The sequence below is a fragment of the Enterobacter cloacae complex sp. IR5384 genome (assembly GCF_049237265.1).
Lineage (GTDB): Bacteria > Pseudomonadota > Gammaproteobacteria > Enterobacterales > Enterobacteriaceae > Enterobacter > Enterobacter cloacae.
Window position 1 is genome coordinate 1 of the sequence record NZ_JBMKHJ010000024.1, and the last position, 57,012, is coordinate 57,012.

The following is a 57,012-nucleotide window of genomic DNA, read 5'->3' on the forward strand; positions in this document are numbered from 1 at the left end:
CTCGCATCCCAGGGCATAAGCGACTCCATAAACGGGTTCTTATGCCTTAGTTGTAAGTGTCTACCATGTCCCCGAACAAGTGTTCACTATGTCCCCGGACCGTACAGAGGGAGAGGGCTGGGGTGAGGGGGAACATTTGGCTGTAGAGGTCATTCCGTTCACTTTATGTTCCTTGCTACTCTGTAACGGCATGACTTGTGAACGTGCCAGGGCGGCTCAGTCGCCACCGCCCTGGCGACCCGGGCTCCCGGCGGTAAATCGCCGCTTCGCGGTGCCTTCGGCTTATTCCTTCCGGCTTATCGGGGACGGGCGGATGTAACGTCCCTGTAAAGCCGCCCTCTCGGCGCATCCATGCGCCTCGCCCCGGCCTGCAGGAAACGCCTCAGCGATTTACAGCCGGACCAGGGCATCGCTGAATGCTCTCAGTTATTCTGAGAGCAGCGTTATCGCTTATGGTTAAAAAATTACTGGGGATCCCTCAGCCCTGTGGGAGAGGGTTAGGGTGAGGGCACCAGACCGCACCATCCCCTAAACCGCACAATCCATCACCCAACAATCCCCCATCCTTCACAATCATTGGTTATTATTGTTTCCGGAAAAATAATCACTTAACTAATGATTTCTGAAACCCATGACAAAAACATCTCAGGGGCTTAGCCCCGCGCTTATTCTTTTAATGTCCGTGGCAACGGGTCTGGCGGTCGCCAGTAACTACTACGCTCAACCTCTGCTCGATACCATCGCCCGGGCGTTTAACCTTTCTGCCAGCTCGGCAGGCTTTATTGTCACCGCCGCGCAGCTCGGCTATGCCGCCGGGCTGCTGTTCCTGGTGCCGCTCGGCGACATGTTTGAGCGCCGGATGCTGATTGTCTCCATGACCCTGCTGGCCGCAGGCGGCATGCTGATCACCGCCAGCAGCCACTCTTTAACAATGATGATTATCGGCACCGCGCTGACGGGTCTGTTCTCCGTGGTGGCGCAAATTCTGGTTCCACTGGCCGCCACCCTCGCCGCACCGGAAAAGCGCGGCAAAGTGGTGGGCACTATCATGAGCGGCCTGCTGCTGGGGATACTGCTGGCACGTACCGTAGCAGGTCTGCTGGCCAGCCTTGGCGGCTGGCGTACCGTCTACTGGGTGGCAAGCGTGCTGATGGTGGTGATGGCGCTCGCGCTCTGGCGCGGCTTGCCGAAGGTGAAGCAGGAAAATCACCTGAACTATCCTCAGCTTCTGGCCTCCGTGTTCAGCCTCTTTACCCGGGATAAACTCCTGCGCACCCGCGCGCTGCTGGGATGTTTCACCTTCGCCAACTTCAGCATCCTATGGACGTCGATGGCCTTTCTGCTGGCCGCACCGCCATTTAACTATTCCGAAGGGGTGATTGGTCTGTTTGGTCTGGCCGGTGCGGCGGGGGCGCTCGGCGCGCGTCCGGCAGGCGGGCTGGCCGATAAGGGCAAATCTCACATGACCACCAGCGCGGGACTGGTGCTGCTTCTGCTCTCCTGGGCGGCCATCTGGTACGGTCATACCTCCGTGCTGGCGCTGATCGTCGGCATTCTGGTGCTCGACCTCACCGTACAGGGCGTGCATATCACTAACCAGACCGTGATTTACCGCGTGAAGCCAGACGCGCGAAACCGTCTTACTGCCGGGTACATGACCAGCTACTTCATCGGCGGTGCTGCGGGCTCGTTAATTTCCGCCTCGGCGTGGCAGCATGGCGGGTGGACAGGCGTGTGCGCGACAGGAGCCGTTGTCGCCGCGCTAAACCTGGTAGTATGGTGGCGCGGATACCATCGTCAGGAAGCCATTCACTAAGTTTTACATAGCTTTGGGCCTCTTAGGGTGTAAAGGGGCCCCTCACTCTGTTAATGTAAACGTAATCATTTATCCCAGAAATTTTAATGTGGGTGACATATTTTCAAACGGCATGAATAGTTCAGACCCCTGTCCTCACATCCTCTCTTCCGCGGGTTCATCCCTCTCTCTTTCTGTGCTCACCGGGTCACGGACTCACCCGGCGCTTTCTGATAGTGACATTAGTTTGGCGGATTTAACCGCACAAATAATTCATTTACATTATTTGTCACTGTCGTTACTATATCGGCTGTAATTAATGAGGTTATGCCCAAATGGATAGTTCGTTTACGCCCATTGAACAAATGCTTAAATTCCGCGCCAGTCGTCATGAGGACTTTCCGTATCAGGAAATCCTGCTGACCCGCCTGTGCATGCACATGCAGGGGAAACTGCTGGATAATCGTAATAAGATGCTGAAAGCTCAGGGGATTAACGAGACGTTATTTATGGCGTTGATTACGCTGGAGTCTCAGGAAAACCACAGTATTCAGCCGTCTGAGCTGAGCTGCGCGCTGGGTTCGTCCCGTACGAACGCCACCCGTATCGCTGATGAGCTGGAAAAGCGCGGCTGGATTGAACGCCGTGAAAGCGATAACGACCGCCGTTGCCTGCATCTGCAACTGACCGACAAAGGTCACCAATTCCTGCGTGAGGTGCTGCCACCTCAGCACAACTGCCTGCACAAACTCTGGTCTGTCCTCAGCACAAGCGAGCGCGACCAGCTTGAGCACATCACTCGCAAGCTGCTCACCCGTCTGGATCAGATGGATGAAGATGGCGCCATCCTTGAGGCGCTGCGCTAACGCGACGACACGCTCGAACATCCAGATTTAATAAAAGAAAACTGACAGGCCAGCACGTGACACTGCTGGCCTTTCTGACAACAGGTCGGCTCAGCCGATGTGAAAATAAGAAGATCGTGGAGAACAACAATGAGCGCAAATGCGGAGAACACAACCCCGCAGCAACCGGCCAACAAGAAAGGCAAACGTAAGAGCGCCCTTCTTCTGTTGACCTTGCTCTTTATCATTATTGCCGTGGCATATGGGATCTATTGGTTTTTAGTATTGCGTCATGCAGAAGAGACAGACGACGCATACGTGGCAGGGAATCAGGTACAAATTATGGCGCAGGTGTCGGGCAGCGTGACGAAAGTCTGGGCTGACAATACCGACTTTGTGCAAAAAGGGGATGTGCTGGTCACGCTGGATCCGACCGACGCTCAACAGGCGTTTGAAAAAGCACAGACCGCGCTGGCCTCCAGCGTGCGTCAGACCCGTCAGTTGATGATCAACAGTAAGCAACTGCAGGCCAACATCGACGTGCAGAAAACCGCACTTGCCCAGGCGCAGAGCGATTTGAACCGTCGCGTGCCGCTCGGCACCGCCAATCTGATTGGCCGTGAAGAGCTGCAGCACGCCCGCGATGCCGTTGCCAGCGCCCAGGCGCAGCTGGATGTGGCTATTCAGCAGTACAACGCTAACCAGGCGATGATTCTCGGTACCAGCCTTGAAAACCAGCCTGCGGTACAACAGGCGGCGACCGAAGTGCGTAACGCATGGCTTGCCCTGCAGCGTACCAAAATCGTCAGCCCGATGACCGGCTACGTCTCCCGTCGTTCCGTACAGCCAGGCGCGCAGATCAGCCCAACCACGCCGCTGATGGCGGTCGTGCCGGCGGACAATCTGTGGGTTGATGCGAACTTTAAAGAGACGCAGCTTGCCCATATGCGTATCGGCCAGACCGCAACTGTTATCAGCGACATTTACGGCGACGACGTGAAGTACACCGGTAAAGTAGTGGGTCTGGATATGGGTACCGGCAGCGCCTTCTCGCTGCTGCCTGCGCAAAACGCCACCGGTAACTGGATCAAAGTGGTGCAGCGTCTGCCTGTGCGTATCGAGCTTGATCCTAAACAGCTGGCAGACCATCCGCTGCGTATTGGCCTCTCCACGCTGGTGACGGTGGATACCGCTAACCGCGACGGCCAGATTCTGGCAAGCCAGGTACGTAGCACCCCGGCTTATGAAAGTAACGCCCGTGAAATTAGCCTCGATCCGGTCAACAAGCTGATCGATGACATCGTGAAGGCAAACGCCGGTTAATCCGAAGGTGAGCGTTATGCAACAGCAAAAGCCGCAAAAACCGCTGGAAGGCGCGCAGCTGGTCATTATGACCATTGCGCTGTCGCTGGCGACATTCATGCAGGTGCTGGACTCCACCATCGCAAACGTGGCGATCCCGACGATCGCCGGGAACCTTGGCTCATCATTGAGCCAGGGAACCTGGGTCATTACCTCGTTCGGGGTGGCAAACGCCATCTCCATTCCGATTACCGGCTGGCTGGCGAAGCGCGTCGGTGAGGTGAAGTTGTTCCTGTGGTCAACAGTGGCGTTTGTGCTGGCCTCCTGGGCGTGCGGGATGTCCAGCAGCCTGACGATGCTGATTTTCTTCCGCGTCATCCAGGGGATTGTCGCCGGCCCGCTGATCCCCCTTTCGCAAAGTTTGCTGCTGAGTAACTACCCGCCTGCAAAACGCTCCGTCGCGCTGGCGCTGTGGTCAATGACCGTGATCGTCGCGCCTATCTGCGGACCGATTCTCGGCGGGTACATCAGCGATAACTACCACTGGGGCTGGATCTTCTTCATCAACGTTCCGATTGGAGCGGTTGTGGTTCTGATGACGCTGCAATCCCTGCGCGGTCGTGAGACCCGTACCGAACAGCGGCGAATCGACAGCATTGGTCTGGCGCTGCTGATCCTCGGTATCGGCAGTCTGCAGATCATGCTCGACCGGGGTAAGGAGCTGGACTGGTTCAACTCGCAGGAGATCATCATCCTGACCATTGTCGCGGTGGTGTCGCTGAGCTTCCTGATTGTCTGGGAGCTGACGGACGACAACCCGATAGTCGATCTCTCGCTGTTTAAGTCGCGAAATTTCACCATCGGCTGTCTGTGTATCAGCCTCGCCTATATGCTCTACTTCGGCGCGATTGTTCTGCTGCCGCAGCTGCTGCAGGAGGTGTATGGCTATACCGCGACCTGGGCGGGTCTGGCCTCTGCGCCTGTTGGGGTGATCCCGGTGCTGCTGTCGCCGGTCATTGGCCGCTTTGCCCATAAGCTCGACATGCGCAGGCTGGTGACCTTCAGCTTCATTATGTATGCGGTGTGCTTCTACTGGCGCGCGTATACCTTTGAACCGGGGATGGACTTTGGCGCCTCTGCGTGGCCGCAGTTTATTCAGGGCTTCGCGGTAGCGTGCTTCTTTATGCCGCTGACCACCATCACGCTGTCTGGCTTACCGCCTGAGCGTCTGGCGGCCGCGTCGAGCCTGTCGAACTTTACCCGTACATTAGCGGGCTCCATCGGGACATCGATCACCACCACGCTGTGGACAAACCGGGAATCGATGCACCATGCGCAGCTGACCGAAGCGGTAAATCCGTACAACCCGAATGCGCAGCAGATGTATAGCCAGCTTCAGGGGATGGGCATGACGGAACAGCAGGCGTCCGGCTGGATTGCCCAGCAGATCACCAACCAGGGGCTGATTATCTCGGCTAACGAGATTTTCTGGATATCCGCGGGGATCTTCATCGTCCTGCTGGGGCTGGTGTGGTTTGCCAGACCGCCGTTTGGTGCCGGCGGTGGAGGGGGTGGCGCGCACTAGTCCTCTGCGTGAAATGCCCGGTGGCGCTTCGCTTACCGGGCCTACGATATGTGCACATCCGGCAGAACCCGCGCTGTTGTCCAAAACGCGACAGCAATTGTCACATCCGATAAAGCAGCGCTCCTGAAATCCATTCACGATAGTGAAAAGACTACAGGAGCGCATCATGCTGAACACACCCGCCGACAAGTACCAGCCTTATCCCGTTATTTCTCTTCCCGACCGTCGCTGGCCTGAGCAACGCATCACCCATGCCCCGCGCTGGCTCTCAACCGATTTACGTGATGGCAACCAGGCCCTGGCCGACCCCATGGACAGCACGCGCAAGCTTCAGTTCTGGGATCTGCTGTTAAGCTGCGGGTTTAAAGAGATTGAAGTTGCCTTTCCTTCTGCCTCGCAGACGGATTTCAACTTTGTTCGCCAGTTGATTGAAGAGAATCGCATCCCGGATGACGTCACAATTCAGGTATTAACCCAGGCACGGGAAGACCTGATCGTCCGCACCTTTGAATCGTTACGTGGCGCGAAACAGGCCACCGTCCATCTGTATAACGCCACCGCCCCGCTGTTTCGCCGCCTGGTATTCGGCCTGGAGAAAGCGCAAATCGTTGAGCTGGCAACACGCTCCACGCGGCTTATCCGCACGCTGTGCGAAGAGAACCCGGAGACGCGCTGGCAGTACGAATACTCCCCGGAGACCTTCTGCTTTACCGAGCCGGAGTTTGCGCTGGAGATTTGTGAAGCGGTGGCGGAGATCTGGCAGCCCTGCGCCGAACGGCCCATGGTGATCAACTTACCGGCCACCGTGGAGGTCAGCACGCCAAACGTGTATGCCGATCAGATTGAGTATTTCTGCCGCCACTTTAGCCGTCGCGCCGATGTTTGCATCAGCGTTCATCCGCATAATGACCGCGGTACCGGCGTGGCCAGCGCGGAGCTGGCGGTGATGGCGGGTGCGGACCGTGTGGAAGGCTGTCTGTTTGGCAACGGCGAACGCACGGGCAACGTCTGCCTGGTAACGCTGGCGATGAATCTCTACAGCCAGGGGATCAGCCCGAATCTCAACTTTAGCGATATGAACCGGGTGGTAGAAGTGGTGGAAGCCTGCAACCAGCTTCCGGTACACCCGCGCCATCCGTGGGCGGGACGGCTGGCCTATACCGCCTTCTCGGGCTCGCATCAGGACGCCATCAAAAAAGGCTTTGATGCCCGCAAACCGGGCGAGCGCTGGGAGATGCCGTACCTGCCCGTCGATCCGCAGGATATCGGCTGCACGTATGAAGCGGTGATCAGGGTTAACAGCCAGTCCGGGAAAAGCGGCAGCGCCTGGCTCATCGAGCAGAATCATGGTCTGAAGTTGCCCCGCGCGTTGCAGCAGGATTTTAGCCAGCATGTGCAGCAGGAGACCGATCGCCATGGTAAAGAGATGACGCAGCACGCCCTGTGGCAACTGTTTCGCAGCCGCTACGGGCTGGTCGCAGACCCACACTTTGCCCTGCAATCTTATCGCAGCGACAGTCAGCAGGACGGTCAGTTACGTTTGACGGCAAGCGTCGTGACGCAGGGCGCAACGCGCCAGCTTGAAGGCCAGGGCAACGGGCTGTTATCCGCGGCCGCCAGTGGGTTAAGCCGCTGGCTCAACACCCCGTTTGTGATTAAAGACTACCACGAACATACGCTGGGGGAGCGCAGCGACAGCCGCTCGGTGGCTTACATCCGCTGCCTGTTCCAGGACGGCAGCAGCCGTTGGGGAGTGGGCATTGACAGTGACGTGGCGCGCGCCTCGCTCCAGGCGCTGTTTAATGCGGTGAGCTGTCTTTGAAGTAATCGCTGGGGGATGTCCCCATCACCCGGCGAAACATCGCGGTAAAGGCGCTGTGGCTACCGTAGCCCAGATCCAGCGCCACGCGTAACACGGGCTGCCCCTGAGCCAGCCGTTGCAACGCCTCCAGCAGGCGCGCCCTTCTCAACCACTCCGCGTAGCGTAAACCGGTCTGCTGTTGAAAATGACGGTTCAGTGTGCGCTCGCTCATGCCTGCGCAGCTCGCCGCCTCAGTACTGCTCCAGCTTTCACCGGGTGCCTGGCGGATCCGCTGGCAAAGCTGGCGTAACGGCTCGCTTTCCGGCTCCGGCAGATGAAACGGCAGCACTGGCATCAAACGGATCTCATCCAGAATCAGCTCATACACCCGCTCGTCGCGGCTCCCCGGCGAGTAAGACTCATCAAGCAGCAGGGAAGCGAGGATCAGTTCGCGTAACAGCGACGAGATCTGCACGATCTGGCAGGTTGCAGGGAGATCGGCCCGCGCCAGCGGATCGATAAACAGCGTACGCGCCGCCACGTTGCCGGTGATGCGAAGCGAGTGTTGCGTTCCTGCTGGCAGCCAGACGCCACGGCCCGGCGGAACAACCCAACAGCCCGATGCGGTATCCACTCTTACCACCCCGCTCAGGGTGTGCAGCAGCTGGGCACAGTCGTGCTGGTGCCACGGCTCGCTGTCACCATGAACGTAATCATGGGCAAACGGAACGAGGGGACGATGGGTAAAGGAGAAGGTAGACGTTGTGGTCATGGGTTAAACAACCCTCACCCTACCCTCTCCCGGTGGGAGAGGGAAAAGGTGCACTAGATGTGCAGTTCCTGCAGTTTTTCTTTTGGCAGGGCCAGCTCTTCGTTGCTGTTGACGCGAACATCACGCTCGATGATGTGACGCGCGATCTCCTGGGCTTCTTCCAGAGAGTGCATCTGGTATGTGCCGCACTGGTAGACGTTCAGCTCGGGGATCTGGTTCTGCTCTTTTACCTTCAGCACGTCCTGCATGGCCGCTTTCCACGCATCAGCAACACGCTTCTCTTCCGGCTGGCCGATCAGGCTCATGTAAAAACCGGTACGGCAGCCCATCGGAGAAATATCGATAATCTCCACGCCGTTACCGTTCAGGTGGTCACGCATAAAACCAGCAAACAGGTGTTCCAGCGTATGAATGCCTTTCTCCGGCATCACTTCTTTATTCGGCACGCAGAAGCGCAGATCGAAAACGGTGATCGTGTCGCCGTGCGGGGTGTTCATGGTCTTCGCCACGCGGACTGCAGGTGCTTCCATACGGGTATGGTCGACAGTAAAGCTATCTAATAACGGCATACGTCACCTCCGATAGTGATTTTTTTTAAAATAAACTGAACTCTTCTACAGAATGCACGTCTGAGTATATGAAAGACGCGCATTTGTTATCATCATCCCTGAATTCAGAGATGTATATTTTGGCCACAGCGATGTGGCCTTTTTCTTTTCTGCTTAAGCCTGCTTCGCCAGAAACGCCTCAAACGACTCCGTATCCGCCGCTTCGACCTCTTTCTGACGTACGACAGACGCATCGCGCTCCGCCGCAAAATCCGCTTCGCTCAGGATCTCTAATGGCTCCTGCATCAGCATTTCACGGTACTCCGCGGAGAGTGCACGCCCTGTTCCGCCGATGCCCTGATCAATCATAGAACGCAGAATACGCGCCGAGAATGTCAGTTCCGGGTTATCAAAGCATTCCACTAACTGGTCGCAGACCTGTTGATACGCTTCGCCACCGTAAAGGCTGTCCATTGTCTGGGCAACGCGCTTCAGGTCGCGGAACAGATCTTTACCCACTTTCGGCAGTGGGAACTGCGCCGTTTCACAGCCGATACCCAACGTCAGGCCCGGTTTGCGCCCTTCCAGGATCACGCGGTTCCAGTTAGTGCGGGTACAGAGCAGTTCGTCTGAACTCATTTCCGGCGCATCGGCCAGCACACACCAGACCATAAACAGATCCAGGAAGCGAACCTGCTGCTCATCAACACCGACCGGTGAGAACGGGTTGATATCCAGTGAGCGCACTTCAATGTATTCGATCCCGCCGCGCTGCAGCGCATCCGACGGGGTTTCACCGCTGCGCGTCACGCGCTTCGGACGAATCGGTGCGTACAGTTCGTTTTCAATCTGCAGCACATTGCTGTTGATTTGCAGACGTTTGCCGTCTTTTTCGAGGCCGATTTTCTCGTACTCTTCCGACGGGGTTTTGATCGCCCGCTTCAATCCTGCCACATATTCGTGCAATTCGTTAAACGTAATACCGAGATTGCTTTGCGATTTATTGGTATAGCCAAGGTCGCTCAGACGCAGCGAGGTGGCATACGGCAGGTAGTACATTCCGCACGCGGTCTTCTCGAACGGTAGCGTCGTCGGTTTCCCCTGCAGGAACGAGGAGCATATAGCCGGAGACGCACCAAACAGGTAAGGAATAACCCAGCCAAAACGGTAATAGTTGCGGATCAGGCGGAAATAACCCGCGGAGATCGCGTCCTTATCCGTTTCACCGCATTTCGCCTGCCAGAAAGCCATCGGCAAAGAGAAGTTGTAATGTACGCCTGAGATCGTCTGCATCAACGCGCCGTAGCGGTTTTTCAGCCCCTCGCGATACAGCGTTTTCAGTCGACCGATATTCGACGTGCCGTATTGCGCCAGCTCAATCTCCTGCCCCTGCTCGATATAGCAGGGCATGCTGAGCGGCCACATACGCTCATCGCCCATATTTCGGGCGGTGTAGCGATGGATGTCGCGCAATATCGTCAGCATATGATCAATATCACCGTCCACCGGAGTGATAAATTCCAGCAGTGCTTCAGCGAAATCGGTAGTGATCCATTTATGTGTCAGCGCCGAGCCTAACGTCTTCGGGTGACCCGTCGTCGCTAAGCTGCCATCCGCGTTTACGCGCAGCGTTTCACGCTCAAGGCCACGCTGAATACCCTTCAGTGCCTGAGGGTGGTTTTCCAGCCAGGCCAGCGCCTGTGATACGTCCGGGATCAAATTGACCTCCCGCCTGTCAAAGTAATGTTACTCAGCATAATTGTAATGGTTGACGATTGAAGGTCGCGTATTCATTCCACCAATTAGTGCCACCACGTCATACCCTGTAGTGTTGCCCACGCCACAAGAACATAGCGCAACGCCTTGCCAAGGCACAAAAAAAAGAGCACCGGCCCCCAGGAGATGCGCATCCATCCCGCCAGCAGACACAGTAAATCGCCTATTACAGGCATCCAGCTTAATAACAGCGTGGCAGCGCCATAGCGTTTTAGCCAGCCGACTGCCTTTTCCTGCCAGCGCGATTTTTCACGCAGCGGAAAGAAACGCCCAAGAATAACGTTAGTCAGCCCTCCAAGGCTATTACCCATTGTTGCTATTAACACAAGCAACCAGGGCTGACTCACGCCAGACAACAGCATCGCCACCAGCACCACTTCCGAATTACCCGGTAAGAGCGTAGCACTTAAAAAACTGCTGGCGAATAATGATAAAAGTGACAGCGCGTCACTCACAGTAAGCGAACATCCACCGCATCCATTCCGGCAGCACGCGCGGCCTGAATGCCAAAGTCGGCATCTTCAAAGACAACGCATTTTGCCGCCGGCACACCCATTCGTTCTGCGCAAAGCAGGAAGGTGTCCGGTGCGGGTTTGTGATTTTTAACATGGTCGGCGGCAACCACCGCAGAAAAATAGTGGCGCAGGCCAAGATGGTTGAGCAGCGCTTCGGCGATGGTGCTTTCGCTGCCCGTGCCGACCGACATCGGGCGACGTCCGTGCCACTCTTTTACCACGTCAATAAGCGGCAGAGGACGCACGGTATCCAGCAGGATAGCTTTGACTGCATCGGTTTTTTCACGCGCGAGCTGGTGCGGATCGAGATCGGCCTGATTAAGTTCAATCACGGCCTGTGCGATACGCCAGGTAGGAGATCCGTTGAGGGCTATCATCGCCTGAAGGTCGAAGCGCATACCGTAACGTCCAAGAACGTCCGTCCAGGCCTGGCGATGCGTGGGTTCGGTATCCAGAAGCGTGCCATCCATATCGAAGATCAAACCGTCATACTGTGCGTACATCGTGCTCTCGCTAACCGATTAACAAAGGGTTACTTTATCGTAAACGGGCGTTTTTGTCGCTGACAGAGAGTGTGATTGCTGACGGAACGTCGAAGGAATAAACAAACCAGGAGAAGATGGTGCATCCGGGAGGATTCGAACCTCCGACCGCTCGGTTCGTAGCCGAGTACTCTATCCAGCTGAGCTACGGATGCATCGGGATTTACTGCTATTGCTGCTGATACTTGGTGTCACTTCAAAAGCAACACAAAGTAATAGATGGTGCATCCGGGAGGATTCGAACCTCCGACCGCTCGGTTCGTAGCCGAGTACTCTATCCAGCTGAGCTACGGATGCATCAGGGTACTGCTTTCAGAAATAGTAAATGGTGCATCCGGGAGGATTCGAACCTCCGACCGCTCGGTTCGTAGCCGAGTACTCTATCCAGCTGAGCTACGGATGCATCGGGATTTACTACTGTACTGCTCGATGTTCATATCACTTCTAAAGCAATATGAAGTAATAGATGGTGCATCCGGGAGGATTCGAACCTCCGACCGCTCGGTTCGTAGCCGAGTACTCTATCCAGCTGAGCTACGGATGCAAAATGGCGGTGAGGCGGGGATTCGAACCCCGGATGCAGCTTTTGACCGCATACTCCCTTAGCAGGGGAGCGCCTTCAGCCTCTCGGCCACCTCACCACACAACGCCTCTTTCGAGTGCTTCGAGCCACTCGTTAAGAGCTTCTCGTCGCTGCGTGGCGCATATATTACTTTCTGGGACTTATAAGTCAAACAATTTTCCAAAAGCTTTTATCGTTTGCACAAATCACAGGCAATTCGCATGTAAAAGCCGCAAAGAGAGTGTTTTATAAGCGGATTTTGCAGGCATCCTCACAGAAATCTATGAAGAGAAGCGTGTGGTTTGGACGAGATAAGCTGGCGAGAGTGGTTAAAAACAGAGCGATTGAAATCGAACGGTAACTTTAAGCAGGAAAAATAACAGGAGGGGTTGCGTCTCGCCCGACAGCGAGACGCGACAATATCAGTAACTGGACTGCTGGGATTTTTCAGCCTGGATACGCTGGTAGATCTCTTCACGGTGGACAGATACTTCTTTAGGAGCGTTAACACCAATACGTACCTGGTTACCCTTTACCCCTAAAACTGTCACGGTGACCTCATCCCCAATCATGAGGGTCTCACCAACTCGACGAGTCAGAATCAGCATTCTTTGCTCCTTGAAAGATTAAAAGAGTCGGGTCTCTTGTATCCCGGCATTATCCATCATATAACGCCAAAAAGTAAGCGATGACAAACACGTAAAGTGTAAGCAGTCACGGCATCACATTCTGTTAAACGTAAGTTTAGCCGATATACACAAACTCAACCTGACTTTATCGTTATCGATAGTGCAGTGAACAAGACGCCATAACGTTACCGCTATGGCGTCTGTTTGTGCTTTGTAGTTATTACAGTTTCGCGCTTACCCAGCTTTCAACGCTGGCCAATGCCGCAGGAAGTGCCGCCGCATCCATACCACCGGCTTGCGCCATGTCCGGACGACCGCCACCTTTGCCACCCACCTGCTGGGCAACCATGCCAATCAGTTCCCCTGCTTTAACGCGGTCGGTCACATCCTTAGAGACGCCCGCAATCAGAGAAACCTTACCTTCTGCTACCGTCGCCAGTACGATAACCGTCGAACCAAGCTGGTTCTTGAGATCGTCGACCATGGCACGCAGCATCTTAGGCTCTACACCTGCCAGATCGCTGACAAGCAGTTTGACGCCCTTAATGTCTACAGCCTTGCTGGAGAGGTTTGCACTCTCCTGCGCCGCAGCCTGCTCTTTCAGCTGCTGCAGCTCTTTTTCCAGCTGGCGAGTACGATCCAGCGCAACACGCACTTTCTCGCCCAGATTCTGGGTATCGCCTTTCAACAGCTGCGCGATATCGTGCAGCTGGTCACTCTGCGCATGCAGGCTGGCAATCGCACCTTCACCGGTCACCGCTTCAATACGACGCACACCTGCCGCCGTACCGGATTCAGAAACGATGCGGAACAGACCGATATCACCGGTACGCGATGCGTGTGTACCACCGCACAGCTCGGTAGAGAAGTCGCCCATGCTCAATACGCGAACACGGTCGTCATATTTCTCACCAAACAGGGCCATCGCACCTTTTTTCTTCGCCGCGTCGAGATCCATAATGTGGGTTTCGATTGGCAGGTTACGACGGATTTGCGCGTTCACCAGATCTTCCACCGCACGGATTTCAGACGGTTTCATCGCTTCAAAATGCGAGAAGTCGAAACGCAGCACTTTGTCGTTAACCAGAGAACCTTTCTGTGCAACATGCGTTCCCAGAACCTCACGCAGTGCAGCGTGCATCAGGTGCGTTGCCGAGTGGTTCAGACGGATGCGTGCGCGGCGCGCTTCGTCAACATTAGCCTGAACGCCCTCGCCCACTTTCAGGGAGCCTGAAACCAGTTTACCCAGATGACCAATCGCCTGGCCGTATTTCTGAGTGTCGTTCACACTGAAGCTGAAACCGTTGCCTTTCAGTTCGCCTTTATCGCCAACCTGACCACCGGATTCCGCATAGAACGGGGTTTTATCCAGAATGACAACTGCATCCTGACCTGCACTGATACTGTCTACGGCTTTGCCGTCAACAAACAGGGCGGTCACTTTGCCAGTCAGTTCCAGCGCTTCATAACCTTTAAATTCAGACGCGCTGTCCACGCGGATCATCGCGTTGTAGTCTGCGCCAAAACCGCTGGACTCACGCGCACGACGACGCTGCTCTTCCATCGCCGCTTCGAAGCCCGCTTCGTCCACTTTGATGTTGCGCTCACGGCAAACGTCCGCCGTCAGGTCAACCGGGAAGCCGTAAGTGTCGTACAGGCGGAAGGCGGTTTCGCCATCCAGCGTGTCGCCCTTAAGCTTAGCGAGTTCTTCATCCAGCAGCGCCAGACCACGCTCCAGCGTACGGGCAAACTGCTCTTCTTCAGTCTTCAGTACTTGCTCAACCTGCGCCTGCTGGCGTTTCAGCTCATCACCCGCAGAACCCATTACGCCAATCAGTGGCCCAACGAGCTTATAGAAGAAGGTGTCCTTCGCGCCCAGCATGTTGCCGTGACGGATAGCACGACGAATGATACGACGCAGCACATAGCCACGGTTTTCATTCGACGGAATAACACCGTCAGCAATCAGGAACGCACAGGAACGGATATGGTCTGCGATTACGCGCAGTGATTTGTTGTTCAGATCGGTCGCGCCAGTCACTTCTGCAACGGCTTTGATCAGGGTGCTGAACAGATCAATTTCGTAGTTGGAGTTAACGTGCTGCAGAACAGCCGCAATACGCTCCAGGCCCATACCGGTATCAACGGACGGTTTTGGCAGCGGCTCCATGGTGCCGTCGGCCTGACGGTTGAACTGCATGAAGACGATGTTCCAGATCTCAATGTAGCGATCGCCGTCTTCTTCAGGGCTGCCTGGAGGGCCACCCCAGATGTGGTCGCCGTGATCGTAGAAGATCTCGGTGCACGGACCGCAAGGGCCGGTGTCACCCATCTGCCAGAAGTTGTCAGACGCGTAAGGTGCGCCTTTGTTGTCACCGATGCGAATAATACGTTCGCGCGGGATACCGACTTCTTTTTCCCAGATTTCGTAGGCTTCGTCATCGGTTTCATAGACGGTAACCCACAGACGCTCTTTCGGCAGGTTGAACCAGTTTTCACCAGTCAGCAGTTCCCACGCGTATTGAATAGCATCATGTTTGAAATAGTCGCCGAAGCTGAAGTTACCCAGCATTTCGAAGAAGGTATGGTGGCGCGCAGTGTAACCGACGTTTTCCAGGTCGTTGTGTTTACCGCCCGCACGCACGCAACGCTGTGAGGTTGTGGCGCGGGAATAATTACGCTTGTCGAGACCAAGGAACACATCCTTGAACTGGTTCATCCCGGCGTTGGTAAACAGCAGAGTTGGGTCGTTGTTCGGCACCAGGGAGCTGCTGGCAACAACCTGGTGTCCCTTACTATGGAAAAAATCGAGAAACGCCTGACGGATCTCAGCGGTGCTCTTGCTCATAATTATCCTGAAATCAAGCTAACGAAATGTCGTAGCAAGCCGGTATCGGTAAACCCCTGGACAGACCTGCTACTGGAAAAAGTGGGAATAAGATAAGTTTTCTTTGGTGGGAAGTAAAATCCCGCATGCGTTCAATCGGCAAAATTACGCCAGATATCCTGAATATCTTCCATCAGAAAGCCGCGGTAGAGCAAAAAGCGCTGGATTTTGACTTTTTCTGAAAATTCACGCGGCAGCGGTTCACCGTATTTACGAATCGCCTGCTCTTTTGCCAGCGCACACCAGTCGGTGTCACAGTCGCGCATTGCTTTTTCGATGGACTCACGGGCAACGCCCTTCTGGTTCAGCTCCTGACGGATACGCGCCGGACCGTATCCCTTGCGGCCACGGCTGGCCAGGAACCGGGAAGCAAAACGGTCGTCATCCAGATAGTGATGCTCGTAGCACCAGGCAATCACCCGGTCATAATCTTCCGCGGTGGCATCAATCTCTTCCGGCCCATTTTTACTCATCACCGGGGCCGACAGTTTACGCCGCAGCTCTTGTTCACTGTGGTCACGCACGGCAAGGATCCGCACCGCGCGGTCCAGTAATCGCGCATAAGCGGGTCGACGCGTTGTGAATTCGCTCATAAAAAACCTGCTGGTTCAGAAATGCAAAAAGGGCCGCATCAGCAGCCCTTCATTTTTAAACGAAAGCCTTAAAAGTCTTCGTTAGTTTCTTCAGCATCCGCACCATCAACCACGAAATCAGGTTTAGAGTCCTGGTTGTTCAGCAGAAGCTCACGCACTTTCTTCTCGATCTCTTTCGCTGCAGCCGGGTTCTCTTTCAGCCAGGAGATCGCATTCGCTTTACCCTGACCAATTTTATCGCCGTTGTAGCTGTACCATGCGCCCGCTTTTTCGATCAGCTTCTCTTTCACGCCCAGGTCAACCAGTTCGCCGAAGAAGTTGATACCTTCACCGTAGAGGATCTGGAATTCAGCCTGTTTGAACGGCGCGGCAATCTTGTTCTTCACGACCTTCACGCGGGTTTCACTCCCCACCACGTTCTCACCTTCTTTCACCGCGCCGATACGGCGGATATCCAGACGGACAGAAGCATAGAATTTCAGCGCGTTACCACCAGTAGTGGTTTCCGGGTTACCGAACATCACGCCAATTTTCATACGGATCTGGTTGATGAAGATCAGCAGCGTATTGGACTGCTTCAGGTTACCGGCCAGCTTACGCATTGCCTGGCTCATCATACGTGCCGCGAGGCCCATGTGAGAGTCGCCGATTTCGCCTTCGATTTCCGCTTTTGGCGTCAGCGCAGCAACGGAGTCGACCACGATAACGTCAACCGCACCGGAACGCGCCAGCGCGTCACAAATCTCCAGCGCCTGTTCACCTGTATCTGGCTGAGAACACAGCAGGTTATCGATATCCACGCCCAGCTTACGAGCATAAACAGGGTCCAGCGCGTGCTCGGCATCGATAAAGGCACAGGTTTTACCTTCGCGCTGCGCCGCGGCAATCACCTGCAGCGTCAGGGTGGTTTTACCGGAGGATTCTGGCCCGTAGATCTCTACGATACGGCCCATTGGCAGACCGCCCGCGCCCAGCGCGATATCCAGAGAAAGCGAACCGGTGGAGATCGTTTCCACATCCATGGTACGGTCTTCACCCAGGCGCATGATGGAGCCTTTACCGAATTGCTTTTCGATCTGGCCCAGTGCTGCCGCCAACGCTTTCTGTTTGTTTTCGTCGATAGCCATTATTACTCCTGTCATGCCGGGAGAAGCGACTGTGCTTCACCGTGGATTTCTGTTCTGTTGGTGCAATTATACTGTATGGTCATACAGTATCAAGTGTTTTGTAGAAATTGTTGCCAGAGCGTTTTTAACGCATAAACGGTGGCCTGACGACGCACACTTTCACGATCGCCGCTAAAGCACTCGCGACGCGTGATCCCTTCACCTTTAGAGGTGGCAAAACCAAACCAGACGGTGCCGACAGGCTTCACGTCACTGCCGCCGTCCGGGCCGGCGATACCGCTAATAGAGATGGCATAATCTGCACGCGCCGCTTTCAGCGCACCAATCGCCATCTCAATCACCACCGGTTCGCTGACCGCGCCATGCTGTTCAAGCGTGGATTCATGCACGCCAATCATTTGCGCTTTAGCTTCGTTACTGTAGGTCACAAAGCCGCGTTCAAACCAGGCGGAACTGCCTGCAATATCGGTAATGGCTTTAGCAACCCAGCCGCCGGTACAGGATTCGGCAGTCGTGATAGTCGCGCCACGTTGCTTAAGCGCCAGTCCTACGACTTCGCTAAGCTGCATCAATTCATGGTCAGTCATTCTCGCTCCGGGCATCAGAAAAACGTGCAGCACAAGATAGCACTTTCTCGTCAGATATGGAGATGAGGATCATGTTTTACGAGGGGGGTTCAGAAAAAAGCCGATGCGAAGGCACCGGCTGAGAAAAAGGTTACTTCATGCTCCTGGCGAGGGTATTTACGTTATGGCGAAACGCCTTAACGTAGGTATCCGCCACGCCGCCTTTGGCTGACAGCGCCTCCGGGTAAAGTTCGCCCCCCGGCTGCGCACCGGTGGCCGTGGCAATTTGTTTAACCAGGCGCGGGTCGAGCTGGTTTTCCATAAACCAGGTTTTCACCCCGTCCGCTTTAATCTGATTGATAATCTCAGCCACCTGCGCTGCGCTGGCTTCGCTCTCTGACGACAAGCCCTGCGGCGCAATAAAGGTTACGCCATAGGCGCGGCTGAAGTAGCCGAAGGCGTCATGGCTGGTGAGGACTTTACGTTTTACCTGCGGGATCTGGCTGAACTGCGTTTTGGCCCAGTTGTCCAGTTGCATAAGCTGCGCGATATAGGGTTGACCGGTGGCCTCCAGCGCCGCCTTATCTTCAGGATCGGCTTTTACCAGACCGGCAAGGATATTTTGCGCATACAGTGCCCCGTTCGCAGCGCTGTTCCAGGCATGCGGATCGGTCACGGTTTTCCCGTCCTCTTCAAGCGTGTGGCTTTTCACCCCGGTCGAAGCCACCACCAGCTGGCCCTTAAATCCGGAGGCCTTCACCAGACGGTCGAGCCAGCCCTCCAGCCCCAGCCCGTTCACCACCACTACATCGGCCTTGCTGAGCGCCGCACTGTCTTTCGGCGACGGTTCAAAGGTATGCGGATCGCCGTCCGGCCCCACCAGCGTGGTCACATTGACCCGGTCGCCCCCTACCTCACGCGTAATGTCTCCCAGAATGGAAAAACTGGTGACCACATTGAGCGTTTTCGCCATCACGCCCTGTGACAACATCCCGAGCGCGAGCGCCATTATTAACCCTGTACGTTTCATCATTTCCCCTTGCGTTAAAAAAGCGCACGCAGGCTGCCAGCCAGGTGGCTTCGTGTGCCAAATAAAACAGAAATAAAGAACAGCGCGCTGGCGGTCAGCACGATGGACGGCCCTGCGGGTAAACTCACCGCCCAGGAGAGGCTTAACCCCAGCCATGCGCAAAAAACGCCGCTGATGCCCGCCAGGCAGAGCAACCCCGGCAGGGTGCGCACCCAGCAGCGTGCCGCCACCGCCGGCAACATCATCAGCCCGACGGCCATTAGCGTGCCGAGAACCTGAAATCCGGCCACCAGGTTAAGCACCAGTAACGCCAGAAACAGCCCGTGCAACAGGCCGGGCAGCCAGCGGGCGTTAACCTGTAGCCAGGCGGTATCGAACGCCTCGGTCACCAGTCCACGATAGAAAACTGCCAGCGTCACCAGCGTGAAGATGCACACGCCAGCCACAAACAGCGCGGCGTCGTTATCCACCGCCAGAATGGAGCCAAACAGCAGGTGCAGCAGATCGACGTTCGAACCGCGCAGCGACACCAGCGTCACGCCCAGCGCCAGCGAGCCGAGATAGAACCCGGCAAAACTGGCATCCTCTTTGAGCGGCGTACGTCGACTGACCAGCCCGGCCACCAGCGCCACGGCGATCCCGGCGATAAACCCGCCGATGCTCATCGCCAGCAGTGACATACCGCTCAGCAAATAACCCACCGCAACGCCGGGTAAAATGGCGTGTGAAAGGGCATCGCCCATCAGGCTCATCCGGCGCAGTTGAAGGAAAACGCCCAGTGCCGTGGTGCTGACGGACAGCGCCAGGCACACCACCAGCGCGCGACGCATAAAGCCGTATTCGATAAACGGCTGAAAGAAGAGATGCCAGATCATGCCACCCTCACCCGCTCGGTTTTCCAGTGCGGAATAGCCGTATCCAGCCGTAGCGTTTGCGGAAAATGACGCGATACGCGCTCGCTGTCATGCAACACCGCAAGCAGGGTCTGGCCCTGCATGTACATCTCGAGCATCAGGTCCATTAGCACGTTACAGGTAGCTTCATCGACGCCGGTAAAAGGTTCATCCAGCATCACCAGCGGCGCCTGTTGCACCAGGATCCGCGCAAACAGCATGCGCTGAAACTGGCCGCCGGAGAGTGCATCGATGGTAGATAACGCCATGGCGTCAAGCCCGACACGCTCCAGCGCGCTGGCAATGCGCGAGCGTGTTTCCCGACCAAAGCCGGAAAAGAGCGACACACGCGGCCAGCAGCCCATACTCACCACATCCTGCACCGTCAGCGGAAACTGCGCCTCCAGCGCGTGACGCTGTGCCAGCCAGCCAATCACCGGGCGTTTCTCCTGCCAGCGAAAACGGCCGCTCACCGGCGGAATAAACCCGGCGAGCGTTTTGAGCAGCGTGGATTTTCCACATCCGTTGGCCCCGATAATGGCGGTCATACTTCCGCGTTCAATTACGCCCGACAAGGCACGCGTAACGGGCATGCGGTCGTAACCCGCAACCAGTTCATCCATGACAATCATGGCAATGCCACCGCCCAGCGCACGGCCAGCCCGATAAACACGACAATCACCAGCGCCAGCAGAAACCTAACTGCCGCAGACAAAGAGAAAAGGGACGTTGACATGTTGACACCACATTAAATGTTATAACGTAACAATAATAAAAGGCGATTGAGATGTAAATGGCGCGTTTGCAAAGGGAGTGTGGCGAAATGTTTCTGTAAAACTCCCCTCTCCCGTGGGAGAGGGAGGAATAAAGCGACTTACTGACTGAACGGTGACGCCGCAGGGACACGCGCCTGCGATACCGCCAGGCCCAGTTGCCACACGGCCATCGCATAGTGCGTGCTGTGGTTATAGCGGGTGATGGTGTAGAAGTTTGGCATACCGTACCAGTACTGATACCCGGTTCCTACATCCAGACGCAGCAGGCTCACCTGATCGACATTACCCAGCGGCTGCGTTGGCGTTAAACCTGCCGCCGTCAGCTGCGCAACGCTGTATTTGGTTTTGAAGCCGTTTTCCAGACCAAACGCTTCGCCGTTAGCCTGCACGGCAACCTGCCCACCCGGCGTCCAGCCGTGTGCCTTGAAGTAGTTCGCCACGCTGCCGATGGCATCCACCGGATCCCACAGGTTGATGTGACCATCTCCGTTAAAGTCGACGGCATACTGCTTGTAGGAAGAGGGCATAAACTGGCCGTAGCCCATCGCTCCGGCAAACGACCCTTTCAGATCGAGCGGGTCATCCTGTTCGTTACGCGCCATCAGCAGGAAGGTTTCCAGCTCGGAAGAGAAGTACTCGGCACGACGCGGATAGTTAAACGAGAGCGTGGCCAGCGCATCAAGAATGCGCGTTTTGCCCATCACGCGGCCCCAGCGCGTTTCCACACCAATAATGCCGACGATGATTTCAGGCGGCACGCCGTAGACCTGCCACGCGCGATTGAGGGCATCTTCATACTGATTCCAGAACACCACGCCATTTTGCACGTTGTCCGGGGTAATAAACTGTTTGCGATAGCGCAACCACGCACCGTTTGGCCCGGTTGGCACCTGCGCTGACGGTGCCTGCCTGTCCATCAGGCGCAGCACGTAGTCCAGACGTTTCGCCTGCGACAAGATTTCATGCAGTTGCTGTCTGTCAAAGCCGTGTTTGCTCACCATTTTATCGATGAACTGTTCGGCCGCCGGGTTATTCGCGAAGTCGCCCCCCATCTGCATCATATTGTGCTGCGGCTCCAGCAGGAATCCTCCTGAAGGCGCGCCAGCCGTCTGCACAGCGGCTTCAGTCTTGGGTTTACTACTACATGCGGATAGCAGAATAAGCGCAGGTAACAACGCTGCATAACGACGCTTGAACATGGGACATCCATTTAACGGGTTCGATAAGAACCCAGTATGGTAAAGCATCCGCAACACCTCAAGGAAGCGGTACGCGCCTTACCCACCAAATCTTTACGCTCCTCAACGCAAATCTGCGCTTTTTTCAACCAAAATGCGTCTCCCCCGCCCATTAACTTTCAAAATAATCCATTTTTCTTTCATTGTGAGATCTGATTAACACTTTAAAACCTTTCAAAGTGATTATTATTAGTCCCGGTAATACAAAACAAGAAAAGCCTCACAGGAGAGAAGAATGATAGAAACCATCACCCACAGCGCCGAGTGGTTCATCGGGCTGTTTCAGAAAGGCGGAGAAGTCTTCACCGGCATGGTGACCGGGATCCTGCCCCTGCTGATCAGCCTGCTGGTGATCATGAACGCGCTGATTAATTTTATCGGCCAGCAACGCATTGAACGCTTCGCCCAACGCTGTGCCGGGAACCCGTTATCCCGTTACCTGCTGTTGCCCTGCATTGGAACCTTCGTTTTCTGCAACCCCATGACCTTAAGCCTCGGCCGCTTTATGCCAGAAAAATACAAGCCGAGTTATTACGCCGCCGCCTCATATAGCTGTCACTCCATGAACGGCCTGTTCCCGCATATCAACCCGGGGGAACTGTTTGTTTATCTCGGCATTGCCAGCGGCCTGACAACGCTTGGCCTGCCGCTCGGCCCACTGGCGGTGAGCTATCTGCTGGTCGGCCTGGTCACCAACTTCTTCCGTGGCTGGGTGACCGATCTCACCACCACCATTTTTGAGAAAAAAATGGGCATCCAGCTTGAGCAACGCGTTCATTTGTCAGGAGCCACAGCATGAGCCGGATCCGCATTGAGAAAGGCACGGGTGGCTGGGGCGGCCCGCTGGAGTTCGACGCCACCGAAGGCAAAAAAATCGTCTATATCACCGCAGGCACACGCCCGGCGATTGTCGACAAACTACGCGAGCTGACCGGCTGGGAAGCGGTCGACGGTTTCAAAGAAGGCGAACCACCGGAGGCGGAAATCGGCGTGGCGGTTATCGACTGCGGTGGCACCCTGCGCTGCGGCCTCTATCCGAAGCGTCGCATTCCGACGGTGAATATTCACTCCACCGGAAAATCAGGCCCGCTGGCGCAGTACATCCTCGAAGACATTTATGTCTCAGGCGTGAAGGAGGACAACATCACGCTGGTGAATGGCACTTCCGCGCCGCAAAAAGCCGCACCGCGTGATTACGACACCAGTAAGAAGATCACCGAGCAGAGCGACGGCCTGCTGGCGAAGGTCGGCATGGGAATGGGATCCGCCGTGGCGGTACTGTTCCAGTCCGGGCGCGACACCATCGACACGGTGCTAAAAACCATTCTGCCGTTTATGGCCTTCGTCTCCGCGTTAATCGGCATCATCATGGCCTCCGGTCTGGGAGACTGGATCGCCCACGGCCTCGCCCCGCTTGCCAGCCACCCGCTCGGTCTGGTGACGCTGGCGCTGATCTGCTCCTTCCCGCTGCTGTCGCCGTTCCTCGGCCCGGGGGCGGTGATTGCTCAGGTCATCGGCGTCCTGATTGGCGTGCAGATTGGTCTGGGCAACATTCCTCCGCACCTGGCTCTGCCTGCGCTGTTTGCCATTAACGCTCAGGCGGCCTGCGACTTCATTCCCGTTGGCCTGTCGCTGGCCGAAGCGCGCCAGGACACCGTACGCGTGGGCGTGCCGTCTGTGCTGGTCAGTCGTTTCCTGACGGGCGCACCGACGGTGCTGATTGCCTGGTTCGTTTCCGGCTTTATTTATCAATAAGAGGTTCCTGCGATGACCGTGATTTATCAGACCACCATCACCCGCATCGGCCAGAGCGCGGCCGATGCGCTCAGCGACCAGATGCTGATCACTTTCCGCGAAGGTGCACCGGCAGATATCGAAGAGTTTTGTTTTATCCACTGCCACGGCGAGCTGCACGGAGCGTTAAAGGCAGGAAGCCAGCTGGAGCTGGGTGACACCCGCTATGCCGTCACCGCCGTGGGCGACGTGGCCGAGCAAAACCTGCGCGAGCTGGGCCACATCACCCTGCGGTTCGATGGCCAGCCGCAGGCAGAGTATCCCGGCACGGTTCACGTGGAGGGGCCGGTTCCGCAGGCTGTTACCCCAGGCTGCACATTAAAATTTGTTGCGTAATTAAGGAGAGCGTTATGAGTCAGGTTGCCGTTGTCATTGGTGGAGGACAAACCTTAGGAGAGTTTCTCTGCCGTGGGCTTGCCGCAGAAGGTTACCGCGTGGCGGTAGTGGATATTCAGAGTGAGAAAGCCGCCCGCGTGGCGGATACCATCAATACCGAGTTTGGTGAGGGGATGGCGTACGGGTTTGGTGCCGATGCCACCAGCGAGCAGAGCGTCATGGCGCTGGCTCGCGGGGTAGACGAGATTTTTGGCCGTACCGACCTGCTGGTCTACAGCGCAGGGATCGCGAAAGCGGCGTTTATCAGCGATTTCGAACTGGGGGACTTTGACCGCTCGCTGCAGGTGAATCTGGTGGGTTACTTCCTCTGCGCCCGCGAATTTTCCCGTCTGATGATCCGCGACGGCATTCAGGGGCGCATCATTCAGATCAACTCCAAATCGGGCAAAGTGGGCAGCAAGCATAACTCCGGCTACAGCGCGGCGAAATTTGGCGGCGTAGGGCTGACCCAGTCTCTGGCGCTGGATCTGGCCGAATACGGGATTACCGTTCACTCGCTGATGCTGGGCAACCTGCTGAAGTCGCCAATGTTCCAGTCGCTGCTACCTCAATACGCCACCAAGCTTGGCATCAAAGAAGACGAAGTGGAGCAGTATTACATCGACAAAGTGCCGCTGAAGCGCGGGTGCGACTATCAGGACGTGCTGAACATGCTGCTGTTTTACGCAAGCCCAAAAGCCTCGTACTGCACCGGCCAGTCGATTAACGTCACCGGTGGGCAGGTGATGTTCTGATCGAGCAGGCTGATGCCCTCACCCTCCCCCTCTCCCACCGGGAGAGGGAATATAACAAGGAGCCGATATGGTAACCGCACTCATCACCGTCGCCGCCCTCGCCTGGATCTGCCAGATGGCATTCGGCGGCTGGCAGATCCATCAGTTTAACCGCGCGTTTGACGCCCTCTGCCAGAAGGGCCGCGTGGGCGTCGGGCGCTCCGGGGGGCGCTTTAAACCGCGCGTCGTGGTTGCAATTGCGCTGGATGAACAGAATCGGGTATGCGACTCCCTCATCATGCGCGGGATAACGGTGTTTGCCCGCCCGGTGAAAATTCAGGCAATTAACGGCATATCGTTGCAGGAATTACAGCCTGATGTGATCTTCCCCCACGATCCACTCTGTCAGAATGCACTATCATTAGCGCTTAAATTGAAACATGGATAATTTCGTTGTGAACGCGATAAGCTTGCGAAATTATCATTTCGCAACGTAAGGAACGAAGCGCCTATGAAACCTCGTCAGCGGCAGGCGGCCATTCTTGAGCATCTGCAAAAGCAGGGAAAATGCTCGGTAGAAGAGCTGGCCCACTACTTTGACACCACCGGCACAACGATACGCAAGGACCTGGTATTGCTCGAAAACGCAGGCGCGGTCATTCGAACCTACGGTGGGGTGATGCTCAACAAAGATGAAGCCGACCCGCCTATCGATCACAAAACGCTGATCAACACCCACCAGAAAGCGCTGATTGCCGAAGCCGCCGTGAAATTTATCCATGATGGTGACTCCATTATTCTTGATGCAGGCAGCACCGTCCTGCAGATGATCCCGTTGCTCAACCGCTTTAACAACATCACGGTGATGACCAACAGCCTGCACATCGTCAACGCCCTGGCAGAGTTCGACAGCGAACAAACCATTCTGATGCCCGGCGGTACCTTCCGTAAAAAATCGGCGTCCTTTCACGGCCAGCTGGCGGAAAACGCCTTCGAGCACTTCAGCTTTGACAAACTGTTTATGGGCACCGACGGCATCGACCTGAACGCCGGTGTCACCACGTTCAACGAGGTGTTCAGCGTCAGTAAAGCCATGTGCAACGCCGCCCGGGAAGTCATTTTGATGGCGGACTCCTCGAAGTTTGGCCGTAAAAGCCCCAACATTGTCTGTAGCCTTGAAAGCGTCGATACGCTGATTACCGACGCAGGGATCGATCCGGCGTTCAAAAAAGCGCTGGAAGAGAAAGGCATCGATGTGATCGTAACGGGAGAAAAAGATGAGTGATTTTCTGTTAAACGCAGGCCGTCAGACCCTGATGCTGGAGCTACAGGAGGCCAGCCGCCTGCCGGAACGGCTGGGCGACGATTTTGTCCGCGCCGCCAATACCATCATCCAGTGTGAAGGCAAAGTGATTGTCTCCGGGATCGGCAAGTCCGGCCACATCGGCAAAAAAATTGCCGCAACGCTGGCGAGCACCGGGACACCGGCGTTCTTCGTGCACCCGGCTGAAGCCCTGCACGGCGATCTGGGGATGATTGAAAGCCGTGACGTGATGCTGTTTATCTCCTACTCCGGCTCGGCCAAAGAGCTGGACCTCATCATCCCGCGCCTGCAGGAAAAATCGATCGCCCTGCTGGCCATGACCGGTAAATCCCGTTCGCCGCTGGCGCTGGCGGCCAAAGCGGTGCTGGATATTGCCGTGGAGCGCGAAGCCTGCCCGATGCACCTCGCCCCCACCTCCAGCACCGTCAACACCCTGATGATGGGCGACGCGCTGGCAATGGCGGTGATGCAGGCGCGCGGTTTCAATGAAGAAGATTTCGCCCGTTCACACCCTGCCGGGGCGCTCGGCGCACGGCTGCTGAATAATGTTCACCACCTGATGCGCTCTGGCGATGCCATCCCGCAGGTCAAACTAGATACCAGCGTGATGGACGCGATGCTGGAGCTGAGCCGCACCGGGCTGGGTCTGGTCGCCGTCTGCGACGATACGCGCCAGGTTAAAGGCGTCTTTACCGACGGCGACCTGCGCCGCTGGCTGGTGGGCGGCGGCAAGCTGGAGGCTCGCGTCTCAGAAGCGATGACCTCTGGCGGGTTAACGCTGAATGCCAACAGCCGCGCCATTGAAGCCAAAGAGGTGCTGATGAAACGTAAAATCACCGCCGCGCCGGTGGTGGATGACGCTGGCCGCCTGTGCGGCGCCATCAACCTGCAGGATTTCTACCAGGCAGGCATTATTTAACCCTTGAGTCCCAGACGCTTCGCCAGCCGGTGCAGGTTGGCGACGTCCATTTCCAGCGCCCGCGCGCACGCCGCCCAGCTGCGGTTGTTCTGTTCCAGCGCGCGGGTAATCATCTGACGCTGAAATTCTTCCGTCGCTTCACGCAGGTTCTCGTTCACGCTTTCAGGCGCAGCGGGCTTCACGGACGGTATATTTTCATCATGCAGGGCAAAATGGCGCGCATGAATCACGATTTCATCCCCCGAGCGCGTCGCCCGCGCCAGCACCACCGCGCGATGGATGGCGTGCTCCAGCTCGCGTACATTACCCGGCCAGCCGTAGGTCAGCAGATGGCTTCGCGCCCCCGGGCTTAATACCACGCGCGACAAGCCCATTTTGAGCCGACACTGTTCGCAGAAAAAACCCGCCAGCAGCACCACATCGTCCCCACGCTCGCGCAGCGGCGGCACGGTAAGCGGAAAAACACTCAGACGATGGAACAGATCGGCGCGGAAATTGCCGTTCAGCACCGCTTCGCGCAGGTCGCGGTTGGTTGCCGCCAGCACGCGCACGTTGACCCGTAAGCTGCGGTCGTCTCCCACGCGCTGAATATCACCGTACTGTAATACGCGCAGCAGCTTGGCCTGCAGCGACAGCGAAAGCTCGCCTATTTCATCGAGGAATAGCGTGCCGTTATCGGCCATTTCAAACTTGCCGCTGCGGTTGCTGATGGCCCCGGTAAATGCCCCTTTGACGTGACCAAACAGCTCGCTTTCCGCCACGCTTTCCGGCAGTGCGGCGCAGTTAAGGTAGACCAGCGGGTTGGCCGCACGCGGTGAAGCTTCGTGAATGGATTTCGCCACCAGCTCTTTACCGGTGCCGGTCTCACCGAAGATCAGCACGTTCAAATCGGATGCCGCGACGATCTCAATCTCTTTTTTGAGTTGTACCATGCCTGGCGAGAGGCCAATCATCTCCGTATGCGCGACCTGTTCAAACGCCGCCGGGCTGCCGGGAAGAATATTCTGGCTCTCCAGCTGTTCAATCAGCAGAGCATTGTTCAGCGCCCCGGCCGCCAGGGCCGCAATCAGGCGCAGCTCTTCGTCGCTGAAGGTATCGAACTGGTCCGGCGACATGCCGTCGAGGGTCAGCGCCCCAATCAGGTTTTGTCCGGCAAACAGCGGCAGGCCGATACAGGCGTGCACCTTCAGGCTCTCCTGTCCGGGTATAAGGCCGTCGTACGGGTCGGGCAGATCGCTGTCTGCCGGAAAACGCACCACGTCACCCGCCCGGGCGATGGTCTCCAGCCGCGGGTGGCCTTCCAGCGTAAAGCGTCGCCCGAGCACGTCCTGCGCCAGCCCGTCGATGGCCAGCGGAATAAACTGCCGTCCCTCGTAGCGCAGCAGCGCCGAAGCATCGCAGTCCAGCACGTGGCGCAGCGTGGAGATCAGCCGCTGAAAACGATCCTGATGCCCGATGCCGGTTTGCAGTTCAATGGCGATTTTCGCCAGCACGTCTACGGAAAAGCTCATGTCTGCCTCGCTGTCATTTTGACAATACATAGTGTCATATTGACATCTTTAACGATAGTCATAATGACTACCCATTCGGGGGCATAAAAAATTTAACCCATAAAAATCAACAAAATAAAAGTTGGCACGCAAGTTGATATAGACAAAACAACTTATTCAACACGCCGTATTATTTGAGGTTGCTATGTCTATTCTGGTTAAAAATAACATTCATTGGGTTGGTCAACGTGACTGGGAAGTGCGTGATTTTCACGGAACGGAATATAAAACGCTGCGCGGCAGCAGCTATAACAGCTATCTCATTCGTGAAGGTAAAAACGTACTGATCGATACCGTCGATCATAAATTCAGCCGCGAGTTCGTGCAGAACCTGCGCAGTGAAATCGATCTGAACGACATCGACTACATCATCATCAACCACGCGGAAGAGGATCACGCCGGGGCGTTGACCGAGTTGATGTCCCACATTCCGGATACCCCGATCTACTGCACCACCAACGCCATCGACTCCATCAACGGTCACCATCACCATCCGGAGTGGAACTTCCACACCGTGAAAACCGGCGACACGCTGGATATCGGTAACGGTAAACAGCTGATCTTCGTAGAAACCCCGATGCTGCACTGGCCGGACAGCATGATGACCTACCTGACCGGCGATGCGGTGCTGTTCAGCAATGACGCCTTTGGTCAGCACTACTGCGACGAACGCCTGTTTAACGATGAAGTGGATCAGACCGAACTGTTCGAACAGTGCCAGCGCTACTACGCCAACATCCTGACTCCGTTCAGCCGTCTGGTGACGCCCAAAATCACCGAGATCCTCGGCTTCAACCTGCCGGTGGATATGATTGCCACCTCCCACGGCGTGGTGTGGCGTGAAAACCCAACCCAGATCGTTGAGCTGTACCTGAAATGGGCGGCGGATTATCAGGAAGACCGCATCACGATTTTCTACGACACCATGTCCAACAACACCCGCATGATGGCAGACGCCATCGCCCAAGGCATCAACGAGGTGGACCCAAACGTGGCGGTGAAAATCTTCAACGTGGCGCGCAGCGATAAAAACGAGATCCTCACCAACGTCTTCCGCTCTAAGGGCGTGCTGGTGGGCACCTCCACCATGAACAACGTGATGATGCCGAAAATTGCTGGCCTGGTGGAAGAGATGACCGGTCTGCGCTTCCGTAACAAACGTGCCAGCGCCTTTGGCTCCCACGGCTGGAGCGGCGGCGCGGTAGATCGTCTCTCCACCCGCCTGCAGGATGCCGGTTTTGAGATGTCCATGAGCCTGAAGGCCAAATGGCGCCCGGATCTTGACGCGCTGGAAGTCTGTCGTCAGCACGGCCGCGATATTGCTCGTCAGTGGGCGCTTGCACCGCTTCCTGGGGCCGCAGCACTCCCCGCCGAACAGCCGCAAACCTGTGCCGGGGCAGCCAGCGCCGATCTCGGTCCACGCATGCAGTGCAGCGTCTGCCAGTGGATCTACGACCCGGAACTGGGCGAGCCGTTGCAGGACGTGGCTCCAGGTACGCCGTGGAGTGAGGTGCCGGACAACTTCCTCTGCCCGGAATGTTCCCTCGGAAAAGACGTCTTTGACGAACTGGCAACGGAGGCAAAATGAGCAACGGTATCGTCATCATCGGCTCGGGCTTTGCCGCCCGCCAGCTGGTGAAAAATATCCGCAAACAGGACGCTAACGTGCCGCTGACGATGATCGCGGCCGACAGCATGGACGAGTACAACAAGCCCGATTTAAGCCATGTGATTAGCCTGAACCAGCGCGCCGACGATCTCACCCGCCAGACGGCGGGGGAGTTCGCGGAGCAGTTCAACCTGCGTCTGTTTCCGTACACCTGGGTCACCGATATTGACGCCGATGCCCACGTGGTAAAAGCGAAAGATAAAACCTGGCAGTACGACAAGCTGGTGCTGGCGACGGGGGCCTCTGCGTTCGTGCCGCCGGTTACCGGCCGCGAGCTGATGATGACGCTCAACAGCCAGCAGGAGTATCGGGCCAGCGAAACGAAGCTTCGTGATGCAAAACGGGTAATGATTGTTGGCGGCGGTTTGATTGGCACCGAGCTGGCAATGGATTTTTGTCGGGCGGGTAAAGCCGTCACCCTGGTCGACCACGCGGCAAGCATTCTGTCGGCCTTGATGCCTGCAGAAGTAAGCAGTCGCTTACAGCACCGTCTGACCGACATGGGCGTGCATCTGCTGTTGAAATCGCAACTGCAACATCTGACCGAAACCGAAGGCGGCATTCGCGCGACGCTTGACCGCCATCGCAGCCTGGAAGTCGATGTGGTGGTTGCCGCGACGGGGTTGCGCCCGGAAACGGCGCTGGCGCACCGCGCAGGCGCTGAAACAGGCCGTGGCGTGAAGGTGAATAGCTACCTGCAAACCACGCAGCCCGACATTTACGCCCTGGGGGACTGCGCGGAAATCAACGGCCAGGTACTGCCTTTCCTGCAGCCGATCCAGCTTAGCGCCATGTATCTGGCAAAAAACCTGCTCGGCAACAGCGCGCCGCTGAAATTACCGGCCATGCTGGTGAAGGTGAAAACGCCAGCGTTGCCGCTGCATCTGGCAGGTGAAACCCAGCGCCAGGATCTGAACTGGCAGATCGCTGTGGAAGCTCAGGGAATGGTCGCGCGCGGCTCTGACGCCGATGGCCAGCTCCGCGCTTTTGTGGTTAGCGAAGATCGGATGAAGGAGGCTTTCGCGCTACTGAAATCGCTGCCCGCTTAACCCTTAACCTTTTACCACGCTTACTTAACCCTGGGATTTTATTATCCGCAGCCCCGATGTCCCGGGGCTTTTTTTTACGTAATTTATTAGCAAGATAAATACAAAAGAGGTAAATCATCGCCATCTGTCCTTAACTTATTATTTGACTGAATATAAAAGTGTAAAAACCTTCATAAACAGCAAGATATTCATTCCATTTTTCCAGTAAAACGGCACCCTGCTTCGCTTTACCGGAACGACATCATGGCGATTTTACCCCTCAAACACAATGGTTTTAGCGCAGCACTCAGGAATGTATGACCAGCGCGTCGTAGCCGCGCCAGCGGTAGTTGATCATGGAGATCAGCCAGCAGGCGACAAACAGCCCAACCACCACAAAACCGGCGTTGCCGAGGTTATCGTTGACGGCACCAATGCGATCCCAGATGCCGCCGCTGAGGGCAAATTTATCCATCAGCAGCCCCAGCGCTTCCAGCCCGCCGATAAACACCGCCACCACCACAGAGGTACCGGTAATGGTCATGTTGTAGTAGAGCTTGCGCTGCGGTTTGTTGAATGCCCAGCCGTAAGCCCCCACCATCAGCAAGTTGTCGAGGGTATCCACCAGCGCCATGCCGCTGGCGAAAAGCGCCGGGAAGATCATGATTGACCACACCGACATACCGTTTGAGGCGCTGGCGGCAGAGATCCCGAGCACGCCGATTTCAGTGGCGGTATCAAAACCAAGCCCGAACAGAAAACCGACCAGATACATCTGCCAGCTTTTGTTGACCAGGCGGAAAGTCGCGCCAAACAGCCAGTTCATTATTCCGCCCTGCGCCGGGAGCGAGATGTCTCCCTGCACCGCCTGCCCGTTTTTCAGCGCCTGAAAATTGCGCCAGACACCGCGCAAAATCACCATATTGACTAACGCCATCGCCAGCAGGAACGTCGCGGAGACGGCCGTGCCAATCAGGCTGCCGGTTTCATGAAACCAGGCCATATTTTTCTGAAACGCGGTCGCCGTCGCGGCAATGGCGATGGAGGCCAGCACCACAATGGTGGAGTGCCCCAGTGAGAACCACGCCCCGACACCAGAGGGGCGCTTGCCCTGCTGCATCATCTTGCGTGTCACGGTATCAATGGCCGCGATGTGGTCAGCATCCACCGCGTGACGCAACCCATAGCACCAGGCAAGCAGGCTTGCGGCCATTAACGCAGAACTGCTGCTAAAGGCGTTCCACGCCCAGCCCCACGCCAGAAGATTAGCCATTACCAGCGCCAGCAGCAGGAGCGCGGCGCGAGGTTCATTGCGTAAGCGTCGTAACATTTTACATCCTTTTTGAACATGACCGGGCTGCGGCAACCACCGCCTGCCCGAAGGAGATAGCCCCGTCACCCGCAGGCAGATGATGGGGAAAAAGAAGCGTGAAATCAGAGAGGTGTACCCGCAGACGCGCCCGCAGCAGGCGGTTATGCAACACGCCGCCGCTGAAACAGACGGTAGAGAGCGACAGGCGTCGGGCATGGTGTCGGGCTAACGCCGCCAGCCCTTTTGCCAGCGCGTCGTGAAAGGCCCACGCGCGCTCACAGGGTTGCGCCTGCCAGGACAGCCACTGCCGCCAGAAGAACGCAAGGTTTTCAACCTGAAGCGTCACCGGGTGCTCAACACCCGGGCACTGCGCGGCCAGCGCCTCCAGCCTGCAGGCGGCTTCGCCTTCATAGCGTTGTGTTTCAATACCCAGAGCACAGGCCACCGCATCAAACAACCGCCCGCAGGACGACGCCAGCGGCGCGTTAAGGCCGCGCTGAACGGCGGTCGCTAAAAGCGGCCAGTTTTGCGAACGTACGGCACGGGTTTCCGGGTAGCGTTGCCAGTCAGGAACAAACGCCAGGCAGTGTGCCAGCAGATTTCGCCAGGGCTGCATGGCCGCGAGATCGCCGCCCGGCATCGCCACGGCGGGCAGGCCGCCCAGATGCTCGCACTCAAGGTAGTTCACCCGCAGACACTCCCCGCCCCACAGCGCGCCGTGCTCGCCCATGCCGATCCCGTCCAGCGTCAGGGCGATGGCGTCGCCACCGTCGAGCGGCCAGCCGTTTTCGGCAAGGCAGGCCGCGGCATGCGCGTGATGATGCAGTACGGTATCGACCGGCAGCGCCTGCTCCTGTGCCCAGTGCCGGGCGTGATAGCCAGGATGGGCATCGCACACCAGCCGCTCTGGCTGAAAGGCGTAGATCTGCTGCATCAACGACAGTGCTGAACGCCACTGGGCCTCGACACCGTCGTCACTGAGATCGCCAAAATGCTGGCTCAGCACCGCCTGGTTACCGCGCACCAGACAGAAGGTATTCTTCATGTCGGCACCGGTCGCCAGAATAGAGGGAACAGGGCTAAAACCGGCGGGTAACGTGATGGCATCCGGCACGAAACCGCGCGCCCGACGCAGCATGGCCCCGTCCTGATCCAGTACGGAATCGTCCATCCGCTGCAGGATGTCGCGGTTATGGAGCAGAAAACCGTCAGCGATCTCTGCGAGCTGTTCCAGTGCCTGTGGATTACTGATGGCAGGCGGTCTGCCGCTGAGGTTGCCGGAGGTCATCACCAGCGGGCGTTGCGTCTCCTGCATCAGCAAATGGTGCAGCGGATTGGCCGGGAGCATCACACCGAGGCTATCCAGGCCCGGCGCGATGTCATCCGGAAAGGTCGGCAGCCAGGCTTTAGGGATCAGCACGATGGGCGCGGCAGGCGAGCGCAGCCGTGTTTGCACCGGCTGCGGAAGGCCGTCGGCGTTCGGGATCATCACCGCCAGCGGTTTCCCCGGACGCTGCTTACGTGCCCGCAGCATTGCCACCGCCTGCGGGTTAAGCGCGTCGCAGGCCAGATGAAATCCGCCCAGCCCTTTGATAGCAACGATGCCACCGTTTTTCAGCGTTTGCACCGCCGCGTTCAGCGCCAGCTCGCGGGTGACAACCCGATCGGCCGCACGCCACTCAAGCTCAGGGCCGCAGTCCGGGCAAGCCACGGGCTGGGCGTGAAAACGTCGGTCCGCAGGGTTGCGGTATTCCGTTTCGCACGGCGAGCAGAGCGGGAATGGCGCCATGGCCGTGGCCGGGCGGTCATACGGCATGGCGCGGATAATAGTAAAACGCGGGCCGCAGTGGGTGCAGTTAATAAACGGGTAACGATAGCGGCGCTCGTGGGGGTCGTTCATCTCCGCAAGGCACGCGGGACAGGTGGCGGCATCCGGTACAATCTGGGTGTCCATTGCCCCGCCCGCGCTGTGGCGAATGGTGAATGTCTCCGGCACCGTTGACCAATGAAACGGCTGCGTGTCGATACTCTCGATGCGCGCCAGCGGCGGGCAGTCCTGGCGCAGCCTCGCGGTGAAATGCCCCCCATTACCCGCGAGGCGCACCAGCACGCCCTCTCCGTCGTTGCAGACATCGCCGGTCAACTGCAGCGCCTGAGCCAGTTGCCAGACGAAGGGCCGAAAGCCCACGCCCTGCACCTTGCCACGCACCCGCAACTGTACGCCGTTACCGCCCATGACGGATCAGAACAGCAGAGATGAGGTGGTATCGAACGCTGCGCGACGGCGCTTTTCGGCGCTCATCTGCTCGAGCTTATCGCGATCCACGCAAACCAGCGCGTGTGTCGGGCAGGCCTCCATACAGGCCGGACCGGCGTCACGGTGATAGCAAAGATCGCATTTGTTGGCTTCGGCTTTTTCCGCCCGCACATTCAGCCCCATGCCGCTGTTGCGGACCACCGGACGAACCACCACCTCCATCGCGCCATACGGGCAGGCGACCACGCAGGTTTTACAGCCGATACAGCGCGCCTGCATCACATGCACAAAGCCTTTTTCACGTTTGATTGCACCGTTAGGGCAGACGTTGGCGCACGGCGCGTCTTCGCACTGACGGCAGATAGCGGCGGTGGAAATATTCACGCCTTTGATGACGTGGATCCGCGGCAAAAAGGTCTCTGGCGTAAGCGAAGCGCAATCCTGCTCCGCCTGATGAGACACCACGCACGCCACTTCACAGGTACGGCAGCCAATGCATTTACTGGCATCGGCCATAATAAAACGGTTCATCTGCTTCTCCAGCATTACAGTCATGCGCGGAGATATTCATAAACTGTGCCAGTTTTTAACTCGTTGATTTATAGTCATTTAAAAAATGACGCCAGGGCTGTCATCGTCACTTCTGACGATGACAGCTGTCGACATCAGCGGTGCGGGCCGTCGATGACAGAGTCGCGCAGGATAAGCTCACCCGAGAAGGTTTGCTGATATTTAAACTCGCCGCCGTCGAGCATAAAAATCAGGCGGCTGATGGTCTCTTTAATCATCTCCGTAACCGGAATACGCACGCTGGAGAGCGAGGGCACGATGTAGGGCGCAATCGCCACATCGTCGAAGCCTACCACCGACACCGCATCAGGCGTGGCGACGCCGCTGTCGTGAAGCTGTTTCATGGCGCCAATCGCCATATCGTCGTTACTCGCCACCAGCGCGGTAAAGGTTTCGCCGCGCGAGAGCAGCTCAGACACGGCCGCCGCGCCGCTGGCCGGGTTCCATTTGCCGTGGGCGATCAGCGTCGGACGCAGCGGGATCTGGTGCTGCGCCAGGGCATCTTTGTAGCCGGAGAGACGCTCCACGCCCGTGGGCGAATCCAGCGAGCCGGTGATAAACGCAATGTCACGGTGCCCTTTCTCAATCAGCTGTGACACCGCTTCCTGACAGGAGGCTTTATGATCTGACCAGACGCTGTGGCTGCTGTTTTTACGCAGGCGACGGTTCAGTACCATGATCGGCTGCTCGTATTTCTCGACGATCTCGTCCATCTCTTCCACGCTCAGAAAACGCGGATAGATAATGACCGCGTCACAGCGCATATCAAGCAGGTACTGGATGGCTTCGCGCTCTTCATCGGCGCTGTGCTTGCCGTCCGCCAGGATCAGCTGCCGCCCCTTCTCTTCCGTCATGCGGGCGGCGTGAAACAGCAACTCACTAAAATAGACGCCGTGATACAGGGTGTTGGTCACCACCAGTCCCAGCGTCTGGGTGCGTTTGGTCGCCAGGTTGCGCGCCAGCAAATTGGGGCGATAGCCGCTCTCTTCGATGGCCTGAAACACCCGGTCTTTGGTCTCCTGGCTGACATAGCCATTCCCCGACAGCACCCGGGAAACCGTCGCTTTCGAAACGCCTGCCCGCTTCGCCACTTCAAGCATCGTGGTCATGTTGTTATTCCCTTTCATACTGATGGCACGCAGTGTACTGCACTGCAAAACAATTGTCGCAACGACGCGCTCACGCTTTTTGAACCGTCTGGTGATCGCCATCACGAAATGAAAAAATGGTCAAAATGCGATCTTGTTTCATTCAAAGAAACTCATGATGATTATGTGGAACCGGTTTCCTACATACTCTCACAACGACAACAGGATCACATCCGATGGCCAAAAATTATGCCGCGCTGGCGCAAGACGTTGTCAGCGCGCTTGGCGGCAAAGACAACATCGTCGCCGTCACTCATTGCATGACGCGACTGCGTTTCGTCCTGAAAGACGAAACCGCTACCGATACCGCACGTCTGAAAAATATCAGCGGCGTACTGGGCGTGGTACGTAACGACAACCAGTGCCAGGTGATTATCGGCAATACCGTTTCTCAGGCGTACCGTGAGGTGGTGAGCCTGCTGCCAACCGACCTCCAGCCTGCCGTGCCGGAAGGCCCACAGAAATTGACCCTGCGCCGCATCGGTGCCGGGATCCTCGACGCGCTGATTGGCACCATGTCGCCGCTGATCCCGGCGATCATCGGCGGCTCGATGGTCAAGCTGCTGGCGATGATCCTTGAGATGACCGGCGTGCTGGAGAAAGGCGCGCCGACGCTCACCATTTTGACCGTCATCGGCGACGGGGCGTTCTTCTTCCTGCCGCTGATGGTGGCAGCATCTGCCGCGGTGAAATTCAAAACCAACATGTCGCTGGCGATCGCCATTGCAGGCGTGCTGGTGCACCCGAGCTTTATCGAGCTGATGGCGAAAGCCGCGCAGGGTGAGCACGTCGAATTCGCGTTTATCCCGGTGACGGCGGTGAAATACACCTACACCGTGATCCCGGCGCTGGTGATGACCTGGTGCCTGTCGTATATCGAACGCTGGGTGGATCGCATTACGCCTGCGGTGACGAAAAACTTCCTCAAGCCGATGCTGATCGTGCTGATTGCCGCCCCGCTCGCCATCGTGCTGATTGGGCCGCTGGGGATCTGGATCGGCAGCGCCATCTCCGCGCTGGTCTACACCATCCACGGCTATCTGGGCTGGCTCTCCGTGGCGATCATGGGCGCGCTCTGGCCGCTGCTGGTCATGACCGGGATGCACCGCGTCTTTACCCCGACTATCATTCAGACCATTGCCGAAACGGGTAAAGAGGGGATGGTGATGCCGTCGGAAATCGGTGCCAACCTGTCGCTCGGCGGTTCATCCCTGGCGGTGGCATGGAAAACGAAAAACCCGGAGCTGCGTCAGACGGCGCTGGCCGCGGCGGCTTCCGCCATCATGGCGGGCATCTCTGAACCGGCGCTGTACGGCGTGGCGGTTCGCCTGAAACGCCCGCTGATTGCCAGCCTGATTAGCGGCTTTATCTGTGGCGCGGTGGCCGGTATTGCGGGGCTTGCCAGCCACTCAATGGCGGCGCCGGGGCTGTTTACCAGCGTGCAGTTCTTCGATCCGGCCAACCCGATGACCATTGTCTGGGTATTCGGCGTCATGGCGCTGGCGGTCGTGCTCTCCTTCGTGCTGACCCTGATATTAGGCTTTGAAGATATCCCGGTCGAAGACGAGGCTGAAAAAGCCCGCGCCCTGCAGAGCGCGCCGGTGCAGGCCAAAACCGCACAAGTTTAACCGTATAACGAGGTAGAAATGTCTGTTTTTCCACAAAGATTTTTATGGGGCGGCGCGCTTGCCGCCAACCAGAGCGAAGGCGCTTACCGTGAAGGCGGCAAAGGGCTGACCACGGTCGACATGATCCCTCACGGCGCAAACCGCCTGGCGGTGAAGCTTGGTAAGGAAAAGCGTTTTTCGCTGCGTGACGACGAGTTTTACCCAAGCCACGAGGCGATCGATTTTTACCATCGCTACAAAGAGGACATCGCCCTGATGGCGGAGATGGGCTTTACGGTGTTCCGCACCTCGATTGCCTGGAGCCGCCTCTACCCGAACGGCGACGAACCGCTGCCGAACAAAGAGGGCATTGCCTTTTATCGCGCGGTGTTTGAAGAGTGCAAAAAGTACAACATTGAGCCGCTGGTCACCCTGTGCCACTTCGACGTGCCGATGCATCTGGTGACGGAGTACGGCTCCTGGCGCAACCGCAAGATGGTGGATTTCTTCGCCCGCTACGCCCGCACCTGTTTCGAAGAATTTAACGGTCTGGTGAAATACTGGCTCACCTTCAACGAGATCAACATCATGCTGCACAGCCCGTTCTCCGGCGCGGGGCTGGTGTTCGAAGAAGGTGAAAACGAAGATCAGGTGAAATACCAGGCCGCGCACCACGAGCTGGTCGCAAGCGCGCTGGCGACCAAAATCGCCCACGAGGTAAACCCGGAAAACCAGGTCGGCTGCATGCTGGCGGGCGGGAATTTCTACCCTTACTCCTGCAAGCCGGAAGACGTATGGACGGCGCTGGAGAAGGACCGCGAGAATCTGTTCTTCATCGACGTGCAGGCGCGCGGCAGCTATCCGGCCTACTCCGCCCGCGTGTTCCGCGAAAAAGGGGTAGTGATTGTAAAAGACCCGGGCGACGACGAAATGCTGAAAAACACCGTCGATTTTGTATCGTTCAGCTATTACGCCTCGCGCTGCGCGTCGGCCGATATGAATGCGAACAATACCAATGCGGCGAACATCGTCAAATCCCTGCGCAACCCGCATATTCAGGTGAGCGAATGGGGCTGGGGCATCGATCCGCTCGGCCTGCGCATCACCATGAACATGATGTACGACCGTTATCAGAAACCGCTGTTCCTGGTGGAAAACGGCCTCGGCGCAAAAGATGTCATTGATGAAAACGGCGAAATTAACGATGACTACCGCATCAGCTATCTGCGCGAGCATATCCGCGCGATGGGCGATGCCATTGAGGACGGTGTGCCGCTGATGGGCTATACCACCTGGGGCTGCATTGACCTGGTGGCGGCCTCAACGGGCGAAATGAGCAAGCGCTACGGGTTTGTCTACGTTGACCGCGACGATGCCGGAAACGGCACGCTGGAGCGCAAACGCAAGAAGTCGTTCTGGTGGTATAAGAAGGTGATTGCGAGTAACGGGGGGGATCTGGCGTAGCCTGTTGCCCTCACCCTAACCCTCTCCCACAGGGAGAGGGGACAAAAAACACCCTCACCCCTATGAGGAGAGGGGTTCAAACCCACCCTTTCCAACCCACCCCGCAAGCCGTGAATAGACCACTTCCACCGCGGCTTTCACCGGGGGTGTCATCGGGTAATAAAATCCGACGATGTCCGGCTGAATGCCCAAAAACAGCACCTCGCCCACGTCCTCTTTGATCTGATCCACCAGATAGTTAAGCGGCATATTATGCGTGGTCATCATGAACATGTCGGCAATGTCGTCCGGGTCGATCAGGCGGATGTCCCCCGGGTTCAGCCCCATATCCGTAGCATCGACAATCAACAGCCGATCAGGGTGCAGCTCGCGGATGGCCACCACGTCGTTTTCCGGCGCGCTGCCGCCGTCAATCACCACCCAGTTGCCCTGCGGGTTCGCGGCACACATCTCTGCCAGCAGCGGGCCTGCGCCGTCGTCGCCCATCATGCTGTTGCCGACACACAGTAAAACGTCAGTCACGTAATCTCCTCACCATCAGGTAGATGGCACTTTCCTGATGAATATCATGCAGCATGCTGAGCAGCGTTTTGCTCCACGCCTGCTGTTCGGGGGTTTGCCGTTTCAGCGCCGCGTCAAACGCGTTCGCCAGCATCGCAATATGGTTGGCGTCGATAACGATCTCACCGTACTTCGGTACCCCTTCCATTTTGCGCTGCGCCGTACTGCCCTCTTCCAGCGTGGCGATCCACGCCAGATAGTCGGACCACGGGCAACTCAGCGCCGCCTCCAGGCAGTCGATCACCCCGAGGTGATGCCCAATCGCCAGGCTGTAATAGACCACCTGCTGCGCCGCGTCCGGCGTGGCATCGTTCTCATCAATAAATTTACGGCTCAGCTGACTGAACACCACCGTCTCACTCATCGGATACGCGCCTCATCCACAATGCTGTTCAGGTTCGCCACAATCTCATTGAGACGCGGGTCGTTTTCCGCCTCCAGCCAGCGCGCCACCTGGTGCTCGCCCTGGCTCAGCAGGTGCAGGTAATCGTCGGCAATCTGGCGGCCATAGCGATAGCCCGCCAGCCTGCGCGCCGTGCGGTCTACCTTCACCCGCAGCGGCTGCACCATGTCCGGGTGCAGGATCATCGCAGGCTGATTGTCGGGTTCACCCGGTTCACGGGCGTGGATTTTCTGCTCCAGCAGGCCGAGCGCCATGGCAAAGCCGTACAGCGTGGCGGCAGGCGTCGGCGGACAGCCCGGAATGTAGACGTCCACCGGCACGATTTTGTCGGTGCCGCCCCATACGCAGTAGAGGTCGTGGAAGATGCCGCCGCTGTTACCGCACGCCCCATAGGAGATACAGATTTTCGGATCGGGCGCAGACTGCCAGGCGCGCAGCGCGGGCGATCGCATGGCGCGGGTGACGGCCCCGGTGAACAGCAGAATGTCGGCATGACGCGGAGACGGCACCACTTTGATGCCGAAGCGTTCGGCGTCAAACAGCGGTGACAGCGTGGCGAAGATCTCAATCTCGCAGCCGTTGCAGCCGCCGCAGTCCACGCGGTAAACGTAGGCCGAGCGTTTGATTTTTTTCAACAGCGACGCCTTCATGCTGGCGATGGACTCCTCCACCGTCATTGGCACCGGAATGCCCCGCTCGTCGCGCGGACCGAGTAAGTTTTCCATCAGCTGGCCTCTCTCATATGACGGGTGATATCGATGCGGTCGGACGGCAGCAGACATTTCTGCCGTTTGCATTCCGGGCAGGTTTCAAAGCTTTCGCGATGATGCTCCGCGCGGGCGTCGCCGTTGTGCTTCAGCAGCGCGATGGCGTAGTCGATCTCTTTTTGCACGGCGAACGGACGTTTGCAGACGCGGCAGTTACACAGGGCAAAACGCGACTGCTGCAAAAAATCCTCTTTCTTCCACACCGCCAGCTCGTACTCCTGAGACAGACGAATGGCGACCGTCGGGCAAACCTCTTCGCAGCGGCCGCAGAAGATGCAGCGACCGAGGTTAAACTGCCAGGCCAGTTGGCCGGTTTTCAGATCCGTTTCCACCGTCAGGGCATTCGACGGACAGGCGTTGACGCAGGCCGAACAGCCGATGCACTGCTGCGGGTTGTGCTCCGGCTTGCCGCGAAAGTTTTTATCCACCGGCATCGGCTCCAGCGGGTAGCGGCTGGTGGGCGTGCCGGTTTTGATCACTTTTTTGATAAAGGTAAACATGGCGAGTCCTTATTTCAGCGGCGAGTTCTTACGCTCGATGCTGTAGCGCTCAAGCTCTTTGTACGGCACCACCTGGCTTTTCTTCTTGCGCACGTCCACCACGGTCATGCGGTCGGTGCAGGAGTAGCACGGGTCGAGGCTGCCGATGATCAGCGGCGCGTCGGAGACCGTGTTGCCGCGCAGCATATAGCGCAGGGTTGGCCAGTTGGCGTAGGTGGCCGCACGGCAGCGCCAGCGGTAAAGCTTCTGGTTATCGCCGGTCATGCTCCAGTGGATGTCGTCCCCGCGCGGCGCTTCGGCAAAGCCGAGGGCAAAGCGGTTCGGGATGTAGGTGAAGCCCTCCACCATCAGCGGGCCGCCCGGCAGGTTATCGAGCCCAAAGTCGATCATATTCAGCGCGGTGAAGACCTCGTTGATACGCACCTTCAGGCGGGAGATGACGTCGCAGCCCTGTTCGCTGTGTACGGTCATTGGCAGCAGGCCGTAACCGACAAACGGGTGATCGGCGCGGGTGTCGCGGGCGTGGCCGCTGGCGCGCACCATCGGGCCAACGTTGCTGAAGTCGCGGGCGATCTCCGGATCAAGACGGCCGATCCCCACGGTACGCTGCTCGATGTTGGGCGTGCTGAGCAGCATATCCACCAGCTCCTGCACGTCGCGACGCATCTGCTGTGCCAGCTGTCGGGTCTGGATCATGTCGTTTTTAAGCAGGTCACGGCGGATCCCACCGATCAGGTTCAGACCGTAGGTTTTACGCGCCCCGGTGAGGATCTCCGCCATCTTCATCGACGCCTCGCGCACGCGGAAGAACTGCATAAACCCGGAGTCGAAACCGACAAAGTGACAGGCCAGACCGAGATTCAGCAGGTGCGAGTGCAGACGTTCCACTTCCAGCAAAATGGCGCGGATCATCTGCGCGCGCTCCGGCACCACGATCCCCATGCCGTTCTCCACCGAGGTGGTATAGGCGGTGCTGTGGGCGAAGCCGCAGATGCCGCACACGCGGTCCGAGAGGAATGTCACCTCGTTATAGCCCATCCGGGTTTCCGCCAGCTTTTCCATGCCGCGATGGACGTAGAACAGGCGGTAGTCGGCGTCAATGATGTTTTCGCCGTCAACAAACAGGCGGAAGTGGCCTGGTTCATCAGAGGTGACGTGCAGCGGGCCAATCGGCACCACGTTGTTCTTTTTGTTGCCGAGTTCGTTAATGAACTCGTAGGTTTCGCTGTCGGTGGTTGGGGCCGGACGCTGGCGGTAGTCCATGCTGTCCTTGCGCAGCGGATACAGTTCGTCCGGCCAGTCGTCCGGCAGCACCAGGCGGCGTTCATCAGGCAGCCCCACCGGCACCAGGCCATACATGTCACGCACTTCGCGCTCGCCCCAGACGGCGGCAGGCACGCGCGGTGTGACGGACGGGTACTCCGGCTTGTTCGGGTCGACTTCCACGCGTACGGTAAGCCAGCACTTCTCGCCCTGCTCCATCGACATCACGTAGTACACCGCGTAATTGCCGCACAGCTGACGTTCGTCATTGCCGAACAGCACCGACAGCCAGCCACCCTGCTGGTAGTAAAGAAATTCCACCACTTCCGGCAGATAGTTCACCTTAATGGTGACGGTTACCTGGTCTTTGGTCTGCCATCCTTCATCCAGCACAACACCCGGAAAAGCCTGATGCAACGCGGCGAGATACTGCTGACCTTTCTTTTCTTCAGACATAAATACTCTCTTTAATCACGCCACCAGCAAGGAGACGAACGCTAAAAATGCAAAAACAAAACCGGCCCAGGTGATGCGCGAGGTCGCGACAAAGCGCAGACGTGCCATGCTGTTTTCAAACAGGGCAATCACCAGCACGCCGACCAGCAACTTGAGCGCGGCAACCACCACGGCCAATACCAGCCCCCCAGCGGAGAAGTGCGTCATCTGCCCCCACGGGAAGAAGACGCCAACAAACATCTGCAGGACCACCAGCTGCTTAAGGCTGATGCCCCACTTAAGCACCGCAAAGCCGTAGCCGCTGTATTCGGTGAGCGGCCCTTCCTGCAACTCCTGCTCGGCTTCTGCGAGGTCAAACGGCAGTTTGCCCATCTCAATAAAGGTGGCGAATGCGCAGGCGCAAAGGGCCAGCACTAGCGGGAGGGTACTTGACACCGGCCAGTGGTAAACGGTGTGGGTGATAAAGCTGATATGGGTGGAACCCGCGACCTGCGCGGCCACCCATAGCCCCAGCAGCAGGATCGGTTCGACCAGCACGCCCAGCATCGCCTCGCGGCTGGCGCCGATACCGGTAAACGGGCTGCCGGTATCCAGGCCCGCAATAGCAAAGAAGAAGCGGGCAATGGCGAAGAGGTAAATCAGCGTAATCAGATCCCCAAGTGCAGGCAGCGGCGAGCCCACCGTCACCACCGGCAGCGCGGTGGCGATGGTCAGCATCACGCCGACCATCACGAACGGCGTCAGGCGGAACACCCAGCCTGCGGCATCCGGCGCCACGCTCTGGCGGGAGAGCAGCTTGAAGAGATCGCGGTACTCCTGGAGCACGCCAGGCCCGCGACGGTTGTGCATCCGGGCGCGCGCCACGCGCGTGATGCCCGACAGCAGTGGCGCAACGGCGAACAGCACCAGCGCCTGAAGTATTGCCAGTAACAGACTCATGTCAGGCTCCTCGTGAAATCACAATGACCACCAGCACCGCCAGCTCGATCAGCGCCAGACGGCGGAACAGCGCAGGAACGGCGGCGCTCTGCCAGCCCGGCATCCAGCCCACCGGGTTCAGCCAGTGGCGCAGCTTCAGCACGGCAGCGAAGTTCTCTTTCACCGGCATGGCAAAACCGTGGGCGGTGATGACCATCGATTGTTCGTGTTCGTAGCCACAGGCCCAGGCCGCGCCGCGCGAGCGGGAGGGGAGTCGGTCGCGCCTGAAGAACAGCATCAGCACAAACGGCAGCAGCGGTGCAGCAATCAGCAGCAGCGCCATCATCGGCTGGGAGACGGTGGTATGGGCGGTGGTCAGCGGCAGTGGAATGGCGTTACCCAGCAGCGGCAGCAGCCATGGGGCGGCGACCCCGCCCGCGATGCAGCACAGCGCCAGCGCGACCACGCTGGCACACATCAGTATCGGGGCGCAGCAGGCGTTTTCCGCTTCCCGCGTGCGCGGTGCGCCGAGGAAGGTGACGCCGTAGACTTTTGCCATACACATCACCGCCAGCGCCCCGGTTATCGCCAGCCCAACCGCCAGCAGCGGGCCGAGCAGCCGGGCGATAAAGGCGTCGCTCTGACCGAGCGCGAAGAAGGACTGGTAGATCACCCACTCGCCCGCAAAGCCGTTCAGCGGCGGCAACGCGGCCATCGCCATCAGCCCGACCAGCATGGCGAGAGAAATCACCGGCATCTTTTTGCCAATGCCGCCGAGTTTTTCGATATCCCGATGACCGGTACGGAACCAGACGCTGCCCGCGCCCAGGAACAGGGTGCTTTTAAACAGGCTGTGGTTAACGAGGTGATACAGCCCCCCGATAAACCCGGCGGCAATCAGCGCCGGTTGATTAAGTGCCAGGCCGGTCACGCCTGCGCCGATGCCGAGCAGGATAATGCCGATATTTTCCAGGGTGTGGTACGCCAGCAGACGCTGAATGTTGTGCTCCATCAGCGCATACAGCCCGCCGACAAAGGCGGTAACCATACCTGCGATAAGCAGCGCGACACCCCACCACAGCGGCGGCTGGCCGCCAGTCAGGGTGATCGTCAGAATGCCGAACAGACCGACTTTCATCACCACGGTGGAAAACAGCGCGGCAGCGGGTGCAGAGGCATTCGCGTGCGCCTGCGGCACCCAGCCGTGCAGAGGGATGATCCCGGCCAGCAGGCCAAAGCCCACCACGCCCAGCAGCCAGACGTCATTTCCCAGCGGCTGACCGTTAAGCGCTGCGAAGTCGAGCGTGCCGAAACGTTGCCACACCAGCCAGCAGGCCAGCGCCAGCAGCAGCGTGCCGAGGCGACCGAGCGCAAACCACAGCTTGCCGGAGGCGCTACATCCCGTCAGGAATACGCCGCAGAGCGCCATGATCTCCGCCATCACCACCAGCGCGCCGAGGTTGCTGGCAATGACGGTGCAGACCGCCGACGCCAGCAGCAGGTTAACCAGCAGACCATTCGCGCGGGTGTGCTGATGGCGGTGCCAGTCAATATTGAACAGGCTGATAAACACCCCGCACAGGCCAAAGGTCACCAGCCAGATGGCGTTCAGCGGCGTGAGCTGAACGGTATGACGGACGATCGGAATCATTGCTTCGGCGGTCTGGCCGCTGAGTAACACTGCCGTACCTGCTGCCAGCGTCATCAGGCTGCCCACCGCCCCGCCGATACCGGCGATCCAGCCGCTCAGGGTTTTATGGAATGACAGGAGCCACGCCAGCACAGCAGCGGCGGCAAAGTACGCCACGGCGCTGTTAATCATGAATATCGCGTTCATTTCGCCCCCTCGTTAAGCGCCTGAAGCAGAGAAAGATCGCCGACGTCGGTATTAATGGTCAGCTCGCGCTTGCGTTTGCTGGTGCGGGCAATATCGCGAATGTTGACCAGAATCAGCGCTTTGGTCGGGCAGGTGCCCACGCAGGCCGGGCCCTGCTCATCGAAGCTGCACAGGTCGCACTTCACCGCCACCGCACGCACGCCGGGCACCCAGTCAAGCAGCGTACTGACACGTGCCGGAGCCGGGGGAGCAGGTGGCGCTTTTGGGGTGTTGGCATTCGCCGGAATATGCAGCGGACGGCTGCCGGAAAATTCAATCGCACCGAACGGGCAGGCTATGCCGCACAGCTTGCAGCTCACGCACAGGCTTTCGTTCAGCTGTACCGCGCCGTCAACGCGGGTGATGGCATTCACCGGACAGACGCCCGCGCACGGCGCATCTTCACAGTGGTGGCAGAGCTGCGGGGCAGACTCTTTTTCATTACGCATGACGCGCAGGCGCGGCATGGACTGGAGCCCGTGCAGGCGGTGCGTTTCCGAACAGGCCGCCTCACAGGTTCGACAGCCAATACAGACCGTCGAGTCAGCAATTACAAAACGGTTCACCGGGTCATCCTCTGGTGATAGTCATTTTTGACGAAAAACTGTCATGTCGACACTTCTCGACACGTGATGATCAGGCCACGTCCGCTGAGGCGTGTTCATCCATCAGCTGCTTCAGGTTGACCGGGAGATCGTGTTCAACGGCGGTGTACAGACCGTTATAAACCGGCGCGATTTTTTCCAGATAGTGCTCCAGCACCTGCTGGCGATCGCGGTTGCTGACGTGACCGTCAACCATGCCGTCGGCCATTAGTTGCGCCTTCGCAATACACTGTTTTTCACCCTCTTTTGTCTCGACGTAGTACTCAATGGTGTGGCTGTTGAAGGTGTCGGCCAGGGTGACGTAAATCGTGAAATGGCCGAACAAAACAAAGCGCATATCCCCCTGCGCCGCACAGCTCATGGCGTGGTGAAGACGGGCTTTGGAGAGGGTGATCCCCTGGACCAGTGAGTTGCAGTAAAGGTGCCACTGGTCCTGTAACTGCTGGTGACGCTGCGCGATGTAATCCGCTTTTTCGCTAATTTCCCAAATAGTCATAGAAGGTATCCGGTTAATGGAGATAGCGGCTGTTAAGCAGATTCCATGCCAGTTTTTAATACATTGATATTTAATGGATTTAATTCAAAACAGGCTGTCAACAAGAGGGTGTCGACGTGTCATTTCGACAGCGTTGACATCGTCACCCCCTAACCAAAACCAGGCTGGCATTGTTATTGCATTAACGGGGCAATTCATTAAGGAGGCGTCATGCACGAAATCACCCTCTGCCAGCGGGCACTGGAACTCATCGAACAGCAGGCAGCGCAAAACCACGCGACGCGCGTGACCGGCGTCTGGCTGAAGGTCGGGGCCTTTTCCTGCGTCGAAACCAGCGCCCTCACCTTCTGTTTTGAGCTGGTGTGCCGCGGCACGCTGGCGGAAGGCTGCGAACTTCATATTGAAGAGCAGCAGGCGGAGTGCTGGTGCGAGCAGTGTCAGCAGTACGTCACCCTGCTGTCGTCGAAGGTCCAGCGCTGCCCACAGTGTCAGCACACCGGCCTTCGCATCGTGGCGGATGACGGGATGCAGATCCAACGCCTTGAAATCGAGAAGGAGTAAAGTATGTGTAGTACCTGCGGTTGCGCCGAAGGCAACCTGTATATCGAAGGGGATGAACACCGTCCTCACTCCGCGTTTCGCTCCGCCCCTTTTACCCCCGCACCGCGTCCGGCAGCGGCACTCACCGGCATTCGCTTTGCGCCTCAACGCTCCGATATGGGCGATCTTCATTACGGCCACGGCGAGGCGGGTACCCATGCGCCGGGCATGAGCCAGCGCCAGATGCTGAACGTAGAAATCAACGTACTCGATAAAAACAACCAGATCGCCGCCCGCAACCGCGCCCGGTTTGCCGCACGTCAACAGCTGGTGCTCAACCTCGTCTCCAGCCCCGGCTCCGGCAAAACCACGCTGCTGACGGAAACGCTCAAACGCCTGAACGAACGCGTCTCCTGCGCGGTGATCGAAGGCGATCAGCAAACGGTCAACGATGCTGCCCGTATTCGTGAAACCGGCACCCCGGCGATACAGGTCAATACCGGTAAAGGCTGCCATCTGGATGCGCAGATGATTGCCGATGCCACACCGCGTCTGCCGCTGGCGGATAACGGCATTCTGTTTATCGAAAACGTCGGCAATCTGGTCTGCCCGGCCAGCTTCGATCTCGGGGAGCGGCATAAAGTGGCGGTCCTCTCGGTGACCGAAGGAGAAGACAAGCCGCTCAAATATCCGCATATGTTTGCCGCCGCGTCGCTGATGCTGCTGAACAAAGTCGACCTGCTGCCGTACCTGAATTTCGACGTGGATAAATGCCTGGCTTATGCCCGTGAAGTGAACCCGGACATTGCGATCCTGCTGGTCTCCGCCACGCGCGGCGACGGCATGGCGCACTGGCTAAACTGGCTGGAGAGTGAACGATGTGCATAGGCGTCCCCGGACAAATCCATTCCATTGACGGAAACCAGGCCAAAGTGGAGGTCTGCGGCATATTGCGTGACGTCGATTTAACGCTGGTGGGCAGCACCGATGAGACGGGCGTCTCGCGCCTTGGTCAGTGGGTGCTGGTACACGTGGGGTTTGCCATGAGCGTGATTAATGAAGCGGAAGCGCGCGACACGCTTGATGCCCTGCAGAACATGTTCGATGTTGAGCCGGACGTCGGCGCGCTGCTGTACGGCGAGGAACGGTAATTATGCGTTACGTTGATGAATACCGCGCACCTGAGCAGGTGATGCAGCTTATCGGTCATCTGAAAACGCGGGCCGCCCTGCTGAAACACACGGCGGAAAAGCCGCTGCGGATCATGGAAGTCTGCGGCGGGCACACCCATGCCATTTTCAAATTTGGCCTCGATCAACTGCTGCCGGACAACATAGAGTTTATCCACGGCCCGGGCTGCCCGGTTTGCGTGCTGCCCATGGGGCGCATCGACAGCTGTATCGAGATCGCCAGCCAGCCTGACGTCATTTTCTGTACCTTTGGCGACGCGATGCGCGTGCCGGGGAAAAAGGGCTCGCTGCTGCAGGCCAAAGCGCGCGGCGCGGATGTGCGCATCGTGTACTCGCCGATGGATGCCCTGAAGCTTGCAACCGATAACCCTGGCCGAAAGGTGGTATTTTTCGGGCTGGGTTTTGAGACCACCATGCCCGCTACGGCGATCACGCTGCAGCAGGCAAAACGCAGCAGCGTCACCAATTTTTTCTTTTTTTGTCAGCACATTACGCTTATTCCGACGCTGCGCAGCCTGCTGGACGCCCCGGACAACGGCATTGACGCGTTCCTGGCACCGGGCCATGTCAGCATGGTGATCGGTACCGGGGCCTACGGCTTTATCGCTGACAATTACCATCGCCCGTTAGTCGTCGCTGGTTTCGAACCTCTTGATCTACTGCAAGGCGTCACCATGCTGGTTGAGCAGAAAATAGCAGCCCTGAGCGCGGTGGAAAATCAGTACCGCCGCGTGGTGCCGGATGCCGGAAATGAACGGGCGCAGCAGGCGATAGCTGACGTATTTAGCGTTGAGGGCGACAGCGAGTGGCGCGGGCTGGGGTTGATTGCTGAATCCGGCGTGCGCCTGACCCCAGCCTACCGGTCGTTTGATGCAGAAACGCATTTCCGCCCACAGCCACAACAGGTTTGCGACGATCCCCAGGCCCGCTGCGGCGAGGTCCTTACCGGAAGATGTAAACCCCACCACTGCCCGTTATTTGGCAACACCTGTAACCCGCAAACGGCATTTGGCGCGCTGATGGTCTCTTCCGAAGGGGCATGTGCCGCATGGTATCAGTACCGCAACCAGGAGAGTGAAGCATGAACACGGTTGAAATGGCACACGGCAGCGGCGGTCTGGTGATGCAGCAACTGATAAACCGGCTGTTTATGGAGGCCTTTGATAACCCCTGGCTCGCCGAGCAAGAAGACCAGGCCCGCATTGACCTCGCTTCCCTCACCGCCCAGGGCGACAGGCTGGCCTTCTCCACCGACAGCTATGTGATTGACCCGCTGTTCTTCCCCGGCGGCGATATCGGCAAGCTGGCCGTCTGCGGTACCGCGAACGATGTCGCCGTTAGTGGTGCCATTCCGCGCTACCTCTCCTGCGGATTTATCCTTGAAGAAGGTTTGCCGATGGAGACGCTCGCGGCGGTGGTCAGCAGCATGGCGCACACCGCGCGCGAGGCAGGGATTGCTATCGTCACCGGCGATACCAAGGTGGTGCAGCGCGGCGCGGCGGATAAGCTCTTTATCAACACCGCCGGGATGGGGGCGATCCCCGCCGATATTCACTGGGGCGCGCAGCAACTGGCCGTGGGCGACGTGCTGCTGGTCAGCGGCACGCTGGGCTGTCACGGGGCGACCATCCTTAACCTGCGCGAAGGCCTGGGGCTGGACGGGGAACTGCGCAGCGACTGCGCGGTGCTCACGCCGCTTATCCAGACGCTGCGGGCGGTCCCCGGCGTGAAAGCCCTGCGGGATGCCACCCGTGGCGGCGTCAATGCCGTGGTGCATGAGTTCGCGGCCTGCTGCGGCTGCGGTATTGAACTTACTGAGCGCAGCCTGCCCGTCAAGTCTGCGGTTCGCGGACTGTGCGAGCTGCTGGGACTGGATCCGCTCAATTTTGCTAATGAAGGCAAGCTGGTGATAGGCGTTGAGCGCGCCGCGGCCGAAGCCGTACTTGAACAGCTGCGGGCGCATCCGTCAGGAAAAGAGGCCGCGATAATTGGTGAGGTGGTTGAGCGCAAAGGGGTGCGCCTGGCCGGACTGTATGGCGTGAAGCGCACGCTGGATCTGCCGCACGCGGAACCGTTACCCCGCATTTGCTAGAACCGCGCGAAAAGCGGTCGGCACGGAATTTATTTTTTTGCCCGTTTCTACTGGAAAGCACTATGCCGTATACACCGATGAGCGATCTCGGACAGCAGGGTCTGTTCGACATTACGCGAACACTTTTACAGCAGCCCGACCTGGGTGCGCTGAGCGATGCCCTGACGCGCCTGGTCAGGCAATCTGCACTGGCAGACAGCGCCGCCATTGTGCTCTGGCATAGCGGGAGCCATCGTGCGAGCTACTTCTCCACACGAGAAAACGGAAAAGCGTTTGAATACGAAGACGAAACGTATCTCGCTCACGGGCCGATACGCCGTATTCTTTCCCGGCCGGAAGCGCTGCACTGCAATTTTGAGGAGTTCCGTCAGGCGTGGCCGATGCTGGCCCGGAGCGCCTTATATCAGCCGTTTGGTCATTACAGCCTGCTGCCGCTGGCGGTTGAAGGCCACATTTTTGGTGGCTGCGAGTTTATCCGTAATACCGACCAGCCATGGAGCGAGGCGGAATATGAGCGTCTGCACACCTTTACCCAGATAGTGGCCGTCGTCGCCGAGCAGATCCAAAGCCGCGTCAGCAATAATGTGGATTACGACCTGCTGAGCCGTGAGCGTGACAACTTCCGCATTCTGGTGGCAATTACCAATGCCGTGCTCTCCCGTCTCGACATGGATGAGCTGGTCAGCGAAGTGTCGAAGGAGATCCATCACTACTTCAAAATTGACGCCATCAGCATTGCCTTGCGCGGCCATCGCAAGGGCAAGCTCAACATCTACTCCACGCACTATCTCGACGAAGCGAACCCGGCCCATGAGCAGAGCGAGGTGGATGAAGCGGGAACCCTTTCTGAACGGGTGTTTAAAAGTAAGGAGATCCTGCTGCTCAATCTCAGCGAGCAGGATGTGATGGCGCCTTACGAGCGAATGCTGTTTAACATCTGGGGCAACAAAATCCAGACTCTGTGCCTGCTGCCGTTGATGTCCGGTAACACCATGCTGGGCGTTCTGAAGCTGGCGCAGTGTGAGGAAGGGGTGTTCACCACCGCCAACCTGAAGCTGCTGCGTCAGATTGCCGAGCGTATCTCCATCGCGCTGGATAACGCGCTGGCGTATCAGGAGATCCACCGTCTGAAAGAACGGCTGGTGGATGAAAACCTGGCGCTGACGGAACAGCTTAACAATGTCGACAGTGAGTTTGGCGAAATCATTGGACGCAGCGACGCCATGTACAGCGTGCTCAAACAGGTGGAAATGGTCGCGCAAAGCGACAGCACAGTGCTGATCCTGGGCGAAACCGGTACGGGTAAGGAGTTGATCGCCCGCGCGATCCACAATCTCAGCAACCGCAACAGCCGCCGGATGGTGAAAATGAATTGTGCCGCCATGCCTGCGGGTCTGCTGGAAAGCGATCTCTTTGGCCATGAGCGCGGCGCGTTTACCGGTGCCAGCAGCCAACGCCTGGGCCGTTTCGAGCTGGCGGATAAAAGCTCGCTGTTCCTCGACGAAGTGGGCGATATGCCGCTGGAGCTACAGCCTAAACTGCTGCGTGTGCTGCAGGAACAGGAGTTCGAACGTCTTGGCAGCAATAAGCTGATTCAGACCGACGTGCGGCTGATTGCCGCCACCAACCGCGATCTGAAAAAAATGGTCGCCGACCGCGAGTTTCGCAGCGACCTCTACTATCGCCTGAACGTGTTCCCGATTTGCCTGCCGCCCCTGCGCGAGCGCCCGGAAGATATCCCGCTGCTGGTCAAAGCGTTTACCGCCAAAATTGCCCGCCGGATGGGACGCAACATCGACAGCATTCCCGCCGAGACGTTACGCACCCTTTCCTCGATGGAGTGGCCCGGCAACGTGCGCGAGCTGGAAAACGTCATTGAGCGTGCGGTGCTGCTGACGCGCGGTAATGTGCTGCAACTCTCCCTGCCGGAGGTTTCTCTGCCGGACTCTCCCGCGGCCGCGACCGACGTGGCCCAGGACGGGGAAGATGAATATCAATTGATCGTCCGCGTACTGAAAGAGACCAACGGCGTGGTGGCCGGGCCGAAAGGGGCAGCCCAGCGTCTGGGGTTAAAACGCACCACCCTGCTGTCGCGCATGAAGCGCCTTGGAATAGATAAAGAGAGCCTGATTTAAGGCGCATTCCGGCGGTGCTTTCTGGCACCGCCTTTTGTCACCCTGCGTTATTGTCCCTCATTGACACACAATATTTTCCTCTGTATAAAATTCCGCCTTAATAATGAGTTTCATTTGCATCAAAAATAACTTTAATGAAGGGTAGCGTTTAATGAAGAAGGTCATCTGCGCGTTAGGCCTGGCGGTTGCGTCGGTCAGTTCTGCTCTGGCAACCACTTATCCTCTGACCATTGAAAACTGCGGTTATAAAGAGACCTTCACCAAAGCGCCGGAACGCGTCGTGGCCCTTGGTCAAAATACTGTTGAGATTTTGCTTCTGCTGGGTCTGGAAGATAAGGTGAAGGCCAGCGCCTTCTGGCCGACCAAAGTGCTGCCGCAGCTGGCGGAACAGAATGCCAAAATTAAAACGCTCACCGTCGAAATTCCTACGCTGGAATCTATCCTTGCGCAAAACCCCGATTTTGTTCCTGCACAATTGCCGCTGCTGCTCGGGCCAGAAAGTAAGGTCGCAAAACGTGAGGATCTGGCTACCGTCGGCGTGAATAGTTATTTATCACCGGGCATGTGCGCCACTAAAAAAGCCTCGGGCGATATGTACGGCAGCCGCCAGAAGCTGTGGGACATGACATACCTTTATAAAGAGATTGAAGATTTCGCCAAAATTTTCAACGTTGAAGACCGTGGTCAGGCCGTTATCGCCAGCTTCAAAAAACGTGAGGCAGACCTGCGCAAAGAATTTGGCAAAAGCAAAAAAGACCTCTCCTTTGTGTTCTGGTTCTCAAGCGCCTCTCCTTCTGCTGATGCCTACGTGGGCGGTAAAAACAGCGCCTCAGGCTTTATCGCTGATGTACTGGGTGGCCATAACGCCATCACCGCCGAGGCCGAATGGCCAACCGTGGGCTGGGAAAGCATCATTGCCGCTAACCCGGACGTGATTGTGGTCTCAAGCCTCGACCGTAACCGCTGGGCGCTGGATAACGCGGAAGAGAAAATCAAATTCCTGAAAAGCGATCCGGCCGTCAGCCAGCTTGAGGCCGTCAAAAAAGGCCATATCGTGGTGATGGACGGCCAGGCAATGAACCCGACGATCCGTACCATTTATGGCGCTGAACAGGTGGGCGAACAGCTCAGAAAACTGGGGCTGAACTGATGACGGCAGCCGTACTTCAGGCCCGACAGGGCCTGTTCCTGACCACTTCCGCCCTGCTGGCTATTGTCCTGTTGTTTCTGGTGATCGCCCTAGGTGTAAGCGTCGGAGAGTTGTCGATTCCGCTGTCCAATGTCTTTTATGCTATCGGTAATAAGCTGGGGCTGACCGCGGTTCCGCTCAACCGCATCTATGAGAGCGTGATCTGGGACTTTCGCCTGAGCCGCGCGCTGGTGGCGGCCTGCTGCGGCGCGGGGCTGGCTATCTGCGGCGCGGTTTTGCAGAGCCTGCTGAAAAACGCGCTGGCTGAACCTTACGTGCTCGGCGTCTCTGCGGGGGCGTCCACCGGCGCGGTTTCCGTCGTGGTGCTGGGGATGGGGACCGGCGCGGTGTCGCTCTCTGCGGGCGCGTTTGCTGGCGCATTCGCCGCCTTTGCGTTTGTCGCCTTTCTGACCAACGGCGCGCGCGGCGGCAACGAGCGCACCATTCTGGCGGGCGTTGCCGCCTCTCAGCTCTTCAATGCCATCACCGCCTATACCATCAGCACCTCTGCCAGCGCGCAGCAGGCGCGTGATGTGATGTTCTGGCTGCTGGGCAGCTTTAGCGGTGTACGCTGGCCTGAATTCCAGCTGGCACTGGTTGTGGTGCTGATTGGGTTAGCCATTTGCCTCTACTATTCCCGGGCGCTGGATGCCTTTACCTTTGGTGACGATGCCGCTGCCTCGCTGGGGATTGCTGTCCCCTGGGTGCGCCTGGCGCTCTTTACCACCACCGCATTGATCACCGCAACCATCGTCAGCATGGCGGGCTCAATCGGCTTTGTCGGGCTGGTGGTTCCGCACGTCATGCGTTTCTTGTTCGGTCCTCTGCATCGAACCCTGCTGATTGCCAGCGCACTGGCGGGGGCGATCCTGATGGTGCTGGCAGATATCGCCTCGCGCATGCTGATTGCCCCGCAAAGTCTGCCCGTCGGGGTGGTAACCGCACTGGTGGGCGTGCCGTTCTTTGCCGTGATCATCTACCGCTCAAGGAATAAGTGATGAGTATCTGCGCTGAAAATATTACCTGGAAGGTAGGCAAAAAGGTCATCGTCAATAACGTGTCGCTCAAGGTGGCGCGCGGTGAAACGGTAGGTCTGCTTGGCCCTAATGGTTGCGGTAAATCATCGCTTCTGCGCATTCTGGCTGGCCTGCGCCGCCCGGATGCGGGCTGTGTGACGCTGGACAGTCAGGACATTTCCCGCATCGCCAAAAAGCAGCTTGCGCGCCGGGTGGCCTTCGTTGAACAGCACGGTATGACCGATGCCAATATGCGCGTTCGCGATGTCGTCAAACTTGGTCGCATCCCGCATCACTCCCCGTTCTCGAACTGGAGCAAGCAGGATGACGAGACCGTTACCGCCGCCCTGCAGCGGGTGGATATGCTGGAAAAAAGCGATCAGGGCTGGCTGAGCCTCTCCGGCGGGGAGCGCCAGCGCGTGCATATCGCCAGGGCGCTGGCGCAGACGCCTACAGAAATTTTGCTGGATGAACCGACCAACCACCTGGACATTCACCATCAGATGCAGCTGATGCACCTGATAAGCGACCTGCCGGTGACCAGCATTGTGGCTATTCACGATCTCAACCATGCATCGATGTTCTGCGATTCGCTGATTGTGATGCAGCAGGGGCAAATCGTGGCCACCGGAACGCCGCAGGAGATCCTCTCTGAGACGTTGCTCTGGGACGTTTTTCGGGTCAAAACCAAAATCGAGATCTCGCCGTTCCATGGCAAAAAACACATTCATTTTATCGTTTAAGCGCCCGTAACATGATGCCCCTGCGCCCTGCCACAACGCTCTGGCCGCCCGTCTTACTGGGCAGCCAGTTTGTGTTTAACATCGGTTTTTACGCGGTCGTCCCCTTCCTGGCGATCTTTTTGCGCGATGACATGCTGCTTTCCGGCAGCCTTATCGGGCTGATTCTGGGGCTGCGTACCTTTTCGCAGCAGGGGATGTTCATCGTCGGCGGTGCGCTCTCAGACCGCTTTGGTGCCAAAATCATTATCCTCTGCGGCTGCGTCATCCGCGTTGCGGGTTATCTGCTGCTGGCATTTGGACACGCGCTCTGGCCCATCATCCTTGGCGCCTGTCTGACCGGCATTGGCGGCGCGTTGTTCTCTCCCTCCATCGAAGCGCTGCTGGCCAGGGCGGGTACGCATAGCGAGACTAAAGGTCAACGCAGCCGTGCAGAGTGGTTTGCGCTGTTTGCCGTCTGCGGTGAACTCGGCGCGGTGCTGGGGCCGGTTGTCGGGGCGTTGCTCACGGGGTTGGGGTTTCGCCAGGTGGCGCTGGCGGGTGCGGGGGTCTTCGTCGTCGCGCTGATTGTACTCTACTTCTGCCTTCCGGCTGCGCAACACAGCAAGCAGACACTCAATATTGTTCCCTGGTGGACAACCTTCCGTCAGCCGCGCTTTGTCGCCTTTATCATCGCCTACAGCTCGTGGCTGTTGAGCTACAACCAGCTCTATCTGGCGCTGCCCGTGGAGA

General features: G+C 57.8%; 54 protein-coding genes and 5 tRNA genes (1 of these 59 only partly in view). 26 read left to right on the forward strand and 33 right to left on the reverse strand.

Annotated features, from left to right (window positions below; translation table 11 throughout):
* Positions 1-631 precede the first annotated feature (631 nt).
* From ACOTX3_RS17655 to leuA, 5 genes are all read left to right on the forward strand, one after another.
* On the forward strand, positions 632-1,816 hold the full coding sequence (locus ACOTX3_RS17655) for an MFS transporter (protein WP_013098426.1): 1,185 nt from the start codon (positions 632-634) through the stop codon (positions 1,814-1,816).
* A gap of 314 nt (positions 1,817-2,130) precedes the next feature.
* The gene (gene mprA / locus ACOTX3_RS17660; RefSeq protein ID WP_013098427.1) at positions 2,131-2,661 is read left to right on the forward strand and encodes a transcriptional repressor MprA; all 531 of its coding nucleotides are present in this window, start codon (positions 2,131-2,133) and stop codon (positions 2,659-2,661) included.
* 129 nt (positions 2,662-2,790) lie between these two features.
* On the forward strand, positions 2,791-3,963 hold the full coding sequence (gene emrA, locus ACOTX3_RS17665; RefSeq protein WP_013098428.1) for a multidrug efflux MFS transporter periplasmic adaptor subunit EmrA: 1,173 nt from the start codon (positions 2,791-2,793) through the stop codon (positions 3,961-3,963).
* 16 nt (positions 3,964-3,979) lie between these two features.
* The gene (emrB, locus tag ACOTX3_RS17670; RefSeq protein WP_045901518.1) at positions 3,980-5,527 is read left to right on the forward strand and encodes a multidrug efflux MFS transporter permease subunit EmrB; all 1,548 of its coding nucleotides are present in this window, start codon (positions 3,980-3,982) and stop codon (positions 5,525-5,527) included.
* A 166-nt stretch (positions 5,528-5,693) separates the two neighbouring features.
* Entirely contained in the window at positions 5,694-7,349 is a 1,656-nt protein-coding gene (gene leuA, locus ACOTX3_RS17675; RefSeq protein WP_058678782.1) for a 2-isopropylmalate synthase, read from the forward strand.
* Here the strand turns inward: leuA and ACOTX3_RS17680 are convergent.
* The 19 genes from ACOTX3_RS17680 to mltB form a co-directional block, all read right to left on the reverse strand.
* A complete protein-coding gene (locus ACOTX3_RS17680) occupies positions 7,327-8,100 on the reverse strand; it encodes an AraC family transcriptional regulator (RefSeq protein ID WP_013098431.1) in 774 nt (257 codons plus the stop codon). The two genes, leuA and ACOTX3_RS17680, sit on opposite strands and share 23 nt — an antisense overlap.
* Positions 8,101-8,153: 53 nt before the next feature.
* On the reverse strand, positions 8,154-8,669 hold the full coding sequence (gene luxS, locus ACOTX3_RS17685; RefSeq protein ID WP_013098432.1) for an S-ribosylhomocysteine lyase: 516 nt from the start codon (positions 8,667-8,669) through the stop codon (positions 8,154-8,156).
* A 153-nt stretch (positions 8,670-8,822) separates the two neighbouring features.
* Complete coding sequence (gene gshA, locus ACOTX3_RS17690) at positions 8,823-10,367, reverse strand: glutamate--cysteine ligase (RefSeq protein WP_013098433.1); 1,545 nt, start codon at positions 10,365-10,367, stop codon at positions 8,823-8,825.
* A gap of 83 nt (positions 10,368-10,450) precedes the next feature.
* The gene (locus ACOTX3_RS17695) at positions 10,451-10,879 is read right to left on the reverse strand and encodes a YqaA family protein (RefSeq protein ID WP_014833021.1); all 429 of its coding nucleotides are present in this window, start codon (positions 10,877-10,879) and stop codon (positions 10,451-10,453) included.
* Positions 10,876-11,442 (reverse strand): fructose-1-phosphate/6-phosphogluconate phosphatase, encoded by a 567-nt coding sequence (gene yqaB / locus ACOTX3_RS17700; RefSeq protein WP_058678783.1) that lies wholly within the window; start codon positions 11,440-11,442, stop codon positions 10,876-10,878. The genes ACOTX3_RS17695 and yqaB overlap by 4 nt, the downstream gene beginning before the upstream one ends.
* Before the next feature lie 117 nt (positions 11,443-11,559).
* Positions 11,560-11,636: transfer RNA gene (locus ACOTX3_RS17705), tRNA-Arg, on the reverse strand.
* A 65-nt stretch (positions 11,637-11,701) separates the two neighbouring features.
* Positions 11,702-11,778, reverse strand: a tRNA-Arg gene (locus ACOTX3_RS17710).
* Positions 11,779-11,807: 29 nt separating this feature from the next.
* Positions 11,808-11,884: transfer RNA gene (locus ACOTX3_RS17715), tRNA-Arg, on the reverse strand.
* A 64-nt stretch (positions 11,885-11,948) separates the two neighbouring features.
* Positions 11,949-12,025: transfer RNA gene (locus tag ACOTX3_RS17720), tRNA-Arg, on the reverse strand.
* Positions 12,026-12,029: 4 nt separating this feature from the next.
* Positions 12,030-12,122, reverse strand: a tRNA-Ser gene (locus ACOTX3_RS17725).
* Positions 12,123-12,465: 343 nt separating this feature from the next.
* Entirely contained in the window at positions 12,466-12,651 is a 186-nt protein-coding gene (csrA, locus tag ACOTX3_RS17730) for a carbon storage regulator CsrA (protein ID WP_000906486.1), read from the reverse strand.
* Between the two features lie 241 nt (positions 12,652-12,892).
* Entirely contained in the window at positions 12,893-15,520 is a 2,628-nt protein-coding gene (gene alaS / locus ACOTX3_RS17735) for an alanine--tRNA ligase (RefSeq protein ID WP_127869193.1), read from the reverse strand.
* A gap of 131 nt (positions 15,521-15,651) precedes the next feature.
* Positions 15,652-16,152 carry a recombination regulator RecX gene (recX, locus tag ACOTX3_RS17740; RefSeq protein ID WP_020689258.1) on the reverse strand — a complete coding sequence of 167 codons (501 nt, stop codon included), beginning with the start codon at positions 16,150-16,152 and terminating at the stop codon, positions 15,652-15,654.
* 68 nt (positions 16,153-16,220) lie between these two features.
* Positions 16,221-17,279, reverse strand: coding sequence for a recombinase RecA (gene recA / locus ACOTX3_RS17745; protein WP_013098438.1), 1,059 nt, complete (start codon positions 17,277-17,279; stop codon positions 16,221-16,223).
* Between the two features lie 89 nt (positions 17,280-17,368).
* The gene (gene pncC / locus ACOTX3_RS17750) at positions 17,369-17,866 is read right to left on the reverse strand and encodes a nicotinamide-nucleotide amidase (protein ID WP_013098439.1); all 498 of its coding nucleotides are present in this window, start codon (positions 17,864-17,866) and stop codon (positions 17,369-17,371) included.
* 130 nt (positions 17,867-17,996) lie between these two features.
* On the reverse strand, positions 17,997-18,875 hold the full coding sequence (locus ACOTX3_RS17755; RefSeq protein WP_058678785.1) for a metal ABC transporter substrate-binding protein: 879 nt from the start codon (positions 18,873-18,875) through the stop codon (positions 17,997-17,999).
* Between the two features lie 14 nt (positions 18,876-18,889).
* Entirely contained in the window at positions 18,890-19,750 is an 861-nt protein-coding gene (locus ACOTX3_RS17760) for a metal ABC transporter permease (RefSeq protein ID WP_013098441.1), read from the reverse strand.
* A complete protein-coding gene (locus ACOTX3_RS17765) occupies positions 19,747-20,400 on the reverse strand; it encodes a metal ABC transporter ATP-binding protein (protein WP_058678786.1) in 654 nt (217 codons plus the stop codon). Before ACOTX3_RS17765 ends, ACOTX3_RS17760 begins: the two co-directional genes overlap by 4 nt.
* Before the next feature lie 242 nt (positions 20,401-20,642).
* On the reverse strand, positions 20,643-21,743 hold the full coding sequence (mltB, locus tag ACOTX3_RS17770) for a lytic murein transglycosylase B (protein ID WP_023620633.1): 1,101 nt from the start codon (positions 21,741-21,743) through the stop codon (positions 20,643-20,645).
* A 274-nt stretch (positions 21,744-22,017) separates the two neighbouring features.
* Here mltB and srlA point away from each other — a divergent pair, with 274 nt between their 5' ends.
* The 7 genes from srlA (at position 22,018) to gutQ (ending at position 26,928) form a co-directional block, all read left to right on the forward strand.
* On the forward strand, positions 22,018-22,581 hold the full coding sequence (gene srlA, locus ACOTX3_RS17775) for a PTS glucitol/sorbitol transporter subunit IIC (protein WP_058678787.1): 564 nt from the start codon (positions 22,018-22,020) through the stop codon (positions 22,579-22,581).
* On the forward strand, positions 22,578-23,537 hold the full coding sequence (srlE, locus tag ACOTX3_RS17780) for a PTS glucitol/sorbitol transporter subunit IIB (RefSeq protein WP_020689263.1): 960 nt from the start codon (positions 22,578-22,580) through the stop codon (positions 23,535-23,537). The genes srlA and srlE overlap by 4 nt, the downstream gene beginning before the upstream one ends.
* Before the next feature lie 12 nt (positions 23,538-23,549).
* The gene (gene srlB / locus ACOTX3_RS17785) at positions 23,550-23,912 is read left to right on the forward strand and encodes a PTS glucitol/sorbitol transporter subunit IIA (protein WP_013098446.1); all 363 of its coding nucleotides are present in this window, start codon (positions 23,550-23,552) and stop codon (positions 23,910-23,912) included.
* Between the two features lie 14 nt (positions 23,913-23,926).
* Positions 23,927-24,706 carry a sorbitol-6-phosphate dehydrogenase gene (gene srlD / locus ACOTX3_RS17790; RefSeq protein ID WP_013098447.1) on the forward strand — a complete coding sequence of 260 codons (780 nt, stop codon included), beginning with the start codon at positions 23,927-23,929 and terminating at the stop codon, positions 24,704-24,706.
* Positions 24,707-24,773: 67 nt separating this feature from the next.
* A complete protein-coding gene (gene gutM / locus ACOTX3_RS17795) occupies positions 24,774-25,133 on the forward strand; it encodes a transcriptional regulator GutM (RefSeq protein ID WP_045902008.1) in 360 nt (119 codons plus the stop codon).
* A 63-nt stretch (positions 25,134-25,196) separates the two neighbouring features.
* Positions 25,197-25,970, forward strand: coding sequence for a glucitol operon DNA-binding transcriptional repressor SrlR (gene srlR / locus ACOTX3_RS17800; protein ID WP_013098449.1), 774 nt, complete (start codon positions 25,197-25,199; stop codon positions 25,968-25,970).
* Positions 25,963-26,928, forward strand: a complete 966-nt coding sequence (gene gutQ / locus ACOTX3_RS17805; RefSeq protein WP_013098450.1) for an arabinose-5-phosphate isomerase GutQ — start codon at positions 25,963-25,965, stop codon at positions 26,926-26,928. The genes srlR and gutQ overlap by 8 nt, the downstream gene beginning before the upstream one ends.
* On the opposite strand, the gene norR is transcribed toward gutQ, so the two are convergent.
* Positions 26,925-28,439 (reverse strand): nitric oxide reductase transcriptional regulator NorR, encoded by a 1,515-nt coding sequence (norR, locus tag ACOTX3_RS17810; protein WP_058678788.1) that lies wholly within the window; start codon positions 28,437-28,439, stop codon positions 26,925-26,927. The genes gutQ and norR overlap by 4 nt on opposite strands.
* A 184-nt stretch (positions 28,440-28,623) precedes the next feature.
* On the opposite strand from norR, the gene norV reads away from it, so the two are divergent.
* Entirely contained in the window at positions 28,624-30,066 is a 1,443-nt protein-coding gene (gene norV, locus ACOTX3_RS17815) for an anaerobic nitric oxide reductase flavorubredoxin (protein ID WP_058678789.1), read from the forward strand.
* Positions 30,063-31,196, forward strand: coding sequence for an NADH:flavorubredoxin reductase NorW (gene norW, locus ACOTX3_RS17820; protein WP_058678790.1), 1,134 nt, complete (start codon positions 30,063-30,065; stop codon positions 31,194-31,196). The genes norV and norW overlap by 4 nt, the downstream gene beginning before the upstream one ends.
* Positions 31,197-31,482: 286 nt before the next feature.
* Here norW and ACOTX3_RS17825 read toward each other — a convergent pair whose 3' ends face one another.
* From ACOTX3_RS17825 to ACOTX3_RS17840, 4 genes are all read right to left on the reverse strand, one after another.
* Positions 31,483-32,505, reverse strand: coding sequence for a HoxN/HupN/NixA family nickel/cobalt transporter (locus ACOTX3_RS17825; RefSeq protein ID WP_029883946.1), 1,023 nt, complete (start codon positions 32,503-32,505; stop codon positions 31,483-31,485).
* A 1-nt stretch (position 32,506) separates the two neighbouring features.
* Positions 32,507-34,723, reverse strand: coding sequence for a carbamoyltransferase HypF (gene hypF, locus ACOTX3_RS17830; protein ID WP_127869192.1), 2,217 nt, complete (start codon positions 34,721-34,723; stop codon positions 32,507-32,509).
* A 6-nt stretch (positions 34,724-34,729) separates the two neighbouring features.
* Positions 34,730-35,275: an electron transport protein HydN gene (gene hydN, locus ACOTX3_RS17835; protein ID WP_014833044.1), complete on the reverse strand. Its 546-nt coding sequence runs from the start codon at positions 35,273-35,275 to the stop codon at positions 34,730-34,732.
* 134 nt (positions 35,276-35,409) lie between these two features.
* Positions 35,410-36,423, reverse strand: a complete 1,014-nt coding sequence (locus tag ACOTX3_RS17840) for a LacI family DNA-binding transcriptional regulator (protein WP_029883949.1) — start codon at positions 36,421-36,423, stop codon at positions 35,410-35,412.
* 215 nt (positions 36,424-36,638) lie between these two features.
* Between ACOTX3_RS17840 and ascF the strand changes: the two genes are divergently transcribed.
* Together ascF and ACOTX3_RS17850 are read left to right on the forward strand one after the other, a co-directional pair.
* Positions 36,639-38,090, forward strand: a complete 1,452-nt coding sequence (gene ascF / locus ACOTX3_RS17845; RefSeq protein WP_013098459.1) for a PTS cellobiose/arbutin/salicin transporter subunit IIBC — start codon at positions 36,639-36,641, stop codon at positions 38,088-38,090.
* A gap of 18 nt (positions 38,091-38,108) precedes the next feature.
* Positions 38,109-39,533 carry a 6-phospho-beta-glucosidase gene (locus tag ACOTX3_RS17850; RefSeq protein ID WP_058678792.1) on the forward strand — a complete coding sequence of 475 codons (1,425 nt, stop codon included), beginning with the start codon at positions 38,109-38,111 and terminating at the stop codon, positions 39,531-39,533.
* Positions 39,534-39,593: 60 nt separating this feature from the next.
* Here the strand turns inward: ACOTX3_RS17850 and hycI are convergent, their stop codons facing one another.
* From hycI to hycA, 9 genes are all read right to left on the reverse strand, one after another.
* A complete protein-coding gene (hycI, locus tag ACOTX3_RS17855) occupies positions 39,594-40,055 on the reverse strand; it encodes a hydrogenase maturation peptidase HycI (RefSeq protein WP_038420483.1) in 462 nt (153 codons plus the stop codon).
* Positions 40,048-40,458: a formate hydrogenlyase maturation HycH family protein gene (locus ACOTX3_RS17860; protein ID WP_058660447.1), complete on the reverse strand. Its 411-nt coding sequence runs from the start codon at positions 40,456-40,458 to the stop codon at positions 40,048-40,050. Before ACOTX3_RS17860 ends, hycI begins: the two co-directional genes overlap by 8 nt.
* Complete coding sequence (locus tag ACOTX3_RS17865) at positions 40,455-41,222, reverse strand: NADH-quinone oxidoreductase subunit B family protein (RefSeq protein ID WP_058678793.1); 768 nt, start codon at positions 41,220-41,222, stop codon at positions 40,455-40,457. Before ACOTX3_RS17865 ends, ACOTX3_RS17860 begins: the two co-directional genes overlap by 4 nt.
* Complete coding sequence (locus ACOTX3_RS17870) at positions 41,222-41,764, reverse strand: formate hydrogenlyase complex iron-sulfur subunit (protein ID WP_058678794.1); 543 nt, start codon at positions 41,762-41,764, stop codon at positions 41,222-41,224. Before ACOTX3_RS17870 ends, ACOTX3_RS17865 begins: the two co-directional genes overlap by 1 nt.
* A 9-nt stretch (positions 41,765-41,773) precedes the next feature.
* Entirely contained in the window at positions 41,774-43,483 is a 1,710-nt protein-coding gene (gene hycE, locus ACOTX3_RS17875; protein WP_029883192.1) for a formate hydrogenlyase subunit HycE, read from the reverse strand.
* A 15-nt stretch (positions 43,484-43,498) separates the two neighbouring features.
* Positions 43,499-44,422: a respiratory chain complex I subunit 1 family protein gene (locus ACOTX3_RS17880; RefSeq protein ID WP_058678795.1), complete on the reverse strand. Its 924-nt coding sequence runs from the start codon at positions 44,420-44,422 to the stop codon at positions 43,499-43,501.
* Between the two features lies 1 nt (position 44,423).
* Positions 44,424-46,238, reverse strand: coding sequence for a formate hydrogenlyase subunit 3 (gene hycC, locus ACOTX3_RS17885; RefSeq protein WP_058678796.1), 1,815 nt, complete (start codon positions 46,236-46,238; stop codon positions 44,424-44,426).
* Complete coding sequence (locus ACOTX3_RS17890; RefSeq protein WP_058678797.1) at positions 46,235-46,843, reverse strand: 4Fe-4S dicluster domain-containing protein; 609 nt, start codon at positions 46,841-46,843, stop codon at positions 46,235-46,237. Before ACOTX3_RS17890 ends, hycC begins: the two co-directional genes overlap by 4 nt.
* Positions 46,844-46,913: 70 nt before the next feature.
* Positions 46,914-47,378 (reverse strand): formate hydrogenlyase regulator HycA, encoded by a 465-nt coding sequence (gene hycA / locus ACOTX3_RS17895; RefSeq protein WP_013098469.1) that lies wholly within the window; start codon positions 47,376-47,378, stop codon positions 46,914-46,916.
* A 210-nt stretch (positions 47,379-47,588) separates the two neighbouring features.
* On the opposite strand from hycA, the gene hypA reads away from it, so the two are divergent.
* The 10 genes from hypA to ACOTX3_RS17945 form a co-directional block, all read left to right on the forward strand.
* A complete protein-coding gene (hypA, locus tag ACOTX3_RS17900) occupies positions 47,589-47,939 on the forward strand; it encodes a hydrogenase maturation nickel metallochaperone HypA (protein WP_014833056.1) in 351 nt (116 codons plus the stop codon).
* Positions 47,940-47,942: 3 nt separating this feature from the next.
* On the forward strand, positions 47,943-48,806 hold the full coding sequence (hypB, locus tag ACOTX3_RS17905; RefSeq protein ID WP_058678798.1) for a hydrogenase nickel incorporation protein HypB: 864 nt from the start codon (positions 47,943-47,945) through the stop codon (positions 48,804-48,806).
* Positions 48,797-49,069, forward strand: a complete 273-nt coding sequence (locus tag ACOTX3_RS17910; RefSeq protein ID WP_020689280.1) for a HypC/HybG/HupF family hydrogenase formation chaperone — start codon at positions 48,797-48,799, stop codon at positions 49,067-49,069. The genes hypB and ACOTX3_RS17910 overlap by 10 nt, the downstream gene beginning before the upstream one ends.
* 2 nt (positions 49,070-49,071) lie before the next feature.
* Positions 49,072-50,193, forward strand: coding sequence for a hydrogenase formation protein HypD (gene hypD, locus ACOTX3_RS17915; protein WP_058678799.1), 1,122 nt, complete (start codon positions 49,072-49,074; stop codon positions 50,191-50,193).
* Positions 50,190-51,200: a hydrogenase expression/formation protein HypE gene (gene hypE / locus ACOTX3_RS17920; RefSeq protein ID WP_058678800.1), complete on the forward strand. Its 1,011-nt coding sequence runs from the start codon at positions 50,190-50,192 to the stop codon at positions 51,198-51,200. Before hypD ends, hypE begins: the two co-directional genes overlap by 4 nt.
* A gap of 62 nt (positions 51,201-51,262) precedes the next feature.
* Positions 51,263-53,335 (forward strand): formate hydrogenlyase transcriptional activator FlhA, encoded by a 2,073-nt coding sequence (flhA, locus tag ACOTX3_RS17925; RefSeq protein WP_029883188.1) that lies wholly within the window; start codon positions 51,263-51,265, stop codon positions 53,333-53,335.
* Positions 53,336-53,486: 151 nt separating this feature from the next.
* Entirely contained in the window at positions 53,487-54,485 is a 999-nt protein-coding gene (locus tag ACOTX3_RS17930; protein WP_029883187.1) for an ABC transporter substrate-binding protein, read from the forward strand.
* Entirely contained in the window at positions 54,485-55,522 is a 1,038-nt protein-coding gene (locus tag ACOTX3_RS17935) for a FecCD family ABC transporter permease (RefSeq protein WP_013098478.1), read from the forward strand. The genes ACOTX3_RS17930 and ACOTX3_RS17935 overlap by 1 nt, the downstream gene beginning before the upstream one ends.
* A complete protein-coding gene (locus tag ACOTX3_RS17940) occupies positions 55,522-56,283 on the forward strand; it encodes an ABC transporter ATP-binding protein (RefSeq protein WP_058678801.1) in 762 nt (253 codons plus the stop codon). Before ACOTX3_RS17935 ends, ACOTX3_RS17940 begins: the two co-directional genes overlap by 1 nt.
* 14 nt (positions 56,284-56,297) lie before the next feature.
* Positions 56,298-57,012, forward strand: partial view of an MDR family MFS transporter gene (locus tag ACOTX3_RS17945; RefSeq protein WP_058678804.1) — the 5' portion only. 506 nt of this gene lie beyond the right edge of the window; 715 of the gene's 1,221 nt are visible here — the first part of the coding sequence; its start codon is at positions 56,298-56,300; the stop codon falls past the right edge of the window.

Bases quoted from the DNA above. Each gene is read 5' to 3' on its own strand.
- ACOTX3_RS17655 (WP_013098426.1), top strand. From the start codon at position 632: ATGACAAAAACATCTCAGGGGCTTAGCCCCGCGCTTATTCTTTTAATG.
- mprA (WP_013098427.1), top strand. From the start codon at position 2,131: ATGGATAGTTCGTTTACGCCCATTGAACAAATGCTTAAATTCCGCGCC.
- emrA (WP_013098428.1), top strand. From the start codon at position 2,791: ATGAGCGCAAATGCGGAGAACACAACCCCGCAGCAACCGGCCAACAAG.
- emrB (WP_045901518.1), top strand. From the start codon at position 3,980: ATGCAACAGCAAAAGCCGCAAAAACCGCTGGAAGGCGCGCAGCTGGTC.
- leuA (WP_058678782.1), top strand. From the start codon at position 5,694: ATGCTGAACACACCCGCCGACAAGTACCAGCCTTATCCCGTTATTTCT.
- ACOTX3_RS17680 (WP_013098431.1), bottom strand. From the start codon at position 8,100: ATGACCACAACGTCTACCTTCTCCTTTACCCATCGTCCCCTCGTTCCG.
- luxS (WP_013098432.1), bottom strand. From the start codon at position 8,669: ATGCCGTTATTAGATAGCTTTACTGTCGACCATACCCGTATGGAAGCA.
- yqaB (WP_058678783.1), bottom strand. From the start codon at position 11,442: ATGTACGCACAGTATGACGGTTTGATCTTCGATATGGATGGCACGCTT.
- csrA (WP_000906486.1), bottom strand. From the start codon at position 12,651: ATGCTGATTCTGACTCGTCGAGTTGGTGAGACCCTCATGATTGGGGAT.
- alaS (WP_127869193.1), bottom strand. From the start codon at position 15,520: ATGAGCAAGAGCACCGCTGAGATCCGTCAGGCGTTTCTCGATTTTTTC.
- recX (WP_020689258.1), bottom strand. From the start codon at position 16,152: ATGAGCGAATTCACAACGCGTCGACCCGCTTATGCGCGATTACTGGAC.
- recA (WP_013098438.1), bottom strand. From the start codon at position 17,279: ATGGCTATCGACGAAAACAAACAGAAAGCGTTGGCGGCAGCACTGGGC.
- pncC (WP_013098439.1), bottom strand. From the start codon at position 17,866: ATGACTGACCATGAATTGATGCAGCTTAGCGAAGTCGTAGGACTGGCG.
- ACOTX3_RS17755 (WP_058678785.1), bottom strand. From the start codon at position 18,875: ATGAAACGTACAGGGTTAATAATGGCGCTCGCGCTCGGGATGTTGTCA.
- ACOTX3_RS17760 (WP_013098441.1), bottom strand. From the start codon at position 19,750: ATGATCTGGCATCTCTTCTTTCAGCCGTTTATCGAATACGGCTTTATG.
- ACOTX3_RS17765 (WP_058678786.1), bottom strand. From the start codon at position 20,400: ATGATTGTCATGGATGAACTGGTTGCGGGTTACGACCGCATGCCCGTT.
- mltB (WP_023620633.1), bottom strand. From the start codon at position 21,743: ATGTTCAAGCGTCGTTATGCAGCGTTGTTACCTGCGCTTATTCTGCTA.
- srlA (WP_058678787.1), top strand. From the start codon at position 22,018: ATGATAGAAACCATCACCCACAGCGCCGAGTGGTTCATCGGGCTGTTT.
- srlE (WP_020689263.1), top strand. From the start codon at position 22,578: ATGAGCCGGATCCGCATTGAGAAAGGCACGGGTGGCTGGGGCGGCCCG.
- srlB (WP_013098446.1), top strand. From the start codon at position 23,550: ATGACCGTGATTTATCAGACCACCATCACCCGCATCGGCCAGAGCGCG.
- srlD (WP_013098447.1), top strand. From the start codon at position 23,927: ATGAGTCAGGTTGCCGTTGTCATTGGTGGAGGACAAACCTTAGGAGAG.
- gutM (WP_045902008.1), top strand. From the start codon at position 24,774: ATGGTAACCGCACTCATCACCGTCGCCGCCCTCGCCTGGATCTGCCAG.
- srlR (WP_013098449.1), top strand. From the start codon at position 25,197: ATGAAACCTCGTCAGCGGCAGGCGGCCATTCTTGAGCATCTGCAAAAG.
- gutQ (WP_013098450.1), top strand. From the start codon at position 25,963: ATGAGTGATTTTCTGTTAAACGCAGGCCGTCAGACCCTGATGCTGGAG.
- norR (WP_058678788.1), bottom strand. From the start codon at position 28,439: ATGAGCTTTTCCGTAGACGTGCTGGCGAAAATCGCCATTGAACTGCAA.
- norV (WP_058678789.1), top strand. From the start codon at position 28,624: ATGTCTATTCTGGTTAAAAATAACATTCATTGGGTTGGTCAACGTGAC.
- norW (WP_058678790.1), top strand. From the start codon at position 30,063: ATGAGCAACGGTATCGTCATCATCGGCTCGGGCTTTGCCGCCCGCCAG.
- ACOTX3_RS17825 (WP_029883946.1), bottom strand. From the start codon at position 32,505: ATGTTACGACGCTTACGCAATGAACCTCGCGCCGCGCTCCTGCTGCTG.
- hypF (WP_127869192.1), bottom strand. From the start codon at position 34,723: ATGGGCGGTAACGGCGTACAGTTGCGGGTGCGTGGCAAGGTGCAGGGC.
- hydN (WP_014833044.1), bottom strand. From the start codon at position 35,275: ATGAACCGTTTTATTATGGCCGATGCCAGTAAATGCATTGGCTGCCGT.
- ACOTX3_RS17840 (WP_029883949.1), bottom strand. From the start codon at position 36,423: ATGACCACGATGCTTGAAGTGGCGAAGCGGGCAGGCGTTTCGAAAGCG.
- ascF (WP_013098459.1), top strand. From the start codon at position 36,639: ATGGCCAAAAATTATGCCGCGCTGGCGCAAGACGTTGTCAGCGCGCTT.
- ACOTX3_RS17850 (WP_058678792.1), top strand. From the start codon at position 38,109: ATGTCTGTTTTTCCACAAAGATTTTTATGGGGCGGCGCGCTTGCCGCC.
- ACOTX3_RS17860 (WP_058660447.1), bottom strand. From the start codon at position 40,458: ATGAGTGAGACGGTGGTGTTCAGTCAGCTGAGCCGTAAATTTATTGAT.
- ACOTX3_RS17865 (WP_058678793.1), bottom strand. From the start codon at position 41,222: ATGGAAAACTTACTCGGTCCGCGCGACGAGCGGGGCATTCCGGTGCCA.
- ACOTX3_RS17870 (WP_058678794.1), bottom strand. From the start codon at position 41,764: ATGTTTACCTTTATCAAAAAAGTGATCAAAACCGGCACGCCCACCAGC.
- hycE (WP_029883192.1), bottom strand. From the start codon at position 43,483: ATGTCTGAAGAAAAGAAAGGTCAGCAGTATCTCGCCGCGTTGCATCAG.
- ACOTX3_RS17880 (WP_058678795.1), bottom strand. From the start codon at position 44,422: ATGAGTCTGTTACTGGCAATACTTCAGGCGCTGGTGCTGTTCGCCGTT.
- hycC (WP_058678796.1), bottom strand. From the start codon at position 46,238: ATGAACGCGATATTCATGATTAACAGCGCCGTGGCGTACTTTGCCGCC.
- hycA (WP_013098469.1), bottom strand. From the start codon at position 47,378: ATGACTATTTGGGAAATTAGCGAAAAAGCGGATTACATCGCGCAGCGT.
- hypA (WP_014833056.1), top strand. From the start codon at position 47,589: ATGCACGAAATCACCCTCTGCCAGCGGGCACTGGAACTCATCGAACAG.
- hypB (WP_058678798.1), top strand. From the start codon at position 47,943: ATGTGTAGTACCTGCGGTTGCGCCGAAGGCAACCTGTATATCGAAGGG.
- ACOTX3_RS17910 (WP_020689280.1), top strand. From the start codon at position 48,797: ATGTGCATAGGCGTCCCCGGACAAATCCATTCCATTGACGGAAACCAG.
- hypD (WP_058678799.1), top strand. From the start codon at position 49,072: ATGCGTTACGTTGATGAATACCGCGCACCTGAGCAGGTGATGCAGCTT.
- hypE (WP_058678800.1), top strand. From the start codon at position 50,190: ATGAACACGGTTGAAATGGCACACGGCAGCGGCGGTCTGGTGATGCAG.
- flhA (WP_029883188.1), top strand. From the start codon at position 51,263: ATGCCGTATACACCGATGAGCGATCTCGGACAGCAGGGTCTGTTCGAC.
- ACOTX3_RS17930 (WP_029883187.1), top strand. From the start codon at position 53,487: ATGAAGAAGGTCATCTGCGCGTTAGGCCTGGCGGTTGCGTCGGTCAGT.
- ACOTX3_RS17935 (WP_013098478.1), top strand. From the start codon at position 54,485: ATGACGGCAGCCGTACTTCAGGCCCGACAGGGCCTGTTCCTGACCACT.
- ACOTX3_RS17940 (WP_058678801.1), top strand. From the start codon at position 55,522: ATGAGTATCTGCGCTGAAAATATTACCTGGAAGGTAGGCAAAAAGGTC.